The 56,561-nt window shown below is 60.9% G+C and carries 52 protein-coding genes and 1 other annotated feature (1 of these 53 running past the window's edge); of the genes, 28 read left to right on the top strand and 24 right to left on the bottom strand.

Annotated elements, in window-relative coordinates; genetic code table 11:
- Together H7C19_RS12885 and H7C19_RS12880 are read left to right on the top strand one after the other, a co-directional pair.
- On the top strand, positions 1-422 hold the 3' portion of the coding sequence (locus tag H7C19_RS12885) for a histidine kinase (protein WP_185143060.1). The gene continues 262 nt to the left of window position 1, outside the view; the window shows 422 of its 684 coding nt (coding positions 263-684); its start codon lies off the left edge, out of view; its stop codon occupies positions 420-422.
- Positions 423-573: 151 nt separating this feature from the next.
- Positions 574-1,707 carry an acyltransferase family protein gene (locus tag H7C19_RS12880; RefSeq protein WP_185143059.1) on the top strand — a complete coding sequence of 378 codons (1,134 nt, stop codon included), beginning with the start codon at positions 574-576 and terminating at the stop codon, positions 1,705-1,707.
- A 24-nt stretch (positions 1,708-1,731) separates the two neighbouring features.
- Here H7C19_RS12880 and H7C19_RS12875 read toward each other — a convergent pair whose 3' ends face one another.
- The gene (locus H7C19_RS12875) at positions 1,732-2,184 is read right to left on the bottom strand and encodes an Lrp/AsnC family transcriptional regulator (protein WP_185143058.1); all 453 of its coding nucleotides are present in this window, start codon (positions 2,182-2,184) and stop codon (positions 1,732-1,734) included.
- Positions 2,185-2,343: 159 nt separating this feature from the next.
- On the opposite strand from H7C19_RS12875, the gene H7C19_RS12870 reads away from it, so the two are divergent.
- Positions 2,344-2,994, top strand: a complete 651-nt coding sequence (locus H7C19_RS12870) for an SDR family NAD(P)-dependent oxidoreductase (protein WP_185143057.1) — start codon at positions 2,344-2,346, stop codon at positions 2,992-2,994.
- Positions 2,995-3,085: 91 nt separating this feature from the next.
- On the opposite strand, the gene H7C19_RS12865 is transcribed toward H7C19_RS12870, so the two are convergent.
- From H7C19_RS12865 to H7C19_RS12830, 8 genes are all read right to left on the bottom strand, one after another.
- Positions 3,086-4,783 (bottom strand): S41 family peptidase, encoded by a 1,698-nt coding sequence (locus tag H7C19_RS12865; protein ID WP_185143056.1) that lies wholly within the window; start codon positions 4,781-4,783, stop codon positions 3,086-3,088.
- A gap of 79 nt (positions 4,784-4,862) precedes the next feature.
- Positions 4,863-6,251, bottom strand: a complete 1,389-nt coding sequence (locus H7C19_RS12860) for a sensor histidine kinase (protein WP_185143055.1) — start codon at positions 6,249-6,251, stop codon at positions 4,863-4,865.
- Positions 6,248-6,928, bottom strand: coding sequence for a response regulator transcription factor (locus tag H7C19_RS12855; protein ID WP_185143054.1), 681 nt, complete (start codon positions 6,926-6,928; stop codon positions 6,248-6,250). Before H7C19_RS12855 ends, H7C19_RS12860 begins: the two co-directional genes overlap by 4 nt.
- Before the next feature lie 226 nt (positions 6,929-7,154).
- Positions 7,155-7,940, bottom strand: coding sequence for a DeoR/GlpR family DNA-binding transcription regulator (locus tag H7C19_RS12850; protein ID WP_185143053.1), 786 nt, complete (start codon positions 7,938-7,940; stop codon positions 7,155-7,157).
- Positions 7,941-8,233: 293 nt separating this feature from the next.
- Entirely contained in the window at positions 8,234-9,634 is a 1,401-nt protein-coding gene (locus H7C19_RS12845; protein ID WP_185143052.1) for an MFS transporter, read from the bottom strand.
- Between the two features lie 77 nt (positions 9,635-9,711).
- Positions 9,712-10,299, bottom strand: a complete 588-nt coding sequence (locus H7C19_RS12840) for a TetR/AcrR family transcriptional regulator (RefSeq protein ID WP_185143051.1) — start codon at positions 10,297-10,299, stop codon at positions 9,712-9,714.
- 267 nt (positions 10,300-10,566) lie between these two features.
- A complete protein-coding gene (locus tag H7C19_RS12835; RefSeq protein WP_185143071.1) occupies positions 10,567-11,157 on the bottom strand; it encodes a TetR/AcrR family transcriptional regulator in 591 nt (196 codons plus the stop codon).
- Between the two features lie 77 nt (positions 11,158-11,234).
- Positions 11,235-12,152, bottom strand: a complete 918-nt coding sequence (locus H7C19_RS12830) for an SDR family NAD(P)-dependent oxidoreductase (protein WP_185143050.1) — start codon at positions 12,150-12,152, stop codon at positions 11,235-11,237.
- Positions 12,153-12,479: 327 nt separating this feature from the next.
- Here H7C19_RS12830 and H7C19_RS12825 point away from each other — a divergent pair, with 327 nt between their 5' ends.
- Positions 12,480-12,908 carry a GNAT family N-acetyltransferase gene (locus H7C19_RS12825; RefSeq protein ID WP_185143049.1) on the top strand — a complete coding sequence of 143 codons (429 nt, stop codon included), beginning with the start codon at positions 12,480-12,482 and terminating at the stop codon, positions 12,906-12,908.
- A 133-nt stretch (positions 12,909-13,041) separates the two neighbouring features.
- Positions 13,042-13,671 carry a TVP38/TMEM64 family protein gene (locus tag H7C19_RS12820; RefSeq protein ID WP_185143048.1) on the top strand — a complete coding sequence of 210 codons (630 nt, stop codon included), beginning with the start codon at positions 13,042-13,044 and terminating at the stop codon, positions 13,669-13,671.
- Between the two features lie 12 nt (positions 13,672-13,683).
- Here H7C19_RS12820 and H7C19_RS12815 read toward each other — a convergent pair whose 3' ends face one another.
- Positions 13,684-15,156 carry an MFS transporter gene (locus H7C19_RS12815; protein WP_185143047.1) on the bottom strand — a complete coding sequence of 491 codons (1,473 nt, stop codon included), beginning with the start codon at positions 15,154-15,156 and terminating at the stop codon, positions 13,684-13,686.
- A gap of 99 nt (positions 15,157-15,255) precedes the next feature.
- On the opposite strand from H7C19_RS12815, the gene H7C19_RS12810 reads away from it, so the two are divergent.
- Positions 15,256-15,582 carry an ArsR/SmtB family transcription factor gene (locus H7C19_RS12810; RefSeq protein ID WP_185143046.1) on the top strand — a complete coding sequence of 109 codons (327 nt, stop codon included), beginning with the start codon at positions 15,256-15,258 and terminating at the stop codon, positions 15,580-15,582.
- 174 nt (positions 15,583-15,756) lie between these two features.
- On the opposite strand, the gene H7C19_RS12805 is transcribed toward H7C19_RS12810, so the two are convergent.
- The gene (locus H7C19_RS12805) at positions 15,757-15,933 is read right to left on the bottom strand and encodes a hypothetical protein (protein WP_185143045.1); all 177 of its coding nucleotides are present in this window, start codon (positions 15,931-15,933) and stop codon (positions 15,757-15,759) included.
- Between the two features lie 141 nt (positions 15,934-16,074).
- Between H7C19_RS12805 and H7C19_RS12800 the strand changes: the two genes are divergently transcribed.
- Together H7C19_RS12800 and H7C19_RS12795 are read left to right on the top strand one after the other, a co-directional pair.
- Positions 16,075-16,488 (top strand): DUF2203 domain-containing protein, encoded by a 414-nt coding sequence (locus H7C19_RS12800; RefSeq protein WP_185143044.1) that lies wholly within the window; start codon positions 16,075-16,077, stop codon positions 16,486-16,488.
- Between the two features lie 220 nt (positions 16,489-16,708).
- Positions 16,709-16,946: a binding site (T-box leader), on the top strand.
- Positions 16,947-16,991: 45 nt separating this feature from the next.
- Positions 16,992-18,173, top strand: a complete 1,182-nt coding sequence (locus H7C19_RS12795) for an aminotransferase class I/II-fold pyridoxal phosphate-dependent enzyme (RefSeq protein ID WP_185143043.1) — start codon at positions 16,992-16,994, stop codon at positions 18,171-18,173.
- Between the two features lie 223 nt (positions 18,174-18,396).
- Here the strand turns inward: H7C19_RS12795 and H7C19_RS12790 are convergent, their stop codons facing one another.
- The gene (locus H7C19_RS12790; protein ID WP_185143042.1) at positions 18,397-19,482 is read right to left on the bottom strand and encodes a ParB/RepB/Spo0J family partition protein; all 1,086 of its coding nucleotides are present in this window, start codon (positions 19,480-19,482) and stop codon (positions 18,397-18,399) included.
- 185 nt (positions 19,483-19,667) lie between these two features.
- Between H7C19_RS12790 and H7C19_RS12785 the strand changes: the two genes are divergently transcribed.
- From H7C19_RS12785 to H7C19_RS12765, 4 genes are all read left to right on the top strand, one after another.
- Positions 19,668-19,985 carry an ArsR/SmtB family transcription factor gene (locus H7C19_RS12785; RefSeq protein WP_185143041.1) on the top strand — a complete coding sequence of 106 codons (318 nt, stop codon included), beginning with the start codon at positions 19,668-19,670 and terminating at the stop codon, positions 19,983-19,985.
- A 652-nt stretch (positions 19,986-20,637) separates the two neighbouring features.
- Positions 20,638-21,762: an NADH:flavin oxidoreductase gene (locus tag H7C19_RS12780; RefSeq protein ID WP_246469473.1), complete on the top strand. Its 1,125-nt coding sequence runs from the start codon at positions 20,638-20,640 to the stop codon at positions 21,760-21,762.
- 235 nt (positions 21,763-21,997) lie between these two features.
- Positions 21,998-24,052: a PrsW family glutamic-type intramembrane protease gene (locus H7C19_RS12775; protein WP_246469472.1), complete on the top strand. Its 2,055-nt coding sequence runs from the start codon at positions 21,998-22,000 to the stop codon at positions 24,050-24,052.
- A gap of 22 nt (positions 24,053-24,074) precedes the next feature.
- The gene (locus tag H7C19_RS12765) at positions 24,075-24,398 is read left to right on the top strand and encodes a barstar family protein (protein ID WP_185143040.1); all 324 of its coding nucleotides are present in this window, start codon (positions 24,075-24,077) and stop codon (positions 24,396-24,398) included.
- Between the two features lie 78 nt (positions 24,399-24,476).
- On the opposite strand, the gene H7C19_RS12760 is transcribed toward H7C19_RS12765, so the two are convergent.
- Positions 24,477-25,292, bottom strand: coding sequence for a PPK2 family polyphosphate kinase (locus H7C19_RS12760; RefSeq protein WP_185143039.1), 816 nt, complete (start codon positions 25,290-25,292; stop codon positions 24,477-24,479).
- A gap of 143 nt (positions 25,293-25,435) precedes the next feature.
- On the opposite strand from H7C19_RS12760, the gene H7C19_RS12755 reads away from it, so the two are divergent.
- Positions 25,436-25,999 carry a 5' nucleotidase, NT5C type gene (locus H7C19_RS12755; protein WP_185143038.1) on the top strand — a complete coding sequence of 188 codons (564 nt, stop codon included), beginning with the start codon at positions 25,436-25,438 and terminating at the stop codon, positions 25,997-25,999.
- A 372-nt stretch (positions 26,000-26,371) separates the two neighbouring features.
- Here the strand turns inward: H7C19_RS12755 and H7C19_RS12750 are convergent, their stop codons facing one another.
- From H7C19_RS12750 to H7C19_RS12730, 5 genes are read right to left on the bottom strand one after another with little or no spacing between them, the layout of a single operon-like run.
- Positions 26,372-27,472 carry a GerAB/ArcD/ProY family transporter gene (locus H7C19_RS12750; protein WP_185143037.1) on the bottom strand — a complete coding sequence of 367 codons (1,101 nt, stop codon included), beginning with the start codon at positions 27,470-27,472 and terminating at the stop codon, positions 26,372-26,374.
- Positions 27,473-27,478: 6 nt separating this feature from the next.
- Positions 27,479-27,721 (bottom strand): hypothetical protein, encoded by a 243-nt coding sequence (locus tag H7C19_RS12745; RefSeq protein WP_185143036.1) that lies wholly within the window; start codon positions 27,719-27,721, stop codon positions 27,479-27,481.
- Complete coding sequence (locus H7C19_RS12740; protein WP_185143035.1) at positions 27,718-28,935, bottom strand: Ger(x)C family spore germination protein; 1,218 nt, start codon at positions 28,933-28,935, stop codon at positions 27,718-27,720. The genes H7C19_RS12745 and H7C19_RS12740 overlap by 4 nt, the downstream gene beginning before the upstream one ends.
- The gene (locus H7C19_RS12735; protein ID WP_185143034.1) at positions 28,932-30,020 is read right to left on the bottom strand and encodes a GerAB/ArcD/ProY family transporter; all 1,089 of its coding nucleotides are present in this window, start codon (positions 30,018-30,020) and stop codon (positions 28,932-28,934) included. Before H7C19_RS12735 ends, H7C19_RS12740 begins: the two co-directional genes overlap by 4 nt.
- Positions 30,017-31,522: a spore germination protein gene (locus tag H7C19_RS12730; RefSeq protein ID WP_185143033.1), complete on the bottom strand. Its 1,506-nt coding sequence runs from the start codon at positions 31,520-31,522 to the stop codon at positions 30,017-30,019. The genes H7C19_RS12735 and H7C19_RS12730 overlap by 4 nt, the downstream gene beginning before the upstream one ends.
- Before the next feature lie 819 nt (positions 31,523-32,341).
- Here H7C19_RS12730 and H7C19_RS12725 point away from each other — a divergent pair.
- The 7 genes from H7C19_RS12725 (at position 32,342) to H7C19_RS12695 (ending at position 40,208) form a co-directional block, all read left to right on the top strand.
- Complete coding sequence (locus H7C19_RS12725; RefSeq protein WP_185143032.1) at positions 32,342-34,144, top strand: sensor histidine kinase; 1,803 nt, start codon at positions 32,342-32,344, stop codon at positions 34,142-34,144.
- Positions 34,141-35,217 carry a response regulator transcription factor gene (locus tag H7C19_RS12720; RefSeq protein ID WP_185143031.1) on the top strand — a complete coding sequence of 359 codons (1,077 nt, stop codon included), beginning with the start codon at positions 34,141-34,143 and terminating at the stop codon, positions 35,215-35,217. The genes H7C19_RS12725 and H7C19_RS12720 overlap by 4 nt, the downstream gene beginning before the upstream one ends.
- 121 nt (positions 35,218-35,338) lie before the next feature.
- Entirely contained in the window at positions 35,339-36,682 is a 1,344-nt protein-coding gene (locus H7C19_RS12715; RefSeq protein WP_185143030.1) for an ABC transporter substrate-binding protein, read from the top strand.
- Between the two features lie 92 nt (positions 36,683-36,774).
- Entirely contained in the window at positions 36,775-37,659 is an 885-nt protein-coding gene (locus tag H7C19_RS12710; RefSeq protein WP_185143029.1) for a carbohydrate ABC transporter permease, read from the top strand.
- Positions 37,656-38,480 (top strand): carbohydrate ABC transporter permease, encoded by an 825-nt coding sequence (locus H7C19_RS12705; RefSeq protein ID WP_185143028.1) that lies wholly within the window; start codon positions 37,656-37,658, stop codon positions 38,478-38,480. Before H7C19_RS12710 ends, H7C19_RS12705 begins: the two co-directional genes overlap by 4 nt.
- A gap of 321 nt (positions 38,481-38,801) precedes the next feature.
- Positions 38,802-39,578, top strand: a complete 777-nt coding sequence (locus H7C19_RS12700; RefSeq protein ID WP_185143027.1) for a Cof-type HAD-IIB family hydrolase — start codon at positions 38,802-38,804, stop codon at positions 39,576-39,578.
- Between the two features lie 72 nt (positions 39,579-39,650).
- Positions 39,651-40,208, top strand: coding sequence for an NUDIX hydrolase (locus tag H7C19_RS12695; protein WP_185143026.1), 558 nt, complete (start codon positions 39,651-39,653; stop codon positions 40,206-40,208).
- Between the two features lie 348 nt (positions 40,209-40,556).
- Here H7C19_RS12695 and H7C19_RS12690 read toward each other — a convergent pair whose 3' ends face one another.
- Positions 40,557-42,089, bottom strand: a complete 1,533-nt coding sequence (locus tag H7C19_RS12690) for an MDR family MFS transporter (RefSeq protein WP_185143025.1) — start codon at positions 42,087-42,089, stop codon at positions 40,557-40,559.
- Positions 42,090-42,383: 294 nt separating this feature from the next.
- Between H7C19_RS12690 and H7C19_RS34750 the strand changes: the two genes are divergently transcribed.
- On the top strand, positions 42,384-42,824 hold the full coding sequence (locus H7C19_RS34750) for a spore germination protein (RefSeq protein WP_376775356.1): 441 nt from the start codon (positions 42,384-42,386) through the stop codon (positions 42,822-42,824).
- A 115-nt stretch (positions 42,825-42,939) separates the two neighbouring features.
- Here H7C19_RS34750 and H7C19_RS12680 read toward each other — a convergent pair whose 3' ends face one another.
- Positions 42,940-43,371, bottom strand: coding sequence for an MBOAT family O-acyltransferase (locus H7C19_RS12680; RefSeq protein WP_221469221.1), 432 nt, complete (start codon positions 43,369-43,371; stop codon positions 42,940-42,942).
- Positions 43,372-43,425: 54 nt separating this feature from the next.
- A complete protein-coding gene (locus tag H7C19_RS12675; RefSeq protein ID WP_185143022.1) occupies positions 43,426-43,917 on the bottom strand; it encodes a DUF4358 domain-containing protein in 492 nt (163 codons plus the stop codon).
- Positions 43,918-44,251: 334 nt separating this feature from the next.
- On the opposite strand from H7C19_RS12675, the gene H7C19_RS12670 reads away from it, so the two are divergent.
- The 3 genes from H7C19_RS12670 to H7C19_RS12660 all read left to right on the top strand — a co-directional run bounded on the left by H7C19_RS12670 (position 44,252) and on the right by H7C19_RS12660 (position 49,159).
- On the top strand, positions 44,252-45,463 hold the full coding sequence (locus H7C19_RS12670; RefSeq protein ID WP_313731601.1) for an MDR family MFS transporter: 1,212 nt from the start codon (positions 44,252-44,254) through the stop codon (positions 45,461-45,463).
- A gap of 12 nt (positions 45,464-45,475) precedes the next feature.
- On the top strand, positions 45,476-47,704 hold the full coding sequence (locus H7C19_RS12665) for an ATP-dependent helicase (RefSeq protein ID WP_185143020.1): 2,229 nt from the start codon (positions 45,476-45,478) through the stop codon (positions 47,702-47,704).
- A 174-nt stretch (positions 47,705-47,878) separates the two neighbouring features.
- Positions 47,879-49,159 carry an ArsB/NhaD family transporter gene (locus tag H7C19_RS12660; RefSeq protein ID WP_185143019.1) on the top strand — a complete coding sequence of 427 codons (1,281 nt, stop codon included), beginning with the start codon at positions 47,879-47,881 and terminating at the stop codon, positions 49,157-49,159.
- On the opposite strand, the gene H7C19_RS12655 is transcribed toward H7C19_RS12660, so the two are convergent.
- Positions 49,143-49,859 carry a hypothetical protein gene (locus tag H7C19_RS12655; protein ID WP_185143018.1) on the bottom strand — a complete coding sequence of 239 codons (717 nt, stop codon included), beginning with the start codon at positions 49,857-49,859 and terminating at the stop codon, positions 49,143-49,145. The genes H7C19_RS12660 and H7C19_RS12655 overlap by 17 nt on opposite strands.
- Before the next feature lie 82 nt (positions 49,860-49,941).
- On the opposite strand from H7C19_RS12655, the gene H7C19_RS12650 reads away from it, so the two are divergent.
- Positions 49,942-50,823 (top strand): ROK family protein, encoded by an 882-nt coding sequence (locus H7C19_RS12650; protein WP_185143017.1) that lies wholly within the window; start codon positions 49,942-49,944, stop codon positions 50,821-50,823.
- 6 nt (positions 50,824-50,829) lie between these two features.
- Positions 50,830-51,639, top strand: a complete 810-nt coding sequence (locus H7C19_RS12645; RefSeq protein WP_185143016.1) for a hypothetical protein — start codon at positions 50,830-50,832, stop codon at positions 51,637-51,639.
- A 50-nt stretch (positions 51,640-51,689) separates the two neighbouring features.
- Here H7C19_RS12645 and H7C19_RS12640 read toward each other — a convergent pair whose 3' ends face one another.
- Positions 51,690-53,252 carry an MFS transporter gene (locus H7C19_RS12640; protein ID WP_185143015.1) on the bottom strand — a complete coding sequence of 521 codons (1,563 nt, stop codon included), beginning with the start codon at positions 53,250-53,252 and terminating at the stop codon, positions 51,690-51,692.
- A 69-nt stretch (positions 53,253-53,321) separates the two neighbouring features.
- Positions 53,322-53,924 (bottom strand): TetR/AcrR family transcriptional regulator, encoded by a 603-nt coding sequence (locus tag H7C19_RS12635; RefSeq protein WP_221469220.1) that lies wholly within the window; start codon positions 53,922-53,924, stop codon positions 53,322-53,324.
- 172 nt (positions 53,925-54,096) lie between these two features.
- Here H7C19_RS12635 and H7C19_RS12630 point away from each other — a divergent pair, with 172 nt between their 5' ends.
- Together H7C19_RS12630 and H7C19_RS12625 are read left to right on the top strand one after the other, a co-directional pair.
- A complete protein-coding gene (locus H7C19_RS12630; protein WP_185143014.1) occupies positions 54,097-55,149 on the top strand; it encodes a YobA family protein in 1,053 nt (350 codons plus the stop codon).
- A 112-nt stretch (positions 55,150-55,261) separates the two neighbouring features.
- The gene (locus H7C19_RS12625) at positions 55,262-56,329 is read left to right on the top strand and encodes a lactonase family protein (protein ID WP_185143013.1); all 1,068 of its coding nucleotides are present in this window, start codon (positions 55,262-55,264) and stop codon (positions 56,327-56,329) included.
- Positions 56,330-56,561: the final 232 nt, after the last annotated feature.

The raw sequence follows: 56,561 nt of genomic DNA, 5'->3' as shown, positions 1-56,561 counted from the left end.
TGAACGTCGCGTGGGCGATCTGCCTTCCGCTCCTCCTCATCGCGCAGATCGTCCTCGAAAGTCGGATCTGCGGCCACGTCGAGCTGACGATGTATATCGTGAGCACGGCCTTCGTCGTCTTCGCCACCCTCATCGGATCGCTCATCCGCTACTATCGGACCTCTCGCATCCGAATCGCCAGTTTGTATGCCGAGCTTGAGCAATCCCACCGGCAGCTTCGCGCTTACGCCCAGAACGACAAGGAGATAGCCGTCAATCGCGAGCGGATCCGCATCGCCATAGAGATCCACGACACCGTCGGGCATGCGATGACGACGCTGCTCGTTCAACTGCAGGCGGTCCGCAAAGTACTGGAGTTCCGCGACCGTACGCAGATCGCCGTATTTGCCGTCCGACAGGGTATCGCCCGATTCGAACCGTGACTTTTGGATAGACGCAATGCCAAAAGGAAGAAAGCCGAGAACGGCCGTTCGCGGTTTTTTGGATGCGCGCTCTACCGTTTGGCAGATTCGCGATCGATCCGGGATTGTTATACTTAGATCAATTCAGATGCCCATACCGGGAGGGAACAAGGTGGAACAATCGCGTTTGCGGTACATCGATTCGCTGAGAGTCTTCTTGACGGCGCTCGTCATCTGGCATCATACGGCGATTACCTACGGGGCTTCAGGGTCGTGGTACTACATCGAATACACGAGCGATGAGCTTACCGCGACGACGGGGATACTGTCTTTGTTCACCGGCGTGAATCAGGCGTTCTTCATGGGTTTCTTCTTCCTGCTGTCGGGATACTTCATCCCGGCTTCCTATGACCGGAAAGGGGCGGCGCGTTTCCTGAAGGAGCGGTTCATCCGGCTGGGCATCCCCCTTCTTATCTATGTCTTCCTGATCGGACCTTCGTTGATATACGCGATTGCGCCGGCGGGCAAGGGGACGTATGGGGACTTTTATCGTGAGTACGTCTTGACGTTCCGGCTGGTGAATTGGGGTCCGCTGTGGTTCGTGGAGACGCTGCTCTATATGGCGATCGTGTATGTGATCGTCCGCGGCTTGATGCGACAGAGAAGACTGGCGATCGGCGCGGACCGTCCATCGGCGTTTCCCTCGCATACGGCCATCTTCCTGTCCGCGCTCCTCATCGGTGCCGCATCGTTCCTCATACGACTGATCATGCCGACCGGCGAGGAAGTGCTAGGTTTGCAGCTCGGGTACTTCTCCTCCTACGTCTTCCTATTTGTTGTCGGGATCGTCGCCTATCGTCGGGACTGGTTCACGCTCCTGTCGGCGGCAACCGCACGATTCTGGTTCAGGATCTCCCTCTGCGTCATTCCGTTTCTCCCGATTGCCGTGGTGTTGGGAGGCTTGCTGGGACCGGACGAAGCAAGCATCAACGGCGGATGGAGTTGGCTTGCGCTCTTCTATGCGTTCTGGGAACCGTTCGTCGCGCTAGGGATGATCATGTACCTGCTCGTACGGTTCCGGGGCCGATTCGATCGACAGAGCCCGTGGATGACGTGGCTGGCCAATCGCGCCTATGCCGTCTATATCATTCATCCGCCGATCGTGGTCGCGGTATGTTATACGCTGCGCGGGGGAACGCTCCCCGCCATGCTGAAGTTCCTTATCGCCGGCTTGCTGGCAACGGCGCTCTGCTTCGGTATCGCCGGCCTGCTGCGCAGGATTCCTTGGGCCGATCGGGTGTTGTAGGGGAGTCGCACATAGGTAGTGCGATTAATCATTATTCTTCGCCTCGGGCATCGCAGGCACGATGCCCTTGTATTCGACGGGGGAGGAGAGCGCGATGGAGGTCGCGAACTTCCCGTACCTCGCGAGCTCGTTCTCGAGGAGCTCCAGCGCGGGCAGCGAATCGGCGACGACTTTCAGCAGATGATTGTATTCTCCGCTGATCCGATGACACTCTACGATTTCTGGAGCGCTCTGGCAGAACGCATGGAAGCTCGAACAATCCGAGGCGCGGAACCAGATAAAGGCCAAGGCCGTCTTTCCGATCTTCTCGCGGGCGACCATGGCGCGATAGTCTTTAATGATCCCGCGCTCCTCTAGTCTCCGTACCCTCTCCGTCACGGCCGGTTGCGTCAATCCGACCGTCTTGCCTAGCTCCGTCATCGAGATTCTGGCGTTGTCCTGGAGGTATAGCAGGATCTGTCTATCCACTTGATCCATTCGGATGATCTCCTTATCATTTCAAGTTCATTCATCACATATAGTTTGAATACCTTAGTCATTAGTCGAATGTGCCTTGGTATTGGCATGTATTGCCCGAATGATATCAAATATAATAAGAGGTGTAAAGAAGCCGCCAAATAAGGGAGAGAAACCAAAGTGGACAAAAAGACCATCGTGATCGTCGGAGCGGGCGTCGGCGTAAGCTCAGGCGTGGCCCGCGTGTTCGGTCGGCGGGGATTCAGAGTCGTACTCGTCTCCAGGAGCGAGGAGGCATTGGCCGGACACGTCCGCAGTCTGGCGTCTCAGGACATCGAAGCCTACGGTCTAACCGCAGACGCTACGGATCCCCACTCCCTCCAAGCCGTATTCGAACGCATTCGATCCCAATACGGCGTGCCGGATACGCTCGTCTACAATGCGGCCGTGATTCGAGGAGGCACCGCCTCGACGCTGACGGAGAACCAGCTACTGGACGATTTGAAGGTGAACGTCGTCGGCGCATTAAGCAGCGCTCGGCAGGTCATCCCGGACTTCGTCGCGCGAGGCAGCGGCACGATTCTATTTACAGGCGGAGGGCTCGCGCATCATCCTTCGGCCGACTATGCGTCGCTCTCGATCGGTAAGGCCGCGATGCGCAGCCTGGTCTACACCCTGGGCGACGAACTGGCGCCGCAGGGAATCTATGTGGGCACGGTCACCATCGCGGGGAGCGTGAAGGAGGGCACCCACTTCGACCCGGATCGAATCGGTCAGGTGTACTGGGAGATGTACGAGAAACGCGAGGAGCGGGAATTCATTTATCAGTGATGCGATATCCAGTCTGCTAGAAAACCCTCAGCCAACCGCTGAGGGTTTTAGGGTCTGGAATACCAACCTTGTTCCTGTACCTGCGCTTCCACTACTTCATGCGCGCCAATGCGTCTATCGCATAGTTCAGTTCAACGTCTTGACCTTGAATATATTTTTCTTCAAAGTTTTGTTCGTTCAAAGGGATTCGGATATCGGGAATGCCTCCGCCTTGCCCCGTATCATCGCTGTCCCCTTGAATGACTTTGTCTTGATTCAGCGATCTGCCGTCCGGGAATTGAAGGAGGTAGCCCTCCGGCATCTCCACGCGTATCGGACCGGTCACGACGCCAAAGGAGCCATTCGTAGACGTGAATCCAACGATCTTGACATGAGGCATTCCCTTGAGCGCGATAGGCAAGCCTTCGCCGGAGCTTCCGGTTCGATGGTTGATTAATATCGCGACGTTCCCCGTATAACGGGGTTCGGCGGGTTTGATGATGCGGGTCTCCATGGCGTTGATCTCGAATCTCCGGGTGATGCGGCTATAATAGCTCACGTATTCATACAACCTCTTCTTGTCCACGAAGAAGCCGGCCATCGAAGCGACAAGATCGTCGTCGCCGCCCGGGTTATCCCTGACGTCTATGACGATACCTTTCACCTGCCGGTCGCGGAACAGGTTCAACGCTTCTTTTAACACCTTCTCCGGGTTGGAGATTGTCTTGCTAGGGAGGAAATATCTAATCTTCACATAGCCGTATCCGTTGCTCAGTACGGAGGCTTCGATGGGCGCATCCGTCTCGCTCCACTTGGCTCTCGTTCGCTTTAGTGTCTCGTAATGGTCGTCATACGCCTTTAAAGCGACGTTTTTCAGTTCATGGTCGTCTCTATTTCGATAAGCGATTCGAACTTCCTGTCCGATCGGAGCCCTCGCCATGAACCGTCCTTGGTTGAATAGCCGGTCGCCGTCCGTCGCCATCGGGCTTTCGCTCCATGAAGCGCGCGCATAGACATCCTTTGCGGGTTCGCCATTCCAACTGACGATCTCCGCGCCAAGCTTGATTCCGCTTCTCTCGGCGGGACTGTCCTTCAGAACCAAATCTACGAGCACTTTCCCGTCGTCCAACCGGATCGCGCTGATCCCCAAGCCGCCGCCCGCTTCATGCTTGAAGACGGTATTGCCGTCATATAGCCGTTCGTTCGCGATTTTGATATGTCCGTCCCGGAGCGAAAATAAATATTCCCTCAACGTTTTATAGTATAAATCTTTGTCCTTCGTTTGCTCCGCTTTTTCAAATATCGGCTCGTACTTGCGCTTTAGTCGATCCCAGTCCACCTTCTTCCAATCCCCGAACGGATACTCCTCGGATAGTCGCGCATTCAAATGGACGAAAGCCTGGGCGTAGCCCATATCGCCGAAATGACTGACCGGGTTGTACCGGGTCTCTCCCGCAACCATCAACGCGATTCCGAGGGGGATGACGCCGCACGCGCACAGGATGGCCCTTGCGATCTTAAACTTGCGCGTAGGGATGCGACGGGCGGGTCGGAATACGTTCTTCACCGTACAGAAGAATAAAATGGCCGTTAAGGCGTAGATCAACCACGCCAGAAGGGTCGTATCCCCGTTTAGCATACTTGCTATCGCGATCGCGACCCCGGCGCTTGGCAAGAAATCGAACCACCTATAACGCTTTTGAACGGGCACCGCCAGCCCTACGAGTACCGTGAGATTGAGGAGGATTAACCCCATTTCATAGACGGTTAACCACATCCAAGAACCGAATACATTCCCTGCCATGCTCATTTGTCATGTCCCCCAGTCCGTTATCCGCTTTCCTTGACAACGTATTGGAGAAATATGAACGGAGCGTGAACTGGAATGTCTATCCGGAACGCTGATCGGTCTTCCCGCGAATGGCGGGCGGACAGCCCGGGAGCTTCACGGTAACCGTCGTGCCTTGGCCGATCGCCCCGCTCGCTTCGATGCTTCCCTGATGGAGCGCAATGATTTTCTTGACGATGGCGAGGCCGAGACCGCTCCCGCTGCCGCTTCGCGACCGGTCCGTTTTGTAGAACCGCTCGAATATACGGTTTCGCTCTTCGGGCGAGATCCCGATTCCGGAATCGGCGATGGTGACGGCAAGCTCATTGCCGTTCGGCACGAGCGCGATTCGGATCTTGCCCCTGTCGGGCGTGAATTTGATGCTGTTGCCCAGCAGATTGATCCACACTTGATTGAGCTGGTCCGGGTCGGCCGTTATTTTCGCGGCAGCGGGGAGCTTCAGATCGATACGGATGTTTTTGGAGGACCAGAGGGGCTCGGAGGAGACGACAACTTGTCTGATCTGCTCGTCGAGGTTGAAGGTAGCGGCTTGGAAAGGATGGTGATCCGATTCGAGGGAGACGAGCTTAAGCAAGTTTTCGCTAAGTCGGGACAACCGCTCGCTCTCGGCCAGGATAATATCCAGATAGCGTCCCCGATGGTCTTCGGTTACCAGGCGGTCGAACTTCAACGCCTTCGCGAAACCGGTTATGGACGTAAGCGGCGACTGGATCTCGTGCGATACGTTGGATACAAAGTCTTGCCGCATCGTCTCCAATTGTCGGAGCTCGCGCGCCGTCTCGTTAAAGCTATGGGCAAGCATTCCTAACTCGTCTTTCCGTTTCGTCTTTAATTCCACTTCGAAATGGCCCTGCGCGAGCTGTTTGGTCGCTCTCGTCAGCGCTTTGATGGGGCGTACCAAATAGCCGGCCGCAACGAGGATGCACAAGCTTCCAATCGCCAAGACGAGGAGCAGAATCGTCACGATCAGGCGGATGATGGTCGCTTCGTTTTTGGACGAGGACACGATGAACAGCGAATAGGGCTTCCCCTCGAAGGAAAACGGCAGACCGACGAATAACGTATGATCGACCTTTTGCTTGGACCGATAAATCTCGCCGTCCCGGACTTGTCGGATGGATTCCGGCGCGATCGCGACGGCAGCATCGGGTTTTGACCAGCCATACGATTTCATTTCGCCTGCATCGGTAAAGAGTTGAATCGGATAGGAGGTTAACCCCGCGATGCGGTTCATGAACGCATCCAAATCGCGAGGCTTCGTCTGCGCGTAGAGTCCGATGATATGATCGCCCGCCGCGATCATGTCTTTCTGCCCCAATGCGTTAAGCTTATTCTCGAAGACGGCCAGTCCGATCCCAAAAGCCGCGATCAATCCGATGATAATCGAAGCTAGGAAAGTGAGCACGACGCGGACATATAGCGTTTTCATTCCGCGTTTACCACAAGCCGGTATCCGAGACTGCGGGCCGTCTCGATGCGGAAGTGCCGCGCCTCGCCGGCAAACCGTTCTCGCAGCCTTTTGATATGAACGTCCACCGTCCGATCATCGCCTTCATAATCCATCCCCCAAATTTGCACGATCAGCGCTTCCCGGGTGAAGATCTGCCCCGGATGGCTGGCGAGCTTGAACAGCAGCTCGAATTCCTTCAGCGGAAGGGTCAGCTCCTCATCGCCTCGGATGACTTTGTAATTGCGACGGTTCAGTACGATCCCGCCCAACCGAATCATCTGGGAAGCGGCGATTCGGTAACGCTTCAGCAGCGCTTTGACTCTCATCACCAGCTCGACAGGATCGAACGGCTTAGTCACGTAGTCGTCCGTTCCTAACCGAAAGCCCTTCACCTTATGCTCCGATTCGCCTTTAGCCGTTACCATCAGGAGGGGGATGTCGGGATTCCGGTCCCGAATCTCCATGCACAGATCCCAACCGTCCATCAGCGGCATCATAATATCGAGGATGACCAGATCGACGACCGAACCTTCCATGATGGAGAGCGCTTCGGCACCGTTCGCCGCCTCCGCCGTATCGAACCCTTCATTCCGTAGAAATAAGCGCATCAACTCGCGAATGTGCGCTTCATCATCCGCGATTAGGATTTTGGTCATCGCAGCGAGGCTCTCCTTTCCATTCCCTTCGACACAGACAAGTATGGCAATCTAGCCGCCTCAAGTCTAGAAATAATTAAGCCATCCCTATTGACCTTTTCATACGGATTAAGGAGGTGTTGGTCGCCCTCATGTCCGAAAATGCCGACAAGATAAAAGAGCCGTTAGGTCGCCCTAACGGCTCTTGCGCTATACCCGGGAAAATCCGCAATCTGCGGCAGGGCCATCAAGGCGCCGCCATCCAGACGACGCCGCGCTCTTCGAGCGTCTCTTCCCAGCCTTTGGGGATCTCCACGTCGCTGATGACGATATCGATATCGCGCCAGTCGGCGGTCCGATAGAGCTGGGTCAATCCGATCTTGGTGCGGTCCGTCAAGACAATCGTCTGCTTGGCGTTCTCGATGACGCGATTGACGAGCTGTCCGCGCTCCGCGTCGAAGGACGTGATGCCTTTGCCCAGCACGATCCCGTCGATCGAGACGAACGCCTTGTCCGCATGGAACAAGCCCGCCATCTTCTCCGCGATCGAGCCGGTGACCCGGGAGTGGGTCGTATTCACCTTGCCCCCGATGAGATAGATCTCCCCCGAGAACAGCTCCTTGTTCTTGTACTCCATCAACAGATGCAGCGCCGGGATGGAGATGGTGAGCACCGTCAGATGTTTCTTGTTCATCAGGTACTGGATCATCGGCAGCGGCGTCGTCCCGTCGTCGAGGAAGATCACGTCGTTGTCCTCCACGAGCGTGGCCGCCAGCTTGCCGATGCGCTGCTTCTCTGCGGCATACAGCACTTCCCGCTTGAGGTAGGAGGGCTCCTCGTTGCTCGGATTGATCTTGATGGCGCCCCCGTACACGCGCTTCAGCCGGTTCTCCGCTTCGAGCTCCTCCAGATAGCGGCGGATCGTCTCGGATGAGACGTTCAGCTTCTGGACCAAGTCGAAGGTCTTGACCTGCCCCTCCAAATTCAATAGATCCAGGATGACTCCTTTGCGTTCCTCTCCCATCAGTGACAACGCAGACGTCCCCTTCCGATCGTAACGATGTTAGCTCCCATTATAACGGTCGGGCAGCGAATTTGCCATTCCCTTCCCAGCTTGCGTCTCGGGCTAAAGAGGGGTGGTTTACTTCACTTCGGCGGTTCGGCGGGAGTTAAGCGGAATGTGAGGAAGATTTTACTTCACTTGGGCGCCACTGCTGAGGCAGAAAAGGAAGCGATCAGCCCATGCCAAGACGCCTCCTTCCCTGAAGGGAGGAGACGTCTTTGTCTAGGACGGGTTATGACTGAGCAGGCTCTCGCCGGACGGCTTTAAGCCATATTCAACTCGTGCTTGGATGCTTCGATACGCCGGCGTCTGCCGAACGCGTAATAATAGACGGCGAGGCTGACGACTTGCATGACGGCCAGCACCAGCCAGATATTGCTGAAGATCATGCCCTTGGCGTGACCGAAGAGCGGATTCCAGGACAGGTGCGCCGCTCCGCTGCGGTCTGCCATCTTGCCGTAGATCCCGATCGCGATCCCTTGCGAGATGAAGTTGACCATCGCCAGCATCCCCATGCCGACGCCGGTCTGTTCCTGGGGCAAGACGCGGGAGATCGCGTTGGACAGGGCGATGACGAGGAAAGATTGGCCGACAGTGCCGAGAATCAGGATGCCGGCGATGAACGGCGCGGCGCTCGCGGCGAAGGTCGAGAGCAGGGCGTGGCAAGCGAACGCCAGCCCCGTCGCGATATACCACAGGTACGCGTTGCCCTTCAGATCCGCCAGCCTGCCGCCCTTGCGTCCCCAGACGGCGGAAGCGACCGCGGCAGGTACCAGCGTAAAGCCGATCCACACCGAGGGCAGCGCCTGAACCTTGGAGAGCAGCAGGGGACTGAGCACGTTCAGCGAGCAGCCGATGCCGTTGATCAGGAAGGCGACCGTGAGGCCGAGGACGTACTTCCGGTTGCGGAACAGCGTAGGCTCGATGAACGGCTCTCGTGCGGTACGGACGCGGGCGATGAACAGCGTCAGCGCGGCCGCGCCGCCTAGCGCGAATGTCCAACCGTTCGTGACGCTCAGCAGCAGCAGAGCCACGGTGACGGCCAGCAGCATTCCGCCGCCCCAATCGAACTTGCCTGCTTCCCGCAGCTGTTCATCCGCTAGATGCTTGCGGTACATCGGCAGCGCGATCAGGATGAGGAGGGGGACGGCGAACAGCCAGCGCCAATGAAGGAAGCTGACGATCAACGCGGAGATCACCGGTCCGAGCGCGCTCCCCAGCGCGAGCCCGACGGCCGTGAGCCCGAGCGCCGACCCTCTGCGTTCCGGCGCGAAGTACCGGATCGGGATCAGCATGGCGACGGCGGGGATGACGGCCGCTCCCGCCGACTGCAGACACCGGCCGATGAGCGCCAAGGCGAAGGTGTGGGAAGCCAATCCGATCAGGGAACCGGCGCCGAACAGCAGCAGTCCGAACGTCACCAGCGTCTTGAGCGGGTAACGGTCCGCCAGCTTGCCGTAGGTGACGGCGCCGATCGCATAGATCAGGATGTAGGCGGAGGATAGCCAACTGACTTGGGCGAGGGTCAGCCCGAAGTCCTCGCTGATCTGTGGCAGCGCGATGTTGAACATGATTCCGCTCATCATGGAGATCGTGAGGGTGAGCATGAGGATGCGCATCAGCCGGTTTCCCGCCTCCGCCGGCTTTGTCGTTTGGACGTTCATGGCAGATTCCTTCTTTCTTTTACGTATTCGAGGCGATACGTCTGTCAGTACTTACTGACATATGGGGCGTAAAAAAACTAGGGGGTTAAGGCCCTAGCGAATATCCTCACGCTCTCTTGCATGAAGGGCTCGAGCTTAATGTGCGGATAATTCTTGCCCGCGTCCAGATCGTTGATGAACGCCCCGAAGTGCGCCATCATGAACGCAAAGGCCTGCATCTCCGGATTCGTCCGAATCATCTTGCCTTGCTCGCCCATCGCGATGAAGTAATTCGTCAAAATCTCCAGCAGCTGCAGCGGATGCTGCTGCGTCCGTTCCTTGAAGCCGGGCAATTGGACTTCGTCCTTGAGGCTGATCTGGATCATCTTCCGATTGCGGTTCATGATCTCGTGGTACGTCCTGCAGACGGTGAGCAGGTCTGTCTCCAGGTCCCACACCAGCTTCTCCTTGAAAAGCTTCTTCATCTCTTCGGCATAGTGATAACGGTCGAAGGCGGCTTCGAGGAGCTTCTGCTTGGTGCCGAAGTGGCGGAACAGCGTCTTCTCGCTTAAGCCCGCGGCCGTGGCGATCTCCTGCGTGGTTACGCCGTTGTACCCTCTCTCCGAGATCAGGTTGATCGCGGCCAGCAGCAGCCGGTCGCTGCTCCCGAGATTGCTGTTGTCCATCTGCGCCCTCCTCTCTCGAACGTTCTGACTGTCAGTACTTACTGACATCATCATAATCGGCTTCCATCCGTCTGTCAAGGGAGAAATGCCGATCTCGATCGACAGGAGACTCTGGGCTGTCCCGCCTGCGAGGCGACTGCGATCTCGCTGGATGGCAAAAAAGCCGCGAAGACGCGATAAAAGCGGATCTGTCCGGACGGCGCTTGGCCGCGTATGCTGCGGAAAGCGGATCTATCCGGACGGCGCACGGTAGAGGCGGGCGGGGCTTTAATTCTGCAGAATCTTCATCAGCCGGTCGATCTCTTGGAGCCAATAGCCCTCGGGAGCGTTCGCATCCTGCAGCATAAGGCCGGTAATAACGGAGAGGTAGAGGAGCAGCAGCCGCTCGGGATCGCCTTCGCAGAACTCCCCGGCCTGCTGTCCTTGAACGAGGATCGGGGCCAACCGGTTCAACGTCTCTTGGGCGGAGTAGCGTTCGATCAGCTGCTTGACTCTCTCCGGCGCTTCCTCCGATTTCTGGGCTTGCTGGAGCAGGAGGAAATACCGCTTGTGGCTCGCATCCAGCATGTTCGCGGTGAACGCCCGAATGCGATCGGTCGGGGTGCCGGGCAGATCCGGCAGTCGGTCGATGGCCGCCTGCGCGGCTTCCAACGCTTCCTCCACGAGCAGCGTAAAGATCTCTTCCTTGGATTTGAAGTAGCGGTAGGAGAGGCCTTGGCTGATGCCGGCTTCGGCGGCGATCATGCTCATCTTCGTACCGGAGAGGCCTTGCTCGGCGAACACGCGAAGGGCCGCCCTCTTGATCTGTTCCTTGCGCGCATCTAGAGACGGATCGGCTATCGGTTCCTGGGATGACATCAAGTCTATTCACGCTCCTGTAGGGTTATCATGGGACTCCTATTGGGAAGTCGTCAGGCAATCGAAGGAGGCCGGCGTCACCGCGCGAAGGAGCGGGTCTGCAGCTCGCTGACCTCCCACAATCGCTTGGCAGCTTCCGCGTCGCGGGCGGATGCGGCCGGCAAGGCCTCTTCCAAGTCGGCGTAGTAACCGCCGCTGCGGCCGCTCACCGCATCCGAGTCCGCCAGCCAGACGAGCGTCTCGGCGCCTTTCTCGGGGGTGCGGGAGAACAGGCGCATGACGGCCATCGTCATCCGGGCCAACCAGCCGTTGTCCTGATTGAAGTTCGTGGACACCAGGCCGGGATCGAAGCTGTACGCCGAGACGCCGGTCCCCTCCAGCCGCTTCGCCAGCTCGGCGGTGAATAGGATATTGGCGAGTTTGGTCTCGCCGTACCGGAAGTTCGCGCCGCCTAGCAGCGATTGGGGGAAACTATAGAGACGCTTCGCCGTCAGGTCGTCGAAACGAATCCCCTTCTTCGCCATCTTGTGGCCGTGCGAAGCGGTCGTGATCACGCGGGCGCTGACGCTCTCCTTCAGCCGGTCCAGCAGCAGCTTCGTGAGCAGGAAGGGGCCGAGGTGGTTAACCGCCCAAGTCATCTCCTGGCCGTCGTCCGTCAGCTTCCGCGTCACGAACATGGCGCCGGCGTTGTTGACTAACACGTCGATGCGAGGCCATCTGCCCAAGATGTCTTCCGCCGCCCGCCGGATGGACGACTGGGAGGCCATGTCGGCCAGGAAGACGTCTACCGTGACGTCCCGTCCTTCCGCCGCTTCCCGGATCCGCGCGACCGCCTCCTCCGCCTTGGCGGGATTGCGCGCGACGATTCCGAGGATCGCGCCCCGCGCGGCGAGCGCTTTGGCCGCAGCCAGCCCGATGCCGCTGGTCGCTCCGGTTATCATGACATACTTGCCGCGCACCGTCCACTTCGCTTCCGTTTCCATTCGCTCCGTCATCTTGAATTCCTCCTTATGATAAGTGAATGAACCATTCATTCACTTTGATCATAAACGGATGGCCATGAACTGTCAATGGGCGTTTTCGCGATAGGGGCAAAAGATTCGTAAAGGGAACGGTGCAGAACCGCCAATAGGGGGACGGCGACGGACTCGCTGCGGAAATGGAACAACGCCGGTACAGGACTCTCGGCCGCGGATCAAGAATATGTCCAGGAGCAGGGAAGCAGCCATCGCGTTCGCGCTCCAGGCGCGGAAGGGTGCGCAGCCCCAAAACGCCCCGCTCGCCGAGGGGGCGTGCGCCAATTCCAATCGGGAGGGATATCTATGAAGATCGCGCAGGCCGAGACGGCGGATGCGGAGGCCGCGTGCCGCCTGGACGCGCAGGTCATCGGGAACGATAGCCGAAGCCTCTATCTGCGCCAAGCGATCGCGCAGCGGGCGTGCGTCGTCGCCCGCATGCAGGATCGGCTGGCCGGTTTTGCGGTGTGGGACCGGACGTTCTTCGGCCATAGCTTCATCCAACTCGTCATCGTGGACCCCGTCTATCGCAGACAGGGCGTGGCGACGGGATTGATCCGCGAGATTATGGGACGGGTGCAGGCGGACAAACTGTTCACCTCGACGAACGAATCGAATGCGGCGATGCGGAACGTATGCGAGTCGCTGGGCTTCGTTCGAAGCGGTATCATCGAGAATCTGGACGAAGGCGATCCGGAGTGGATCTATTTTAGGCCGGCCGCCGGCCGGACTTAAGGCCGCGGGCTGCGATCGCCCGGGGCCTGCTGCGCCGCGGCGGTTGCGATCGGCGACGGGATGCGCTATTCTGAAATCCAAAAGACGCATACCCGAATCTCGATCCCAATGTACCCCGAGTGGAGCGCTAGCCATGTCATCCTTCGTTGATTCGTTGTCTTCCTTGACCGAAGACGACTTGAAGCTGTTTCTGGACCGGTTCCGGTCTCTCGGGCCGCTGCCCGGCATCCTCTTGACCTTCCTCAAGTCGTTCGTGCCTCCGTTGCCGACGGTCGTCATCGTAGGCGTGAACGCGGCGGTGTACGGCTTGTGGCTTGGATTCCTCTATTCGTGGTTGGGCATGATCGCGGGCTGTCTGACGACGTTCCTGATCATCCGGCGGATCGGCAGGCACCCGTACGCGGAGCGCTGGGCGGCCAAGCCGCGCGTGCAGCGGAGCATGGTATGGATCCGTCGCAACGCGTTCAGCTATGTGTTCCTGCTCAGCCTGTTTCCCGTAGGACCGTTCGTCGTTATCAACATCGCAGCCGCGCTCGCGCGAATGCCCTTAAGATCGTTCCTGATCGCCATCCTGTTCGGCAAGGCGGTCATGGTGCTGTCGGTGTCGTTCATCGGCTACGACCTGGGCAGGTTTATCCGCCAGCCGGCGGAACTGCTGTACGTGCTGCTCTTCGTGGCGGTCTCCTACGTCATCAGCAAGAAGCTGGAGGCGAAGTTCACGCGGCCGCCGGAGGCGGAGGAACCGACCGAGAAGTCGGTGTAGACGCCCGGATATTTAACCGATCTCAGCCTCGCCCTGAATGGCGCCAGCCGCCGCAGGGGCGGGGCTTTGTCGTCCGCGGGGCAGCGCGAAGGCGACGAGGAGGCCGAGCGCGATTCCCGCCGCGGCGAGATAGACGGCCGTACGCTCGCCCGAGGAGATCGCGCGGAGGAGCATGGCGCCGGTCTGCGTATGGACGCCGGCGTTGGCGACGGCGATCAAGAGCGCGAGACCGATCGCGTTCCCGATGTTGAGCGTCGTCGACGCCATGCCGGAGGCGATGCCTTGCTCCTCCTCGGAGATGCCGGTCGAAGCCGCGATCCACATCCCGGTCCAGACGATGCCCTGCCCGATGCCGGAGAGGACGAGACCCGGCACGATCGCCAGATAGCTGCCGCCGGCATAGATGCCGAGCGGAATCAAGGCCGTGCCGACGATGCCGATGCCGTGACCGATCAGCAAGCTGCTGCGCGTCGCGAGCCGCGTCGACAGGCGCTCGCCGAGCTGCGTGCCGGCCGCGATGGCGAGCGAGGGGACGAGGAAAGCGAGCCCGGTCTGCAGGGCGGAGAAGCCGTGCACGCGCTGGAAGAAGACGGTTAGGAAATAGGGGAGCGCGCCAAACGTGCCCATGAAGATAAACGTAATCGACATCCCGGCGACGAGACTGCGATTGCGGAACAGCCGCATCGGCATGAGCGGATCGGCGCTCCGCAGCTCGATCCGGACGAACAGTCCGAGGAAGACGACGGCCAGGATGGCGCTGACGAGGATGCTCGTCGATCCCCAGCCGTTCTCGGGGCCTTGCACGAGGACGTAGACCAGCAGGGTCGCGCCGGCGGTGACAGTTAATGCGCCGGGCAGATCGAAGCTGCGCCGGGAAGTTCGGGGCTGATCCCGCGGAATGAAGAACAGGGCGGCGATGGCGATGATGCCGGCCAGCGGCACGTTGACGTAGAATACGGCCTCCCAGCCGAACGCCTGCGTGAGCAAGCCGCCGAGCAGCGCGCCGAGGGTCAATCCGCTGGCGCCGGCGCCTCCCCAGACCGCGAGGGCGCGGTTGCGCCGCGGTCCCTCCTCGAACAGCCGGTTAAGCAGCGACAGCGTCGCCGGGAACAACAGGGCGCCGCCGATGCCTTGAATGGCGCGCGCGACGATGATGGCCGCCGTACTCCAGGCGAGTCCGCCCAGCAAGGAAGCGACCGCGTAGAGGGTGAGGGCGAAGACGAACATTCGACGCTGGCCCGCCAGATCGGCTGCGCGTCCGCCGAGAAGCATGAAGCCGCCGCAGAAGATGGTGTAGGCGCTGACCACCCACTGCAGGGATTGTTCGGTGAAGCCTAATCCGCGGCCGATCTCCGGAAGGGCGACGAACACGATGTTGATGTCGAGCGCATAGATGAGCTGCGCGAACGCGAGCAGGGCCAGACTTAGACCTAAGAATCGGCGCTTGCTGCCGGCTGCATTCAGCGCGGGGGATGGCATGGACATGGTACCGTTCACCTCATGTTTCAAATTATTTTGAAATGATGAGGCTGATTATATTTCAATTTATTTTGAAATGTCAAGCGCGCGTGGTATAATGGGGACATGAGACAAAACGATGAACGCGCATTCGCCCAAGCGGCCAAAGTGCTAAGCGATCCCATCCGGCTGCAAATCTTGTCGCTGCTCAAGGAAGGACGGATGGAGGAAGACCTCGCTCCCGTCTGTTCGGTCATGCCCGGCGCCGTCTGTCCGGAAGATCTGAGGCAGCGGCTGGAAGACATCTCTTCGTCCAAGCTGTCCTATCACCTGAAGGAGTTGAAGGAACAGGGATTCATTCAGGAATGCAGAGAGGGCAAGCGGATCTACTACAACCTGCTGCCGGAACGCTTCGAGCGGTTCGTGCAGGCTTTGCGCGATTATTACCGGTGACGGGGACGTCCGATGCCTCGACCTGCCCCTGAACAGACGAAGCCCGGTCCGCGTGGGACCGGGCTGATCGTCGTCGCCGCAGCGGGCTGTGCGCTCGCTCCGCCGTGCTGATTCGATGAGGCGAGATTCGGGTTCGTCCTCTGTAGAGGGGACGAATCCGCAAGGACTGCGGCCTTATTGCTCGCGCTCGGACGCTTGGTTCGAGGACGCGTTCTCCTCGAAGACCTCTGCCGCTTCCTCCGCGGAGAACTCCGTATCGTCTTCGCCCGGGGCGGGGATTTGGTTCAATTTGGTCGATTGAACCTCCGATTTGGACGCCTGGTCGCGGTTGTGGTTTTGTTCGTGGGCCATGTGGACACCTCCTTTTTTCCAATTTCCAACAAATTATAGTTTCCCGTTGCGCTTGCTTTTTATGCAGCGCGGCGGCCTGCGGGCAGGAATGGCAATCGGAGAGGGGATCGATTACACTTTGGGGAAAGGAGTGGATGCGTCATGACGACCCGAATCTTTACGCCTGGCGAAGCGGATGCGATGCTGCCGGAATTGAACGAGGATCTGAACCGGCTGCAGACGTTGATGAGACAGTTCGAGGAACGCTGTCGGGACCTGCAGTCGCGGAAGGCCGCCTATGCGCCTCCTGCAGGACAGTCGGCCGGAGGCGATGATCCGTTCTTCGTGGAGGAGGGCCAACTCGACTTCATGCGCGTCGAAGCGGATCTCCTGATCGCGAACTTCGCGCGCAAGGGCGTGCTGCTTAAGATGATCGAGCCCGGCCTGATCGACTTCCCTGCGATCGTGGACGGGCAGGACGCGCTGATCTGCTGGAGGCAAGGGGAGACCCGCGTGACCCATTACCACGGTTGGCACGACGGCTATCAGAACCGCAAGCCGCTGCCGGAGGCGTAGCCGGGGCAGACCGTCTGCTTGAAGGGGAGGCGGTACCGGCGGTTGCCGGATGCGCATCCTCAGGCGCTGTTTGCCGGAACGGCAAGACCGCCCCCCCGGCGCCCGCCTTCGCCGGCCGCGGTCGAACCGGCCCGACGGGAAGCGGGTGCGGTGGCGGGAGAATTTCGTATTGCCACCCTCGGCGATATGGCTTATAATTACCGGTAACTTCATAACGGTAGAAGATTCGATGAAGAGAAAGAGTAAGTTATCCGACTGATCCGCAGAGAGTTGGGGCAGGTGCGAACCAACGTTCAGGCGATAACCGAACGCCATCTCCGAGAAGCAGGCTGAAGCCGAGTAGGTGCTGCCGCATGTCCAGCGTTAACGGGACCGCGTATTGATGGATACGTTGTAGAGTGCCGCTTCGTTGGGAAGCGGAACTAGGGTGGTAACACGGGTGCAGACTCGTCCCTTTTGGGACGGGTTTTTTTTGTTTTTATCGACCAAGGGAGGGTTCACGCATGACGTATTCAACGGATTCAGGAATAGGCAGCCTGCTGTCGCCGCTCGTACGCGATATGCCGCCTTCGGGCATTCGCAAGTTCTTCGATTACGCGGCGGGACGCAAGGACGTGATCTCGCTGGGCGTCGGAGAGCCGGACTTCGTCACGCCCAAGCCGGTGCGGGATGCATGCATTCGCGCGCTGGAGAAAGGCAGGACCTCCTACACGCCGAACGCCGGGCTGCCGGAACTGCGCGAGGCCATCGCCGGCTATCTGTCGGCGCGCTTCGAGGTCGACTATGATCCCGCGGACGAAGTGTTGGTGACCGTCGGCAGCAGCGAAGCGATCGACCTGGCGCTGCGGGCCCTGATCACCGATGGAGACGAGATCCTCATCCCCGTCCCCTGCTACATCTCCTATTCGCCGATCGCCTATCTGGGCGGGGGCAAAGCCGTCCAGATCGCCACTCGCGCCGAGAACCAGTTCAAGCTGACGGCCGAAGCGCTGACCGCGAAGCTGACGCCCCGATCCAAAGTGCTCGTGCTTTGCTACCCGAACAATCCGACGGGGGGCGTCATGACGTACGAGGATTGGCTCCCGATCGCCAGAATCGCCGAGGAGCGGAATCTGGTCGTGATCGCCGACGAGATCTACGCAGAGCTCACATACGGCGGCAGCCATACGAGCTTCGCTTCCCTGCCGGGGATGAAGGATCGGACGCTGCTCGTGAACGGCTTCTCCAAGGCGTTCGCCATGACCGGCTGGCGCGTAGGCTATGCTTGCGGACCGCGTGAACTGCTCTCGGCCATGCTGAAGATTCACCAGTACACGGTGATGTGCGCGCCGATCCTCGGCCAGATCGCGGCACTCGAGTCGCTGCAGATCGGCATGGAAGAGATGGGCTTCATGGTCGAATCGTACGACGGACGACGGCGGTCCTTCGTGAAGGGACTGAGGGAGATCGGCCTGCCGTGCCACGAGCCGCTGGGATCGTTCTACGCGTTCCCCTCCATCGCCCATACCGGGCTGAGCTCGGAGCGGTTCGCGCAGCGGCTGCTGGAGGAGGCCGGCGTCGTCACGGTGCCCGGCCACGTCTTCGGCGACGGCGGGGAAGGCTTCATCCGCTGCGCCTACGCCAGCTCGCAGGCGCAGCTGGACGAAGCGCTGGAGCGGATGCGCGCGTTCCTGCGCCGGCTGTGAAGACGCCAAGAGCCGTAATGGACGGCGGCGTCCATTACGGCTCAGCGGCTTCAAACGATACTTCGCGATGCGGGTCGGCTGACGCAAGATCGGGTCGACGGATCTAACGATACTCTCCGATACGTGCCGAGGGCGGCGTCAGCGCCTAGCTGATTCGTGGTCTTCGGCGTCCGGCCGATCCGCTCCGCTCCGCGATACCCGAGCCGCATACGCGCGCTGCAAGCTACACGGTCAGCGACTTCGCGCGGTCGCGGACCGTCTTCCACTCCGCGAGATGACGCTCGAGATTCGCGATGAGGGCGTCGACGCCGTTCAAGAACGGATCGGCTTCGCCGGCCGGGAAGCGCGCGAGCGACTGCAGGTCCTCGACCGGCAGCGAGCTCTGCGCCGGGAGCGCGGCCAGCAGGCGCTGCAGCTTGTCCTGAATCGCCAAGCCGGCAGGCGCAACGGCGTCGGAAGCGGGGGCGGCGCCTTGTGCTCCGGCAGCGAACGGAACGGCGGATTGCGCCTCGCCGTCTGCCGCTGCCGCCGTCGTAGATTCCGGCTCCGCCCCCTTGGTCTTCTTGGCCGGCTTCGGCTCGGAGGCCTTCGCCCGCTCGGCCTTCGTCAGCTCGTAAGAGGACCAGGTCTCGATCAGCGAGGGGCCGGTCTTGTACAGCAGCTTGGACTTGATCCCGTCCGAGATGTCCTTGTCCTTGAACAGGCGCGCGATCTTCTTCACGTCGCTCACGGGCATCTCGTCCCGCGCCATGATGAGCGCGAGCGGATCGCGGTACTCCATCGGCAAGTCCTTGAGCGGCAGGAGCTGGTCTTCCGTGAGCAGATCCTTGCGGATCTCGGTGCCGCCGACGATCAGCTTTTTGACGGCCGGGCCGAACTTCAGCAGCTCGCACTTGTTCTTGATGTAGGATTCGGGCTTGCCCAGCTTGCCGGACAGATACTTGACCGAGCTGTTGAACTTGGACTCGTGCAGCAGCTTGTGGAACGCCTCCGCTTCCTCGATCGGAGAGAAGCCTTGGCGGGTCAGGTTCTCCGCGATCTGCTCCAGGTAGATCTCCAGCTCGTCCGTCACGTCGGAGACGATGCAGGGGATGGTGGGGCGGCCGAGCGTCTTGCAGGCTTTGTAGCGCCGATTGCCGTATATGATCTTATAGCGCCCGTCGCCGGTGTTCCTTACCTTAATGGGGGACAGCAGGCCAAGCTCCTCGATGCTGTTCATGAGCTCCTGCAGCGCTTCTTCATCGAATTGATAGCGAGGCTGGTCGGTATCTTCGTCGATCAGACTTGTCCGGATTTCTACTATGTCCATCTGCGATTCTCCTATCACTCCATCAAGACGACGGGTATTGGCGAACTGTGGGAACATTTGTATGATGATATTTGTATTATATATCACGGTCCGATGCGTGGGAATCATAGCTTAGCTTTGTTATAATTGGAGCATGACGGGAGACGCCCTCCCTAATTCCCAAGAGAAAGCGATGTCGGACGACTATGGATACCGAGAGCTGCCTCCAGATCATCAAGGCGTTGTCGAACGAGACCCGCCTCCATATCATGCGCTGGCTTCAGACGCCGGATGAACATTTCGGTCCCCAGAACCTGCCCGCGAACGGGGAGTTCGACGGCGGGGTCTGCGTGGGCGCGATTCAAGAGCGATCCGGCTTGACCCAATCGGTCATCTCCGGTTATTTGGCCACGATGCAGAAGGCAGGGCTCCTGGAATCGCGGAGATACGGCCAGTGGACGTATTACCGGCGCAACGCGGAGACGATCGACCAATTCCTGGCCCAGTTGAGAATAGAGCTCTAGCCATTCAGAGCTGCGTAAGGCTTCGCCCTTCCTGGAGGAGGCGAAGCCTTTTTCTGTCATACAGGATGTATAAGTTTCACGCCTATCCACTTCTGTAAGACCACCGATAAAAACGTGTTACCCTCTTCCGAGAAGACGGCAAAGCCGGTTTACTTGTGGGGGCGGCTTCACATTTGCCGTTCAAGATAGGGGTAAACTTATCCTTCTCGACAAACGTCGGGAAAGCAACAACTTGCAAAAGTACAATTTTTTTTGCCCATTTTGGCGTTAGGAAGGAATTAACTTGTAAACGTACAACTTATTTGGGCCAAAATCACCGAACAAGCGAAAAGGGGCCGAATAAGTGGTACTTTTGCAATTTATTCTTGTTTGGAGGACGTTAGTGGCGAAAAAAGTGGTACATTTACAACTTCTTCAGTCTGTTGGCTGCTGCCGGCCGTTTTTTTTGATCATGCGCACCTAGATGTATCAAAAAGTATAAGTTTCACGCTGCTGTGCTGATCCGTCTCCGATAATAACGTGTTACCCTCTTCGAGAAGACGGCAAAGCCGTTTTGACTAGTTTCCCGAGTTTTCTGCTTGCAATTGAACGAATTTATCTATATATTCATAATTATAGATATACAAATCCAATTGCCCGTGGAGGGATGTCCATGTCTTCCGATCAAACGCAAATGACCCGTTCCGTTCAACCGCTGTTCAAACCGTTCGCGAACGATAAATGGTCCTTGGCCAATCGCATCGTCATGGCGCCGATGACCCGCGGCTTCTCGCCGGGGGGCGTGCCGGGACCGGATGTCGCCGCCTATTACCGCCGTCGCGCCGAGAACGGCGTCGGTCTGATCGTCACCGAGGGGACGGTCATCAACCATCCGGCGGCCGCCGCCGACCGCAATGTGCCGCACTTCTACGGAGAGGCGGCGCTCGAAGGCTGGGCGAACGTCGTGAAGGAGGTTCATGCGGCAGGGGGCAAGATTATTCCGCAGATCTGGCATGTCGGAACGGCACGCCAGCGCGAGACCTTCCCCGATTCGGACGCCGCGCCGATCGGACCGTCCGGGATCGCCGCGCCTGACCGGCAGGTGTCCGAGCCGCTGACCGAAGCCGAGGTCGTCGATCTGGTCGGAGCGTACGCGGATGCCGCGGCCGCGGCCAAGCGCATCGGCTTCGACGGCGTCGAAATCCATGGCGCGCACGGCTACCTGATCGACCAGTTCTTCTGGGACGTCACGAACAAGCGCGAAGACCGCTACGGCGGGGATCTCGTCCAGCGCACCCGGTTCGCGGTCGAGGTCATCGAAGCGGTCCGCAAGGCCGTCGGCCCCGACTTCCCGATCGTCTTCCGCTTCTCGCAGTGGAAGCCGACCGATTATACGGCGAAGCTGGCGAAGACGCCGGAGGAACTCGAACGGTTCCTCGCGCCGCTCGCGGCCGCGGGCGTAGACATCTTCCACTGCTCGACCCGCCGGTTCTGGGAGCCGGAGTTCGAAGGCTCGGAGCTGAACCTCGCCGGCTGGACCAAGCGGCTGACGGGCAAGCCGACGATCACCGTCGGCTCGGTCGGACTGGACAACGAATTCACGAACGTATTCGCGGGCCAAGGCGCGGGAACCGACAACATCAACGGCTTGATCGACCGCCTCGAACGCGAGGAATTCGATCTGGTCGCGGTCGGCCGCGCGCTGCTGAACGATCCGGCTTGGGCGGCGAAGGTCCTCGAAGGCCGTCTCGGCGAGCTCGAGCCGTTCTCGCCGCAAGCGCTGCGCAGCCTGTCTTAAGCCGGGGGAGCGGCGCGAGAGACTCCGATCGCTTCCCGATCGTTTCCGCTGCATCTCCATACGCGTAACTCGTATCCGTTCCAAGCGAACGGAAAGTCCCGAAGCGTCCCACGACGCTTCGGGACTTTTTGCGTGTCAGGGCCTAGCCGCATCTCCATAATTAGGTCTCGCTAGGGGGTTGGCGCTGTGTTACTTTGGGGGTACTTCATTCGGTAGAAGGGAAAAGGAGGGAGCAATGACAAATCGCATATGGCGGATCCGTACGGGAATCCGGGACGCGGCCGAGGCCGCCTATCGCGCTTGCGCGGCATGGATCGGAAAATATCCGGCCTTGCAATGGCTGTACGCGGTCTTCGCCTGGATCGCGTTCGCCTTCCTCGTCTGGGGGCTGATCCGGTACGAGGATTCCCGCACGATGCTGGTTCAGTACTTGTGGTCGTTCTATGTCATGCTGCAATTCTGGTTCCTATGCCGAAGCAAGACGCTGCCCTGGAGGCAAGTCTCCTTCGTGGCGCTGTCCGGCGCGCTGCTCGTCGTGCCGTTCACCGCGCTCACGCTGAACGCGATCCACGCGCTGGCGGGCGGCGACACGCGGGACACTTGGTCCATCGCCGTCGTGACGCCGATCGTCGAAGAGGCGTGGAAGCTGCTGCCGCTCGGCCTGTTCCTCTTGTTCTCCCGGCGGGCGTCGGCGCTCAGCCTGAGCGATTACGCGATCATTGGAGCGGCTTCGGGCGTCGGGTTTCAACTGATGGAGGAGCTGACGCGCCGTTGGCTGAATTCCGGCATCCTGGGGAGAAAGTTCGGATACAGCTACACGATGCTCGGCGGAGAGACGATCCATTGGGACTTCTTCTCGCTGTTCCCCGGCCGGTTCGAACCGAGCTTGTTCCCGACGGTCATGAGCGTGAGCCATCCCGTGCACACGGCGCTCATCGCGCTGGGCTGCGGGATGGCCTGGCGGCTGCGGAAGCGCACGGCCAATTGGGCTTTCGCCTTCCCCGCGATCCTGCTGTTCTGGTCGATCCTCGATCATGCCGCGTACAACGGTCAGAACGATCTGCCCCATTGGGTGATGCGGCTCAATGAATGGACCGGGAGCGGATACGCGACGCGAGGGTTCTTCCTCTACTTGCTCGCCGCGGCGTTGATCTGGGATTACGTCTCCTTGAACCGGGTGCGAGGTCATCTGCCGGTCTATCGTTACGAGCCGCTGCTGAATCCCTTCTCGGAGCTGGCGGGCATGACAGCCGCTCTGGTCGGCCGCGGCCGAAGCTTCGCGCATGTCCTGCGATTCTATAGGGAGCGCAGGGAGCTCGGCTTCGCGCTGCGCTACGGAAATGCGGAAGCAGCCGGCCGCGTCGGCGCCCTTCAGGCGAGTCTGGACAGCCGATTGGCGAGGCTGGCGGCGGGGGCCGTCGTCTTCCTGCTGCTAGCCGGCGCCGGGGCGGGAATTGCGATCTATGCCGGTCAAGCCGATCATGTCCCCGGGGACGGCGCGTGCTTCGCCTGCATGTTCGATTCGCTGCAGAATTGGTGGGATCGCCTCAGCGGATACGAGCAGGGGGCCATCGTACTGGGCGCGCTTGCCCTCGCGATGCTGTTCGTCGGCTTCTGGCCGGCGCTCGGCTTCGCGATGACGGTGGCGGGCACGGCCGGCAGCGGCCGCGAGATCGCGGGCTACATCCGCGATCCGCGGAAGCTGCTCACGCCGGAGAATGCGGCCGCGGTCGCGGTCGGCATCGTCTTGAACCGGATTCCGTTCGGCAGAGGGCTGCAGTGGCTTGCGAAGCGCGGGCGCAAACGCTTCGGAGGCGCCATCGACAAACTGGGGGCGAAGGTGCGACAATGGGGGGAGCGGTGGTCGCCGAAGCCGCCCGCGAAGCCTCCCGGACGCGGCCCGGACAACGTCGCCAGCCACGCCAAGTACAAGGAGCTGCTCCAAGTCACGGAGGCGGCGAATCCGCTCGTCGACAGCTTGCGTCAGACGGGGCGCCTGCCCGCCCACTTCGTAGACAAGACCACGGCGGCGCAGCACGGATACAAACCGGGCAAGGCGTTGAACAACTATGTGCCGGGCGGGCAGATCGGCGGCGATATTTTCCACAATACGACCAAGGTGCTGCCCGACTCTCCGGGTCGGATCTGGCACGAAGCGGACGTCGGGCTTAAGAACACGATGTCCCGGGCGAAGCAGCCGGGCACCCGGCTGCTCTACTCGAACGACGGCTTGATGTACGTCACCTCGGACCACTACAAGACGGTGAACTTCATCGGCCGGTACAAATAAGCGGAAGAAGGGGATTGCGGACATGGCGGCCTATGAGGACGAAGAGGAAGAAGGGCAGGAACGTCTGCCTAGCGTGACGCTCAGCGTAGGAGGAATTCGATCGGCCGACGAGCTGCATGCGCTGCTGAAGCGGGAACTAGACTTCCCCGACTACTACGGCATGAATTGGGACGCGTTCTGGGACGCGATCACGGGACTGGTGGAGCTGCCGGAGGAGCTGGTGCTGGAGGGTTGGAGCCGCCTAAGCCAGGCGCTGCCGAACGACGCGAAGCTGCTGCGGGAGCTGCTGGAGCGTCGGAATGCGGAATTCCCGGCGTGGAAGTGCGAGATTCGCTACCTCGATTAAACGAACGCCTATCGCAGAGAAGCCTGCGCATCCTCATGGACGCGCAGGCTCCTTTGTTATTTCGCGACGACCGCGTCCTCATTGGAGATCGGCTTCGTCGATCGGACCCAAGCTCGCGAGGTCCACCTCCGGGAAGCTAAGCTCCATCCGGTCGAAGACGGAGACCAGAATGCGCAGCACGAGATAGTCGCGGAACCAGCGGCGATTCGCCGGGACGACATACCACGGATTCCGCTTCGTGCCGGTCGCCCGGAACGCGTCCTCATAGGCCGCCGCATAGGCGTCCCAGTGCTTCCGCTCCGCGAGGTCGCTCGGGTCGAACTTCCAGCGCTTCTCCGGATTCTCGAGCCGCTGCCGGATTTTCTTCAGTTGAAAGTCCTTGGAGATGTGCAGGAAGATCTTCACGAGGACGACGCCGCTGTCCGCAAGCAGCTTCTCGAAGTTCTGAATGTGCTTGAGTCGCGAGGTGGCTTCCTTCTTGTCGATCGTCCCGTGGACGCGGGTGATCAGCACGTCCTCGTAGTAGGACCGGTTGAAGGCGGCGATATACCCTTTGGCCGGGGTGAGCTTGTGCGTGCGCCAGAGGAAGTCGTGGGCGGACTCCTCCGTCGTCGGCTGCTTGAAGCTCTCCGCCCGGAAGCCCTGCGGGTTCAGGCCGGAGAGGACCTTGTTGATGACGCCGTCCTTGCCGCTGCAGTCCATCCCTTGGAACAGGATCAGCACGCCGCGGGATTTCCCCGCGAACAGCTTCTCCTGCGCCTCCTGCAGCCGTTCCTTCAGTTCGGCGATCTCCGCGGCTACTTCTTCCTTGCTCTGGAAGGGCGCGGTGTCGTTCGGATCGATGTCTTGCAGCGAGATGGCGCTCTTGGTGTCCAAGCGATAACGGTTCAGCATAGGGCTCCCTCCCGAAATATGGGCTCTAATAACGTATTACCTTGGTTCGGCGGTCGGCAATGAGCAGTCGAACGGTTGTGCCTTTTGAAGATCGTTCTGGTAAGATGAGTGTAACATACCCGTCAGCGGATAAGGAGAACGCGATGAAGTTCGGATTTGACATCGACGATACGTTAATTAACTTGCGCGAGCACGCTTTTCATCTCTATGGCCGGAAGCTGGGACGCGAAGTCGCGATCGAACGCTTCCGCGAATGCGCGACCATCTCGGTCCACGAACTGTTCGGCTTGTCGGCCGAGGAGGGGCGGCGGATGTGGCAGGAGCTGCAGGGCGAGATCTACTATACCGCCTGTCCGCCGTTTCCGGATGCCGTCGAAGTGCTGCATGAGCTCGTAAGGCGGGGCCACGAGGTGTACTACATCACCGCGCGGACGCCGGAGCACTGCGAGCGGACTCGGGCCTGGCTGATCGCGGCGGGCTTCCCGGTCGCGGAGGGACGCTTCTACTGCGGCATGGGCGACACGGAGAAGATTCACGTCATCCGCGAGCTGGGGCTGGATTATTACTTCGACGACAAGCCGGCCGTGCTGAACACGTTGGGGGATCTGGATCTGCAAGTGTACGCGAAGGATAACGGGTACAACAGGCATCTGGACATTCCGCGCATCGGTTCATGGCGCGAATTGTTAGACTTGTTAAAGGAATAGGCGGCGTCCGTACGGGCGGCGGTTGGAACGGAGACGGGCAAGCCCTCGCCGCGGCAAAGCGGGCTTGTCCGTTTTCATAGAGAGCGGCAGGAAGGCGGACCGGGGCGCCCTCGAAGCGGGAGATAACCGCATCTTCGGGTTAACGGACGAGGATTGGCGCCGCTCAGGCGGGAGATAACCGCAAATTCAGGTTAACGGACGAGGATTGGCGCCGCTCAGGCGAGAGATAACCGCAAATTCGGGTTAACGGACGAGGATTGGCGCCGCTCAGGTGAGAGATAACCGCATCTTCGGGTTATCGGACGAGGATTGGCGCCGCTTCTCCCGTCTCTCCCCGGTGTCGACCGAACGACAAGATGCCTTCCGGCTCGATCAGCCGGAAGGCATCTTTTTGGCGCGGCGGCCGCGCCATTTGGCGATCCCCCACAAGACGAGCGGCATGCCGAACATATGGAACGGCAGAATGAACGGCATGGCGATCTTCTGCGGAAATAGAATGGAGCTGTCCAAGAAATTTCGGGGTAGCAGCGCCAGAACGAGGCAGACGGGCGCGATGAGCTTGATCATCCTGCGCCAGTCGGCGACGCCGACCCACTGGGCGGCGCCGTACGTCGTGACGAAGAAATAGAGGGAGACTTTGACGAATACGCCGGTAATCCAGATCGCGACGACGAACGCGTCCAGATTCTGCACGAAGTCGAAGTAGGAGACGTAGCGTACCAAGTTAAAGTAGGAGTACGTCTCGCTCGCGCTGGCGTTCGCCCCCCGGACCGCGATAATGGTGAACGTCGTTGCGGAGGTCAGCAGGGAAGCGACGGCGACGCCTAACAAAGCAGGGCGGAAGCCGCTCTTCGGGCGGGCGACGAAGGCGAACAGCATCACGAGCATCACGCAGTCCCCGAGGAACGTCGCGGGGGGGAGCGCCCCCTTCAAGACCGTCATCCAGCCGGAATCCAGATAGACGGGCGCGATATTCTCGATGCGGGCTTCCCTCGCGACGAGCAGCACCGGAATGGCGACGCCCAGCAGGATGAACGGCCCCATCAGCTCGCTGCATCGGGCGATCGTCTCCAGCCCGGCGCCGGTGACATAGACCGCGACCAGCAGCATGCCCGCGATCGGGACCAGAATCGGCGTCTCGGGCAGAATCGTACTCATGATGAGATCGGCATACTGCCGCAGAATAATCGAGAGAACGGAGATCCAGAACGCCAGATAGAGGAAAACGACGGCGTTGCCAAGCCACTTCCCGAGCAGGGTTCTCGTATATTCGACGAACGTCCGGTGGGGATGCATCAGGCTGACGCGCGAGCTGACCGCGGCGATGAAGACGCCGATCAGGCCGGCCGCCAGCGTCGAGATCCAGGCATCCTGCCGGGCGACCATAATGGCGGGATTGATCGTGAGCAGGATGGTCATGCCCACTTGCATCGTCGAGATCAACCAGAACAGCTGGGTGCCGCTGATCCGCATCTCATGTCAGCCTCCTTCATCCAACAGCGCGTGGCCCAACGGCCCGAAGACGATCTTCACCAGCTGCGTCGGACCCGGCAGATGCGGGATCCAGAGGAGCAGGATCGCCAGGACCCATACGGCGCCGATCAGAGAGAGATAGGCGATCCTCTCTTTCCGCGGGGCGTGCTTCCTCAGCTTGAGCCAATGGATGACCGTGACGATCGCGCAGACGGACAGCAGGCATGGAATAGCCTCCGCGGCCGTCATTTGGCGTATTCCTTGTCCGGCACGGTCGATCGAATACTCGCCAGGCCGGGCCGCAGCATCTTGGCGTTCGGGTGCAGGCGCACCTCGACGTTCGGGAAGCGTTCATCCCAGCGGCTTTTCTCTTTTTTCCAGGCGACAGGATAGGCGCGGTGAAATTCGCCGGCAAAGTCGAAGATGTCGACCTTCATCCCTTCCTGCACCGCAACCAGCGCTTGCCGGATCTGGGACTTCATTTCCTCGTTCATCTCCGCTTCCACTTGCTTCATGGCTTGAAGATTCGAGGTGAGGTTGAGCCGCGTCGTATTCTGCAGCGCGTCGTTCTCGGTACGGATATACACGTCCATCCGCCAAGTATCCCCTTCGATACGGGGGATCAAGCGCGTGCTGCTCTTGAGCAGCTTCAAGGAGACCGAGCTGCCGGGTCCGACGGGGTGCACGGTCACGATGCCGCGCTTGATCTCGTTCCTCAGCCACAGCACGCCTCTCGCGGCATTGCTGTCGGTCCCGCCGATCATGCGGTCATCCTTGAAGACGGCCAGGCCGTCGATAAAGCTGAGCGCCTGATCCATCTGCTTGAATGTCGGAGCGGGCACGATGGTGAGCATCGGCAGGACGGCCGAATGGGCATCGTCCGTGAGCATGGCCGCCAGCTCCGCCAACGTAACGGAGAGAGCGAGTTTGCTCTTGGACATCTCCCGCAGCACCTCGGCCGTATCCCGTTCGAGGATGGAGTGCAGCTGGAGCACATCTTGGGCCTTCCCCTTGCTGACGTAGACGAAGGCTCGTTCACGCGGCTGCGGGGCCCGCAGCAGGTAGTCGATATGATCCCGGATGCCGCTCTTGGCCGCGGCTTCGCCGAAGACGATGACCTCCGCATGTCCCCAGAACAGCGCCCTGGACAGCTCGCCCTGCAGATGGGAAAACGCATCCGCGATGTTTTCCCCGACGGCCGTGCGCGTGAAGGTATTGTTGTTGCCGGTGCTGCCGTTTTTCTGGCTCATCGGCTCGGCGCCTCCTCCGCCCCCGGAGGCGCGGGGAATGAAGATTTGGACCGTCAGCTCCAGGCGGCCCGCCTCGTCCCGGTCGATCGCGGCGCCGGTGATCAGCGCCAGGTCGTTCACTTCGGTCCGGTCCCAGCATCCGGTCAGTCCCAGGGACCCCATGCACCACAGTGCCGCGAGCGCCAGCGGGTATCGCCATCCGGCCCGGTTCATGTCGCGCGCCCCCCTTTGATGGCCGCCAGCCCGAGCAGACACGCGGGGAGGACGACCTGCATAGTCAGCGCGAAGAAAGGCAATTCCGTCCCCAATATCTCCTTCAAGGCTTGGTAATTCGGCGCGGCCCAAATGCTGAACAGGATGGCGAGGAACCCGAGCGGGACGATCAAGGGACGATAGTCGGGCAATCCCAGCCATTGCGCCGTGCCGAGCGCGGCGGCGTAGTACACGACGACGACTTTGATGAACATGCCGATCAGCCATGCGGCCATGAGCAGGGACTCGATATGCTCCAGGAAATCGGCGAGCGCGACGTATCTCACCGCATTCAGGAACGGGTAACTGAACTCCTTGCTGAGCGGTCCGAACAGCAGCAGGATGGAGAGGTTAATGGCCAGCAGGGTGATCAAGACGGCCGCGACGCTGATATAGCCCCACTTGAGCCCCTTGTTAGGTTGGGAGAGGTAAGGGAGCATGAAGGAGACCATGATGAATTGGGAGAACCAGGACATGGGGACGATCGAGCCGAGCAAAGGAGGCAGAGGCCCGTTCTCCAGGATCGGCAGCATATGCTTCAGATGCATGTCCGGCAGCATGATGACGAGCATGCCGAAGATGACGAACGTGGCCCCCGGAATCAGAATTTGCGCGGCGCGCCCCAGCACTTCGAGCCCTTCGCGAACCGCGTAGGCGCACACGGCAACCAGGCAGAGGATCACCCAGATCATCGGCGTCTTCACCAGGAACGTCCCCACGATGAACTCCCCGTATTCGCGCAGGATAATCCCCATCGTATACAGGAACGAGATCAGGTAGACGACCGCGGCGGCCTTCCCCAGATAGGCGCCGAGGATGGATCGGCAATATTCGATGAGCGTCTCCTTCGGGAACCTGCGGTGCAGCCGACAGGAGAGATAGACCGTCAGGAACCCGACGACCGACGACAGCGCGGGCGTGATCCACATATCGGTTCCGGCCTTCTCCATCGTGATCGCGGGGACGCTGAGCGCCGCGGTGGACAGAATGGTCGGGTGCATGAGCAGCGCCATTTGCAGCGCGGAGATTTTGCCTTTTTCGATCATGAGGGATCATTTCCTTTGGGTGGCTTCGGCCGCTGTCCGGGTGGTTGACGGTATGGCTCGGACCTCCCCGTCAAACGAGGCCTCGTCCGCATCGCCCAGACCGGCGCGCGGATCAGCACGTCCTTCATTTCCCTGCCTTTCATCGGCGCGAGGGGTTGGAGGTAGGGAACGCCCAACGACCGCAAGGAGCATAGATGGATCACGATGGCGATCACCCCCAGCATCAGCCCGAGCAAGCCGAACATGCCCGCGAGGAACATGATCGGGAACCGGAGCATCCGCAGGGCGATCCCCGTGGAATATTGCGGAATCATGAACGAGGCGATTCCGGTGATCGCTACGACCATGACCATCGGGGCCGATACGAGACCCGCCGACGTTGCCGCTTGGCCGATGACGAGCGCGCCTACGATACTGACGGCGGCGCCGACCTGCTTGGGCAGCCGGACGCCCGCTTCCCGCAGCGCTTCGAACGAGACCTCCATGAGGAGCGCTTCGACCAGCGCGGGGAACGGGATGTCCTCCCTGGACTTGGCGATGCTGAGCAGCAGCGAGGTCGGCACCATCTCGTGATGGAACGTCAGGATCGCCACATAGAGCGAGGGCAGCACGAGCGTGATGAGAAAAAACGTATAACGAAGCCATCGGATCAGCGTCCCGATCATAAACCGCTGATAGTAGTCTTCCGGCGACTGGAGCATGGAGAACAGCGTCGAAGGCGCGATTAGCGTAAAAGGCGTGCCGTCGACCAGGATCGCGACGCGGCCTTCCAGCAGCGAGGCGCTGACGACGTCCGGCCGTTCCGTCACCTGGATCTGCGGAAACGGGGAGAGCGGATTGTCCTCGATCAACCCCTCGATATACCCGCTCTCAAGGATGCCGTCGATATCGATCCGCGAGATGCGCTCCCGCACTTCGCGGATGAGCGACTCCGCCGCCAGACCTTCGACGTAGACCAGCAGCACTTTCGTTCGCGTAAGCTTGCCTACCTCGAAGGGGACGATTTTCATAGCGGGACTCTTGATCTTCCGGCGAAGCATGGACGTATTGACGTTGAGCGTCTCCGTGAAGCCTTCGCGGGGACCCCGGACGATCGATTCGGCGGCGGGCTCTTCGACGCTCCGCTTCTCCCACTTCGCCAGGCCCAGCGCGAATCCGCGCGGAGCGCCGTCGACGAAGAGCAGCACGCTGCCCCCCGAGAGCCGGGAGACGCCTTCGTCGATGGTCGCGATCGGACCCGCATCGGCGACCGAGAGGATTGACGGCAATCCGCCTGCATCGTCCGCCGCATCCGCTGCGCCCTCTCGCATCAGCGGCGCAAGTACGTGCTGGTCCAGCTGATCGATATTCACCATGCCGTCGATGTAGGCGACGAATGCTTTCTTCTTCCCCATGTTGAACTCGCGATAGTAGACATCCGCGCAATTCTCGTACAGGCCTTGAAGCGCGCGCAGATTCGCTTCGAGCGACGGGGAGACGAGATCGGATGAATCCTTGGACATGAGGCGGCTCCTTGGATGTGATATGATTTTTCTGTCCAATTTTGTCGTTCCTTAAACGCCATGGGCGCATCGATGGCGTAGCGGCGCGTCTCTAGCACCCTCGCGAAACCGAGTATTTTTAAAGTCGCGAACAGAGCATAATGAATTTTAAGCGCTCTCTTGTTTGGTACGATACGTCCATGAAGGTTAACGCCTATACGAGAGGGGGCGCTACGTTTGATACACGACAAAGCCATGCTGGCGATTTATACGTATATGGACTCGCTGGAGGGAGATCGAGCGGCTGAGACGCGCGGTGATGTAGGAGATGGCGGGCAGCGCCCTGAAGCGGATTCGGCCGTTGCCTATTCCGCCCTCTTTCACACATTTCCCCCGCCGACCGCCAATGTAGGTAATTTATTTACTCTCTTTCGCTCATTTCCCCCGCCGACCGCCAATGTAGGTAATTTATTTACTCTCTTTCGCGCATTTCCCCCGCCAACCGCCAATGTAGGTAATTTATTTACTCTCTTTCGCGCATTTCCCCCGCCGATCGCCAATGTAGGAAGTGTAACGGCGCGTGGAGGCGCGGTGAGCGTAGTCTGCATACGCACATTTGCCGGAGCAGCGTCGAGTCGCGCTCCCACCGCCTGCGTCACCGGCGTAATGCGCCGCGCCCTTCATCGCCGCACCTTCATAGCATTCGTCAGAAAGGCAGCCCCGGAGGACTGCCTAGTCTTCCGATACCCTTCTTCCAATATGAAAGCGTTGACAACGCGAGCGCCTTCGCGCCAAACTAGGAGGGAGATTCCCACTCTACCCGGAAACGGAGGCCTACCTATGGCGCTGAACGCGTTGAAGCGAATCTGCCGCAGGCTTCTTCAGCCCTTCCAGAAAAGCCTCCGATACAAGCTCATGCTGTTGATGGTCGTCATCGCGGTACTGCCGCTCTCGATGGTTACGCTGTTCGCCACCCGGACGACCAAGCACTCGCTCAGCGAGGAAGTGGTGCGGTCCAACGAGTCCCGGATGGAATGGTCGGCCCGATACTTCGACGAGAAGTTCGAGCAGCTCCAAGCGGTGACGTACTCACTGCTGCTCGACAAGAACCTGTTCCCCAACGTGAACGGGAGCGTGAACGACGAAGTCAGCAGCCCGCAAGAACTCGATGCCTACACGACGGCGAGGCTATGGTCCCTCTACAATGCGAACAACAAAAATATCGCTCAGATCTCGCTCTATCTCAAGTCCAAGCAGCGCGTGTACACCGCGGACAAAGACGCCAGCCGCACGACGGACAATCTCCTCACGCACGCCGCGGATTGGAACGCGATCTCGCGGAAGCGCGAGAGCGTCGACAAGCTGACGAGCAACCGGCCGGGCACGTTCACCATCGTCCGCAGCATGAACCGGTTCGAGAACCGGGAAGTGCTGGGAGGCGTGACGATCGACGTGCGATGGAGCATGATGCGCAGCGTGATGGACATGGTCCATTCGGAGCCGAACAGCCAGGTCCTCATCTTGGATTCGCAAGGCAACGAGATGTACAACCCCTATGGGCAGAAGTTCACGGTCGACCCCGAGATCGTGCGGAACGCCATCGCCCATCCGACGATGCCCGGCAACCTGGAGTTGAAGAAGGGGTTCTTGTTCTACCAGCCGACCCTGTCCGGCCGGCTCTGGATCGTGAAGTTCATCCCGATCGAGTACGTCACCCAAGGCGCCTCGTCCACGATGAACTTCAGCTTGGTGACGGCCTTGATCTTCATCATCCTGGCGATCGTCATCTCGATCGTGACCGCCTACTTCACGACGAAGCCGATCATCCGGCTCACGAAGTCGATGAAGGCGCTCGAGATCCAGAACTTCGACGTCGGCCTGCAGCGCATTCGCACCGACGAGATCGGCACGCTGGAGCGAAGGTTCAACTCCATGCTGGCGCGGATCCGGGAGCTGATCCAGACCGAGTACAAGGCGAAGATCGAGAAGCGGACGGCCCAAGTCAAGGCGATGCAGGCGCAAGTCAACCCGCACTTCCTGCACAACGCGCTGCAATCCATCGGGGGGATCGCCCTGTCCCGGAACGTCCCCGAGATCTACGAGCACGTGCGCGCGATTAGCGACCTGTTCCGGTACGCCATCCGCATGCAGGCGGACCTGGTTACCGTCGCGGACGAGATGGAGCACGTCCGGAACTACCTGCAGATCCAGAAGCTCCGGTTCCAGCAGATGATCGAGGTGCATCTGGACGTGGATGAGGATTGCCTCCACTGCGCGATTCCGAAGTTCTCCCTGCAGCCGATCGTCGAGAACTGCTTCATCCACGGGCTCGAAGGCAAGATGGAGACCTGGTCGATCGTCATCCGCGCGGAGAAGGTGCTGGACGAAGTGGAGATCACCATCGCCGACAACGGCGTCGGCATCGCCGGCGACCGGCTGGAGCGCATCCGCAAGCAGCTCGGCCTCGCGGTCGAGATGAGAAGCGAGGGGGACAGCATGGGGATGGGGAACGTCAACGCCCGCCTCAAGCTGATGTTCGGCGAATCGTACGGTCTGTACGTCGACAGCGCGGAGGGCACGGGCACGACCGTCAAGCTTCTCATCCCGGCGGAAGGGATGCCAAGTGAGGAGGAATCGGCATGAAGGCCGTGATCATCGACGACGAATTCTGGACCCGGGACAGCATCCGGCGTCTGGGGGATTGGGCGCGCTTCGGCATCGACCGCGTCGAAGAAGCCGAAGAAGGGCTGAGCGGGCTGCGGATCATCGAGGAGATTCGCCCGGAGATCGTCATCACCGATATGAAGATGCGGGGCATGGACGGCGTCGAGCTGCTGCGCAGACTCGCGGAGGATTACCCGTTCATCCGCAAGATCGTCATCAGCGGGTTCGACGACTTCGCCTACACGAAGCAGGCGATCCTGTCCAGGGTAGACGAGTATATCCTGAAGCCGATCCATCCGGACGAATTGAACCGGGCGCTGGAGAAAACGGTGCGCGAGCTCGGGATCGCACGCGGCCTTCATGCCGCGCAGCCGCTCTCCAAGGAGATCCTAGAGGAGGTGACGGCGTGCAAGGCGGAGCTGTCCCGGCATTTCCAAGAGCTGCAGATCGAGGAGGTCGAGGCTCGGTTCGGCGCGCTCGCGCAGGTTCTGGCATCGCGGGAGCCGCACGAGCCGGGGCTGAGCCACTCCCTGTACAAGCAATTCATGACCCTGCTGGGCGAGCAGGCGTCGAAGGCCGGCATCGAGCTGTCTCCCGTCATCCGGGGGCAGGCCGAGTCGTTCTTCGTCACGGACCGGACGCCGGACGCGGAATGGATCGGCGCCCTGTCGGCCGCCTACGCAGCCGTCATGGCGGATCTGATCCAGCAGCGGAAGAACAAGAACCGGCTCTCGATCGGAGACATCCGCGACTATATCGACCGCGCGTTCGCAGAGCCGATCACGCTCGAATCGATCGCGGCCCGCTTCTTCGTCAGCAAGGAGCATCTCTCCCGCACGTTCAAGCAGGAGACGGGCTCGACGGTGATGGATTACATCATCGCGAGACGGATGGCCAAGGCGAAGGAGCTGCTGACGCAAGGGGCGGCGTCCATCAAGAGCGCGGCGGAGGCGGTCGGATACGCGGACCCGACTTACTTTCACCGGATATTTAAGAAGGTCATGGGCATGACGCCCGCGCAGGCGCGCTGCCATGGACCGGAAGAAGATTAAGCGCCGGGCGTCATATCAATATCGTCCATAACAAACCGCAAATGACGTCCAATGCGCAGAAAGCGCTTCCCCCTTATACTCATCTCGTAAGCGTTATCATTATATAGGGAGGTCCTTTCGAATGAAGAAAGCGCTACTCGCCATGACCGCTATCCTGGCGCTGGGAACGACCGCCGCATGCGGCGGCTCCAAAGACAACGGCAATGCCGCGCCGAGCGCCAGCTCCAGCGCCAGCGATACGCCCAGCAGCAGCCCGTCCGCGTCTCCGGAAGCATCGAAGGCGGCGCCGACGAAGGTCGAGCTGAAGATTTTCTTGGGCGGCCTGGACCGGTTCCGCGAGCAATTCGACGGCTACTTCGAGAAATTCGCGGAGAAAGAGAAGCAAGAGAAAAACATCACGGTTACGTTCAACTCCGAATACCCGGGCTCCGATAACGCACCGCAGATTCTGAAGACGCGTCTCGCGACCGGCGACGTGCCGGACATCTTCAGCGTCCACGCCGTTAACGAGATTCCGTCCTACTACAAAGCCGGCTATCTGGCGGACCTGAGCGACCAGCCGTTGGCGGGCAAGCTGCTCGACGGGATCAAGCCGATCGTCTCGGCGGACGGCAAAGTCGTAGCCGTGCCGATGGAGAGCTTGGCCTGGGGCTACCTGTACAACAAGACCATCTTCAAGGAGCAGGGCTTGACGCCGCCGTCGACGCTGTCCGAGATGAAGACCGTCGTGCAGAAGCTGAAGGACGCCAAGATCACGCCGTTCGAGCTGAGCTACAAGGAAAGCTGGATCCCGCAGCTGTTCCTCCCGCTGACCGTAGGCGGTCTGGTGAACTCCACCCATCCGGACTTCCTCGACAAGATGAACAAGGGCGAAGGCAGCTTCGCGGAAATTCAAGAGATGTTCGATATCATCGATCTCGTCAACGCCAACGGCACGAACCGCGCCTTCGAGAAGAGCAACGACGACGGCTCCGCCGACTTCGCGAGCGGCAAGGCCGCGATGTGGATCCAAGGGCCCTGGAATGCCGACGCGATCCTGAAGGTGAACGACAAGTTCGAGCTGGGCGTCGCCCCGCTGCCGATCAGCGACGATGCGAAGTCGACGTTGATCAATACGTCCGTATCGACTTCGCTCGCGACTTCGCCGGACAGCAAGAACAAGGAAGTGGCGCTCGACCTCCTGAACTTCATTCTGGACGATCAAGCTTCGAACGACCTGTACCAGAGTCTGAAGTTCAACCCGGTCTCCAAGAACCACACCTTCAAGCCTTATTCGTGGGTAGAGGACGCTTCGGCCTACGTGAACAAAGGCGAGTCCTATCAAGATCCGACGATCCCGCAAGCCGTCAAGGACGAATCCGGCAAAGCGCTCCAATCCTACTTCGACAAGAAGATGTCCAAGGAAGAGGTCATCAAGGACTTGGATAAGACCTGGAAAGACGCGAACGCCAACGCCAGCAAGTAATATCGGACTACTGACTCGCGTCGCGCCCTGTCCCGTTGTCGCCCGCCGATAACACGGGCAGGGCGCGCCTTTCCGAAGGAGTGTGGATACTCATGACCAGACGATCGGCCCGAGCCGCGTTCTCGCTGCTGCTCTTCGTTCTGCCCGCCTTTATTCTCTATCTGATCTTCCTCGTCATCCCGATGTTTCAAGGCTCCTACTACAGCTTCACCAACTGGGACGGCCTGAACAAGACTTACGGCTTCGTCGGCTTCAGCAACTTCGCCGAAGCGTTCCGCGAGGACAGCCACTTCCGATCCGCGATTCTGTTCACCGCCAAGTACGTGATCTGCGCCGTCGTCCTGCAGAACGCGGTCGCGCTCCTGCTCGCCATGCTTATCGAATCCCGCCGGAGAGCCAAGGGTCTCTTCCGCACGATCTTCTTCATGCCGAACATGCTGAGCGTCATCATCAGCACGTTCATGTGGGTATTCGTTTTTTCCAAGGTCATCCCGGCCTTGTCGGAGTACAGCGCTTTGAAGTTCCTGGATGTGTCCTGGCTCGGCAATCCGACCGTCTCGTTCTGGACGATCATGATCGTCTCCGTCTGGGGCGGCGTAGGCACGCTTATGCTGATCTACATGTCCGCGATCCAAGGCATTCCCCAGCATCTGAAGGAAGCGGCGATCATCGACGGCGCCCAGCCGTACCACATGCTTCGGTACATCACGCTGCCGCTCATCGCCCATGCGCTCACGATCTGCATCTTCCTCACCCTGAACAGCTCGTTCAAGGTCTATGACCTCGTCTACGCGTTGACCGGGGGCGGACCGGGACGGGGCACGCAGGTTATCACGATGAACATCTTGGAGGAGGCCTACCAAGGCAACTACCGCTACGGGTATGCGAGCGCGAAGGCCATCATCCTCTTCCTGATCATATTCGTCATCACCATGATCCAGGTGACGGTCATGAAGAAACGCGAGGTGGAAGCATGACGAGACGCATCTATACGGGATTGGCATGGCTTTTCCTCTTGCTCTTGGCCGTCTACTTCCTGTTCCCGATCTACATGGCCATCGTCAATTCGTTCAAGACGCAGAGCGAGCTGTACAAGTCGGTGCTGAGCTGGCCCAAGTCGCTGAGCTTCGACAACTATACGCAGGCGTTCAAAAAAGCGAACATGATGCGGAGCGGCCTGAATACGATCATCGTCACGGCGACGGGCATCTTCGGCATCGTCCTGTGCAGCTCCCTGGCCGGATACAAGCTGTCGCGCACGAGAGGCAAGCTCAGCAACGTCCTCTTCATGCTGTTCGTCGCTTCGATGCTCATCCCGTTCCAGACGATCATGGTCACGCTGACCAAGATGGCCAAGGATCTGGGCCTGCAGGGCTCGCCCTTCGGACTTGGCGTCGTCTGCGCCGGGCTCGGGGTCAACATGGCGATCTTCCTCTATCACGGCTTCGTCAAAGGCATACCGAGAGAGCTCGACGAGTCCGCGCATATGGACGGCTGCGGCGAGTGGCGGGCGTTCTTCAAGATCATCTTCCCGCTGCTGCTGCCGATCACCTTCACCATCGTCGTCCTGAACATGCTGTGGCTGTGGAACGACTTCCTGCTGCCGGTGCTGCTGCTGAACGACTTCCGCGATTACACGCTCGTCTTGACGATCAACATGTTCTTCGGCAAGTACAGCCGGGAGTGGTCGCTGATTCTCGCTTCCCTGATTCTGTCCTCCATCCCGATCGTCGTCATCTTCTCGATCTTCCAGCGTTGGATCATCCAGGGGATCACGGATGGCGCGGTGAAGGGGTAAGCCGAGGGAGGCGCTGGCGCGAACCGCGGCGCTCTCCCATTCGCGGCAAGCAAACGAAGATCGGCCCGCCGTCCCGTCGAGGGACGGCGGGCTTTTGTTGCGGGAACCGGCGCGGCAAGCCTCCTTTTTCCATCATTCAGAATGGATGAGTTTTCACGCCTATTCATCGCTGAATGATCTCCGATAAAAACGTATCGCCCTCTTTGGACGGCGGCGAAGCCGTTTTTACTTGGACGCCCAGCAATTCGGTATTTACTCCCCCGGCGAATTGTACGATGATAGGAACATTAGCTTCGCAATAGAGAGATAGGAGTGGATAGGGTGGCATACAAGATCGTATTCTTCGACATCGACGGGACGCTGCTGGACGAGGAGAAGCAGGTGCCCCAGGACGCGGCCGAGGCGATTCGGGCGCTGAAGGCGAACGGGATCGAACCGGTCATCGCGACAGGACGGGCGCCGTACTTCTTCAAGCCGCTGGCGGAGCAGCTCGGCATCGACTCCTTCGTCAGCTTGAACGGCGCTTATGTGGTGTACAAAGGCAAGGAGGTGCATCAGCGGCATATCCCGATGACGGATCTGGAGCAATTGGTGCGGCTCGCCGAAGGCCGCGGGCATGCGCTGGTCTTCCAAGGCAAGGAATCGTTCCACACCAATCAGGCGGAGCACGCCGCCGTCTTCGCTTCCGTCAATAGCTTGAAGGTCGACCAGCCGGGCTACAATCCGGATTTCTGGCGGTCGGAAGGGATCTATCAAGTGTTCCTGCATTGCGAGCGGCACGAGGAACAGGGCTATATCGAGACGCTGCCCGATCTAAGGTTCATACGCTGGCACGCGAACGCGATGGACGTGCTGCCGCGCACGGGCTCCAAGGCCGAGGGCATTCAGGCGCTGCTGGACGCGCTCCGACTGACGCCGGCGGACGCGGTCGCCTTCGGGGACGGGCTGAACGACAAGGAGATGCTGAAGCTGGTCGGACTTGGCATCGCGATGGGCAATTCGAATGAAGAGCTGCTGCCTTTCGCGGATTACGTGACTTCGAACGTGGACGAAGGCGGCGTGCGCAACGGACTCGTATACGCGGGCTGCATCGCCTAGCGTTCGCGCGCCGCGACCGTTGTCATTTGCATTTAGAGGAAGACGGGGCTTAGGCCGAGAGGAGAGATCGGGATGGAAGTTCAATTTTGCTCGGCCTGCGGCCAACCGATGGAGACGCGGGAGGTCGACGGTACGCCGAGAAGAGCATGTACGGCTTGCAGCTTCGTGCATTGGGGGAACTACAGCATCGGCGTAGGCGCGCTGGTCGAGCGGGACGGCAAGCTGCTGCTCGTCCGCAGGGCGCAGGAGCCCGGCCGGGGATACTGGACCAATCCCGGCGGGTACGCCGAGCAGCTGGAGCAGCTCCATGACACGGTGCAGCGGGAAGTGCTCGAGGAGACCGGCATCGAGGCCGTCGTTACCGGCGTCGCCGCGCTCCGCGACCAGCCGCGGCAGATTCACAATCTCTACGTCGCGTTCTCCATGGCCTATCTCGGCGGCGAGCCGACGCCGGATGACGTCGAAGTGGATGCGGCCGGCTTCTTCAGCTTGGCGGAGATGGAGACGATGAACGTCGCCCCCTTCACCCGCTGGCTCGTGGACGTCGCGTTAAACGGCCGTTCGGAGGGATTGAAGCGGGACGACCAGCCGGTCGTTCCGCTGGACGGCTACGGCCTGTTCCGGATCTGACGGACGGGCGAAGCGCCTGTCTGGCGGCCCGAACCAAGCAGCAACCCGAGATAGTCGGGTTACACGCATCCGCATCGCCGATTGGCGGGCAGCAACCCGAGATAGTCGGGTTACGCGCATCCGCATCGCCGATTGGCGGGCTGTAACCCGAAATAGTCGGGTTACGCGCGTCTATATTGCCGATTGGCGGGCTGCAACCCGAGATAGTCGGGTTACACGCATCTGCATCGCCGATTGGCGGGCTGCAACCAGAGATAGTCGGGTTACACGCATCCGCGGCGTCATGAACAGGCGCGAACGACAAAGAACCGTCAGTGGCTAATCCCTGACGGTTCTTTGTCGTTTCATTTAATGCGAGGCTGCGTAAGCGTCCGATTCGGCCTTCGGGTCGAACTTCTCCTTGCTCATCATCACCCCCGCGACGAGCGCGAGGACGGCGGGGATCAGTCCCCATGCGAACGTAAGCACGATCGAGGAAGAGAGGCCTTCCGTGATCTTGCCGAGCACCTGCGCCGGCAGCTGCGTGCGGCTCGTCGGATCCATGAGCGCATGCGGGTCGCTGAGGTTCAAGCCTTGCGGCAGCCCGGACGCGTCGCCCCCTCCGAAGGACTCGGTCAGCTTGCGCGTCAGCGCGTGGCTCTGGATGATGCCGAACAAGGTGATGCCGAGCGTCATGCCGAGCGAGCGGAGGAAGTTCAGCGTCGCGCTCGCCGCTCCGCGCTGGTTCATCGGCAGCGCATGGATCGCCGCATTGCTCAGCACCGAGAACGAGGCGCCGATGCCAAGGCCGACGAGGACCATATACACGGTGACGAGCCAGCGCGGAGAGTCGGCCGACAGGGTGGTCAGCAAAGCGATGCCCGCGACCAGAATGACCAGCGTCGGGATCATGATCGCGCGGTAGGACATCTTGCCGAGCAGCGTGCCGCCGGCGGTAGCCGTCACGACGGTGCCCAGCATCATCGGCAGCAGCACCATGCCGGAGTTCGTGGCCGTGCCGCCCAGCACTCCTTGCATAAAGATCGGAATGAACATCGAAGCGGTGATGAAGGCCGCGCCGCTGAGCAGCGCAAGCGCATTGCTGGTGGCATAGAGGCGGCTGCGGAACATGCGGAAGGAGATGATCGGCTCCTCGGCCTTCCGCTCGGCGACGATGAACAGCGCGGCGAATACGACGAATCCGGCGAACAGGCCGAGGATCTCGGCGGAATCCCACGCGTAGGTCTTGCCTCCAAACTCCAAGGCGAAGATGAGGCAGACGATCGCGCCGACCAGCGTGATGGCGCCGCCCCAGTCGATCCGCTGCTTCGCATGGTTCTTCGACTCTTTGTAGAAGACCGCTATCATCACCAGCGCGATAAGTCCGAGCGGCAGATTGATGTAGAAGATCCATTGCCAGTGGAGATGGTCGGTGATGAAGGCGCCGAGCAGCGGGCCGAAGATGCTGGAGAGTCCGAATACGGCGCCGAACAGTCCGCCCAGCTTGCCGCGTTCCTCCGGTTTGACGGTGTCGAACATAATCGTGAACGTGATCGGCACCATGGCGCCCGCGCCGATGCCCTGAATGGCCCGGAAGAGACTGAGTTCGACGATGGAGGTCGCCATGCCGCACAGCACGGAGCCGAGCATGAAGACGATGATCCCGAACACGAAGAACCGCTTGCGGCCGTACATGTCGGACAGTTTGCCGAAGATCGGCATCCCGGCCATCTCGGCGACCATATAGGCGGAGGTGACCCAAGCGAACTTATCCAGCCCGCCCAGATCTCCGATAATGGTGCCCATGGCGGTCGCCATGATCGAATTGTCCATCGAGGCCATCAGAATGGCGAGCAGCAAGCCCGCGATGACGACTCCCGTCTTGCTCGTTGATTGAACCATGGTTTGCTTCATCCTTTTCGTTTTTTTAAGGGGACGGCGCGTTTCGTGCTTTGCTTTCTCATCCACGACTTCATTATAGGGGGGCGCAACTGACAACTGTGTGTCAGGATTCGAAATGCGATTCTAGGTCGTCGAAGCCGCTGCTCGGCATGTCGTCTTCCGGATCCCGTCTACGCGCCGCCCGCCGCCCGGGATGTTGCCGCTGCACGTCCGATGTCGGTTAAAACCGCGCAGGTTAGGAGAAAATGGATTGGACATCATGGAAAGATACTCCACGATTGGGAGCCGTACCTGATGCCCTTATTCAGACGACATTCCTCGAAGCAGAAGATCCATTCGGTCAAGGCGCCCGTTCCGTTCATGGAGGAGCACAAAGATACCAAGATCAGCGGGATCGGGACGAACCTCTCGCTGATCCGGTATCGGCTGCAGTCTCCGGAGCTGCGCATCGGACGGATGGAGATCGGGCACAAGACCCGTTCGAAGGTCGCCATCTGTTATATGCAGGGACTGACCAACCCAGAATTGATCGACGAGGTCAACAAGCGGCTGTCCGAGAACGACGTCGACGCGATCCTGGATTCGGGCTACTTGGATCAGTATATCGAAGACAATCAGATGTCGCCTTTTCCGCAGGTGCAGTACACGGAGCGGCCGGACAAAGTCGTGGCCAACCTGCTGGAAGGCCGCCGGCATGAAAGCCAATTGAGCGAACGGCCTTCGGCAAAGCGTTAGAAGCTAAAGGGAGATTGGGCGTGTTCGGCAGCGGATACAGCAACACCTTCATCGCGTTCTCGATCCCGATCTGGCTGTTGACCGGACTCTTCCTCATCCGCATGGAGTATACGTCCTAACGGTCGCAGCGGATGAAGAAGGAAGCCGGCGTAAGCCGGGGAGCCGGTCGGTTCAACATCGCGGTCGGCATCGTCATCTGGGGATGGCAGTGGGCGACGTAGACGTCGATGATATAAGACATCGATAGGAACCTGTAGAATGAGATGCCGATCGGCAGCGGCAGATCCGTCAGCGGCAGATGCGCGCCGAACAAGTCGTTGATGTTGCCGATGAGGAAGTCCACGTATTTGAAGTAAGACAGCAGGCTCAGGTTCGCGACGACGGACTGACCCGGTCTGTCCAACCATAAGCCGAAGGTGTGGTCCGTCGCCGTGGAGAGCAGCATGATGGCGATATAGACCGGTTCGCCCCAGGCGTAGAAGAAGAGGCTGGCGACGAACAAGACGAGATTCTTCGCCCGCCGGGACGAACCGAAGTACGTCAGCAAGACGGCGGGCAGGAACAGGAACAGAAAAAGCAGACTGCTAAAATACCATCGGGCTTACTTAGCGACGAAGAAGGAGTCGTATGCCTTCAAGAGTGCGTCCGGGTTCTCCGAGATCAAGAACAGGACGTAGTTGTCCTTGGTCACGAGCTTGTAGTTCTTGGCATTCTCGTATTGGTCCCGGTGATACGTCTCGAATTGCTTCTGCACGTCCGACGCGCGCTGCTTGACCGCCGCTTCGACGGTCGGGACGTTCGCGGCGTCCTTCACCTTCAGGATCGCGATCTCGTTCGTCTTGACGTTCATGAGCGGCGTGCGGATCGCGTAGTCTTCGAGCAAGGCCGGGTCCAGATGGTACATCTTTTTCACCATGTCGCCTTCCAGATCCACGAGCTTCGGCTGCTCGACCTGCTTCGCCATCTCGTCTGCCATCTGCTTGGCGGTCAGCTTCGGCGCGGCCGCCGAATGCGAGGCGCCGGAGCCGCCGCAGGCGCTCAGCGCCAGACTCAGCAGCAGGAAGGCCAACAGGACGGCGCAACTTTTTTTCATATTGAACGATTCCCCTCGTTGTTTGTCTTATTTGTAGTCAGAAACGGAGCGGGCGCCCGGAATGTTGCACCTCCGGCGGGTAGCAATAACAGGAACGCCGCCCAGGAAAGCGGCGCAAGAGGAAGTCTTAGACTCCCGGTACCGGCGGCCGGCGGCGCGCTGTACGCGTTCTATGCCGGGAAAGATCGCGTAGGTTAGGGAACAAAGTACAAACATTTTATCTTTTTTTTATTGGTCCTAACCGGTAACGATCTATTATGATAGACGGTAGTCGCATGGCGACAATCCCAGACAGCAAAGCCAGGTGTCCGCAATGAATCGGATTCAGTTATTTTTGCGTTCTTATCATCCTATCGTCCTGTCGCTGCTCGTCGGCCAGATGATCTCCCGGATCGCCACCTCGATGAGCATGCCGTTCCTGGCCCTCTATCTCGCGAAGCATACCGACATGAGCGCGGCCATGATCGGCATCGTCGCCGGCGCCGGCGCGCTGGCCGGCACGTTCGGGGGCTTCATCGGCGGCGCGCTGTCGGACCGCTACAGCCGCAGGATCATCATGTTCATCTCGCTGTTCGCCTGGAGCGCCGTGTTCGTCGGCTTCGCCCTCACGACGCAGCCGGCGCTGCTCCTGCTGCTCAGCCTCTTGAACGGTTTGTGCCGCTCCTGGTTCGAGCCGGTCGCGCAGGTGCTCATGGCCGATCTGACCGAACCCGAGCGGCGGTTCAAGGTGTTCTCGATGCGCTATCTCATGGGCAATGTCGGCTTCTCGATCGGTCCGCTCATCGGAGTGTGGCTCGGCGTCGGCAGCGGCGCGTTCCCTTTCCTCCTCACGGGGTTCATCTATCTGCTCTACGGCATCGTCCTGTACTTCATGATGAACGCTTTCGGCATCAAGGACTTTGAAGGAGCGAAGAAGGAGAAGATCACGATCGGCTCGGCTTGGCACGTCGTCCGCAGCGACCGGGTGCTGCAGCTGTACATCGCGGGCGCGATCGTCGTCGGGATCGGCTACAGCCAGGAGGCGGTCACGCTCTCCCAGCATCTGCAGGCGAACTTCGCCCAGGGCGTGCAGATCTTCGGCTGGCTGATGACCGTCAACGCGCTCACCGTCATCCTGTTCCAGCTCCCGCTCTCCAAGCTGTCGGAGAAGCGCCGGCCGATCGTCTCGATCTACGCGGGCAACGTGCTGTTCGCTCTCGGCTTGATCGGCTTCGGACTGTCGCCGACGGTCCCGATGCTCTTCGTCTCCATGATCGTCTTCACGATCGGCGAGATCTTGAATTATCCGGCCGGCAATCTGCTGCTGGACAGGCTGGCCCCGGAGAGTCTGCGCGGCGCGTACTTCGGCGCGCAGACGTTCGGCAACCTGGGACAGTTCATGGGGCCGCTCCTCGGCGGCTGGCTCCTCGACCGGACGACCGGCGGGATTACGTTCACCGTCGTAGCGGCGATTCTGCTCTGTTCTTCCATTTTTTACTGGTCGGGTGACCGAAGATTTGCCGTCCGCGGACGCGATCAGGCGTTCTCCAGGGCGCCTGCGCCGTGATATAATCGACGGATGAACGCGATAGAGAGATTCTGGTTACGCAAGCAGCAGGAAGTCGGCGTGTCGCTCAATGAAGTACAGAAGCAGGCGGTCCTTTGCACCGAAGGGCCGCTCTTGCTGCTCGCATCGCCGGGGTCGGGCAAGACGACGACCCTGATGATGCGTATCGGTTATCTGATCGAGGAGCTGGGCGCGCTGCCGTCCAGGATCAAGGCGGTCACCTTCAGCCGCGCCTCCGCCCAAGACATGAAGGAGCGCTTCGCGCGGCTGTTCCCGGCGCAGGCGGGCGCGCGCGTAGGCTTCTCCACCATACATAGCTTCGCTTTCGAAGTGGTTCGGGAGCATTACCGCCGGACGGGAACGGCCTACCGGCTGATCGAAGGGGACGTCGCGCAGGAAGAAGACGAGGAGGAGCAAGGACAAACGAGGGAAGGCGGAACTCCGAATCCCGACGTGCCGGTGCTGCACAAGAAGTTCATCTTGCGGCATCTGTACCGGACGCTGATGGGAGACCCGATCACGGAAGACCAGATGGAGGCGCTGCTCACCTATATCAGCTACGTGAAGAACAAGATGATTCCGCCGTCCGGATGGGCGGAGGTGAAGTGCGACGTGCGCGACGCGGACCGAATCCTGCAGGCCTACGAGCGGTTCAAGCGGTCCGGCACGGACCAGCTGCTCGTCGACTTCGACGATATGCTCACGATCTGCAACGACGCGCTCGGCGCGGAGCCGGAGCTGCTGCGCAGGTATCAGCGCAGGTACGACTACGTGCTGGCGGACGAGAGCCAGGACACGTCGCTCGTTCAATTCGCCATCCTGGAGAAGCTGGTCCGGTCGCACGGCAACCTGTGCGTCGTCGCGGACGACGACCAGAGCATCTACAGCTGGCGGGGCGCGGAGCCGCAATATCTGCTCGACTTCAAGCGGACGTATCCCGGGGCGGACGTCCTCCTCATGGAGCAGAACTATCGCTCGACCCGCGAGATCGTGGACGCGGCGAACCGGTTCATCAAGCGGAACAAGCACCGCTATCCGAAGGAGATGCGGACGGACAATCCCGGAGGCGAGGCGATCGAGAAGCGCTGCCTGGCCGACTTCAAGGAGCAGGCCAAGCATCTGGCCAGACGGGTCGCCGCATTGCCCGATCCGAGCGAGGCGGCCATCCTGTACCGCAATCACGCGTCCTCCATCGTCATCCTGAACGAATTCGACCGGGCCGGCATCCCGTTCTATATGAAGGACGGGGATCACCGCTTCTTCGCCCACTGGGTCGTGGAAGACGTCTTGAACTTCATGCGGATGGCCTATACCGACAAGCGTCCCGACCTGCTGGAGCGCATCCATGCGAAGCTGAACGGCTATATCACCAAGGATCAGATGGCCGCGCTGCGGCGGATCGACAATCAAGCTTCGGTGTTCGACAATCTGCTCGCGCACGTGCCGCTGCGCGAGTATCAGGTGAAGCTGATTCGGGAGACCAAAGAGACGTTCGGGCGCATGAAGGCGCTGCCGCCGCGCCAGGCGATCCGGACCATCCGCTGGCAGCTAGGCTACGAGCGGGCGCTCGAGAAGCTGTGCGAGCGGTTCGGCTTCCGGCTCGAGACGCTCGTCGGCATCCTGAACACGCTCGAGGATATCGCCGATTCGCTCGAGACGATGGCCGATTTCGCGAGCCGGCTCAAATATCTCGAAGAGATCATGAAGGCGTCCCGCTATCGCAGCAAGCGCGAGGGGGCCGTTACGTTCTCCACGTTCCACAGCGCCAAGGGCCTCGAGTTCGATCATGTCTATATGATCGACTTGATCGAAGGGGTGATCCCCTCGCAGGAGGATATCAAGAAGTACGAGAAGGACGAGCCGGCCGACATGGAGGAGGCGGTGCGCCTCTTCTACGTCGGGATGACGCGGGCGAGACGCCGCCTGGAGCTGCTCGCGTACAAGCGGAAGGACGGCGCGATCGTGCAGGAATCGCGATTCATGACGGCGGTGCGGAGCATGGACCCGGCGACGGACGGACGACCGCTGACGAAGCGGGGTGCGGCTGCGCCTTCCCGCCCGAAGGCAACGCCGCAGCTCGCGGAGTCGATCCGCGAGGGCAGCTTCGTGAAGCATCGCGCTTTTGGGGAAGGCGAGGTTCTGGAAGTCGACGAGGAGCGGATCCGCATCCGGTTCGCGTCGGGGGAGAAGCGGCTCTCCGCGCAGGCCTGCGCGGAGATGGGGCTGCTCGAGCCGGTGTGACCGATTTTTCTTTACTTCGAAGGAGCGTTCCGGTACAATTTATAGAGATCGATCTACAAATGAATAAACGATGCTTTATTGGAGGAGCCTGTCACAGACAGGCTCCTCTTTGCCTTTTTTAGGCATGGAAGAGCCTCCGGACGCGGAGGCTTATTTTATTTTTGGGAGGTTTTTATGGAACAGCAAGCGATTCTGGCCATTGCGATTTTCCTCATCATCTACGCGCTCATTATCTCGGAGAAGATTCACCGCACGATCGTCGCCATGATCGGCGGGGTGCTGATGGTCGCCCTGGGCATCGTCGGACAGGAGACGGCCGTCCATCATATCGACTTCAATACGCTCGGCCTGCTCATCGGCATGATGATCATCGTCAATATTACCGCGGAGACGGGACTGTTCCGCTATATGGCCATCTGGGCGGCCAAAAAAGCGAAAGGCAATCCGGTCGCGATCCTGCTGGCGCTCTGCGTCATCACCGCGATCGGGTCGGCGTTCCTCGACAACGTGACGACGATTCTGCTCATGGTGCCCGTCACGTTCAGCATCACCCGGCAGCTTCGGGTCAATCCGGTGCCGTATCTCATCGCGCAGATCATCTCGTCGAACGTCGGCGGCACGGCGACCTTGATCGGGGACCCGCCGAACATCATGATCGGCAGCGCGGTCCCGGAATTGACCTTCATGGCGTTTATCGGCAATCTGGCGCCGATCGCCGGCATCATCATGCTCGTCTATCTGCCGTTGTTCGCCTTCCTCTTCCGCAAGCAGATTCGAACGACGCCGGAGCTGACGCGCGGGATCATGGAGATCGACGAGCGGCAGCTCATCACGAACCGCAAGCTGCTGATCAAGAGCTTGTTCGTCCTGGGGCTGACGATCCTCGGATTTTTCCTGCACCAGGCGCTGCACCTGGAGTCGGCTACGGTCGCGCTGGCCGGCGCGTTCCTGCTGCTCCTCTTGACCGGTGAGCATGCGATGGAGCAGGCGCTCACGAAGGTCGAATGGACGACGATCTTCTTCTTCGTCGGTCTATTCGTTCTCGTCTCGGGACTCATCGAGACGGGCGTCATCGCCGAGCTTGCCGCAAAAGCCATCGAATGGACGGGCGGCGACGCGATTGCGACCTCGATGCTGATCCTCTGGCTCAGCGCCATCGCGTCCGCGTTCCTGGACAACATCCCGTTCGTGGCGACGATGATTCCGATGATTCAGGAGATGGGCAACATGGGCGTCGGCAATCTGGAGCCGCTCTGGTGGAGCCTCGCGCTCGGCGCTTGCCTGGGCGGCAACGGCTCGCTCATCGGCGCCAGCGCGAACTTGATCGCGGCGGGGCTGTCCGCCAAGGAAGGCTATCCGATCCGCTTCGTGCACTTCCTGAAGCTCGGATTCCCGCTCATGCTGCTGTCCATCATCCTCGCGAGCGGCTATATCTATCTCAGGTATCTGATGTAGACGGCACCGTACGGATCGCCCGGCCGGTAACGGCGTGGACGAGGATATGTCCTTCCGGCCCCCCGTCCGGGCGTTCGCCGTAAGGCACGGCGTAGACGAGCGGGGTCCCCGGTCGATCGGGCAGATAGTAGAGCTTCGGCTCGCCGACGTCCGCCCGGTCCGCCCCGACCGAGGCGGCCGCTTGCTTCGCGGCTTGGGTCGCGTCGATCGCCGGATGCTGCGGACGGTAGAGCAGCTTTTTTTCCAGACCGGGGTGGATGACGCCTTCCGCGCGCCGAAGGACGCCGGTGGGCCCGATCTCGAGGAGTACGCTGTCCCCCCATACCGGCGTGCGGTACACCAGCCGCTCCAGCCGGATGCGGGAGATGCCCTCGTCCATTCGGAACCCGGTCACGACGAGATCTTGGCGCGGACTGCGAATGCCGTAGAGCCGTTTGGTCCGTTCGAAGTAGGCGTACGCGATCCAAGCGGGCGAATGGTCGGACGGGCCGGACAGTTCCCCGGCGACCAGCGCGGGCGTGCCGGTATCCGCGTTCCAGCGCATCTCCACCGGAGCGCCGCTCATCCGCTCCAGGCGCTTGAGCGCCGATCGGGCTTCCTGGGTGACCGGTTCGGCGGCGGCCGAGGCGGCCGGCGACTGCAAGAGCACGGCGAAGGCGACGAGCAAGCCGACGACGGGCGGGTAGACGAACTTTCTCATGATCAGTACCTCCTTCGGCATTCGAAATCTGCCGAGATATCGATTACAATAAAGTATCGCCATCATAGGAGGAGTAATAACCATGCGTATCGGCGCGATTGAAGCCGGCGGCACGAAGTTCGTGTGCGGCATCGGGAATGAACAAGGCACTATCGAAGATCGGGTCAGCTTCCCGACGGAACAACCGGAGAAGACGCTGGCTCAAGTCATCGCTTATTTCCAAGACAAACAAGTCGAAGCGATCGGCATCGGCTCGTTCGGTCCGATCAATATCGATCCGGCTAGCCCGGAATACGGGCACGTGACGACGACGCCGAAGCCGGGCTGGTCGAACTACCCGTTCCTCGGCAAGATGAAGGAAGCGTTCGACGTCCCCTTCGGCTGGGATACGGACGTGAACGCGGCCGCGCTCGGCGAAGCGACTTGGGGCGCGGCCAAGGGGCTGGACAGCTGCGTATACTACACGATCGGCACCGGCGTCGGCGTCGGCGTGTATGCGGAAGGCAAGCTGGTGCACGGTCTCGTGCATCCGGAAGGCGGCCATATTCTGACGCGGCGCCATCCGGACGATACGTACGAAGGCTTCTGCCCGTACCACGGGGACTGCCTCGAGGGCATCGCTGCCGGTCCCGCGATCGAGCGGAGATGGAAGGTCAAGGGCAGCGAGCTGCCTGCGGACCATCCGGCATGGGCGATGGAAGCTTTCTACATCGGACAAGCGGTCGCGGGCGCGATCCTCATGCTCTCGCCGAAGCGCGTCATCCTCGGCGGCGGCGTCATGCATCAGATGCAGCTGTTCCCGCTCGTGCGCGCGGAGGTGCAGAACAACCTGCGCGGCTACGTGAGCGCGTCCGCGGTATTGGCCGACATCGACACGTACATCGTGCCGCCGGGTCTCGGCGACAATGCCGGCTTGTCCGGGTCGCTGGCGCTCGGTCTGAACGCGCTTCAGGGACGGGGCTAAACGGGCATGATCCCGATGGCATGGCGCGGCCGCGCGCTCGGGATAGCCGTCGCCGTCGGCTTCCTCCTGCTCATGAGCGGGCTCTACTTCCTGTCGACCCGGCCCGGCGGGATGAAGCACATGGAGCGCATGAAGCTGTTGAACGAGCCGCGGGAGTACGCGTATTCAACGGCAACGGCGAGCAACGGGATGGAGCTGCACGTGCTGCAGACCGATCCCGCCAACGTGACGTTGTCGGCCGTGCGGAACAACCTGACGCTCGCTCCGTTCTACGGCATCAACGGCGGCTTCTTCTTCGAGAACGATCTGCTGAGCATGGCGATCGTGAACGGGCTGCCCGTCGCGGGCGCGGCCGGCACCTACGGAGCGGGCGGAGAGAACGTGAAGTACGCGCGGGGAACGCTCGTCTGGGACGGCGCGGCGGACGCGCTTAGCGTCCAGGTGGTGAAGCGGCCGGAGGAGCTGCAGGTGACGGATCGCGCGAGCTATTGGGCGCAGGGCGGCATCAGCATGAGCCTCGGCCGGGATGATGCCTGGGTCGTGCAGACGCAGCTGGAGAACGCCCCCTTCGCCGAAGACGACCGACTGCGGTCCGCCGCCGTTTATGACGATGACGGCCGCCTATACCTCGTCGTCAGCCGGACCCGGGGGACGCTCACCGCCTTCCGGGAGGCGATCCGCGAGACCGTCGGCCAGGGCAAACTGAAGGACGGCGTCTTCCTCGACGGAGACGGCTCCTCCCAGCTTCGCAGCCGGGAGATGAGCCTGTCAGGAGACAACCGTCCGGTCATACAGATGATGAGCTTGATTCATTGAAGCGGATGCGCCAGTCAAGAGTACTGGCCGGTCCGGACCATCGATGCAGCTCAGGCGCGGGACTTCACGGTCTCGGTTACCGCCTGGGCTCTTTGCCGTCTGCCGAATGCGGCGTAGACGATCGCTAGGGTGATCAGCGTGATGATCGCTAGGAACAGGTAGATGTTGCTGAAGAGCGCCGCTTCTCCGGACTTCGCGATCGGGTTAAGCGGAGCGCCCGCGCCCGTATGGTCGACGATCTTGCTCACGATCGCGCCTGTCACCGCGCCGGACATGAAGTTCGACAGCGTGACGACGCCCATGCCGACGCCGGTCTGTTCGCGGGGGAGCGTCGAGGCGATCAGCTTCGTCATCGAAGCCTGGAAGAAGGAGACGCCGACGTTGCCGAAGATCAGGCAGAGCGCGATGATCCATACGGCGTGCCCGCTGAACGTGGAGAGCGCGAGCTGGCCGATGGCCAAGAGGCAGAGCGCACTCACGATCAGGAGCACGCTTCCCTTGCTGTCGGCGAGCTTGCCGCCGTACCGGCCGAGGATGGCGGCGCCCATCGCCGCGGGGAACATGATCAAGCCGATGTCGGCCGTGCTCGCATGGTTCAAGTGACTGAGCATGGTCGGCGTGAGGAAGGTGACGGCGAAGGCGGCGCCGAACGTGAGGAAGCCGCTGGCGAGCCCGGCGCGGAAGCCCCCGCTACGGAAGACGGCAGGTTGAACGAACGGGTGCGCCGCCATACGGATACGTACAATGAACAGGGCCAACAGCACCAGGCCCGTCAGCAGCAGCCAGCCGTTCCAGCGCGTGATGCCCAGCATCGCCGTCGCCATCGCCCCGGCGAGCAGCGCGGCCCCGACGAAGTCGAAGCGGCCGGGTCGGACGTCCTCCGCGGGCAGCCATCTGCGCAGGAAAGGCAGCGTGGCGAGCGTGCCGACGGAGATGAGGAACAGATAGCGCCAGTCGAGCCAGTCCGAGACGAATCCGCCGACGATCGGTCCGACGCCCGACGCGAAGGCGATCGCCGAAGCGATGACGCCGAGCACCCGGCCTCGCCGTTCCGGCGCGTACAGCCGGATCGGGATAATCATGACCAGCGCCGGGATGGAGGAAGCGCCCGCGGATTGGACGAAGCGCGCGGCCAGCATCATCGGGTAGTTCTGCGAGGCGAAGCCGAGGATCGAACCGGCGGCGAACAGCAGCAGGCCGACGGTCAGCAGCTTGCGCAGCGGGTACATGTCGGCGAGCTTGCCGTACGTGAGCGAACCGATGGCATAGATGATCGAATAACCCGTCACGACCCATCCGGCTTCGGAGGGGATCAGATCGAACGCCCGCGAGATATCCGGGAGCGCGATGTTGAACATCGTGACGTTCATGACGGAAAAGAGCAGGATGAAGCAGAGGAGCCGGACGAGCTTGTCGGCGGAGCCGGTATCGGCTGCGGGTGAGCCGGGAGCGGCTCCGTTAGCGGGTGCGTCGGAGGCGGTATTTTTTGCGGCCCCGCCTGGAACGCTTCCGCTTGAGGCCCCGCCTGGAACGCTTCCGCTCGCGGATGCGCCGGAGGCATCTCCGTTGGATGCTTCCCCTGATGCGTCTTTGGATGGCCGGTCTTGGTTCATGCGGATGACCTTCTTTCTGCGGAATGTGAGTATTAGTTAGCGCTCACTAACATTCAAGGTTCAAAAAAACTAGGGCATGAGCGCCCTAGTGAACATCCGAACGCTGCTCTCGACGAAGTCGTCGATGGAAATGTCAGCGATCCCGGAGCTGCCCGGCTGGGTGTTCAGGAAGGCGCCGTGCTGCATCCAGAGGAAGGCGGCCGCATGCGTCAGGGGATCCGCGGGGATGATCTTGCCCTCCGCCCGCATCCGTTCGAGATACTGCGTCAGCATCTCCTGCAGCGCCTGGGGATGCTTGTGGGCTCGGGTGGCGAATCCGGGAATCTGCTTGCCTTCCTTCATGATGATATTCAGGATCTTCCGGTTCCGGTGCATGATCTGATGATAGGTGGTAGCCACGTAGTGCAGATCCGCGTACAGATCGCCGACCAGCTTCTCCGCGAAAATCTTCCTCATCTCGCCGGCGTAGTGGAAGCGGTCGAGCGCTTCCTCCAGGAGGCTCTGCTTGCTGCCGAATTGGCGGAACAGCGTCATCTCGCTGACGCCGGCGGCGGCGGCGATCTCCTTGGTCGAGGTGCCCTTGTAGCCCTGTTCCGCGATCAGGTCGACGGCCGCGTACAGCAGGCGGTCCTTGGTACTGCGTTTGTCGATAGGTGGTTCGTTCGTCTCCAAGGATAACCCGCCTTTCCGGTAAAATGTTAGTGAACGCTAACTAACTATGGTGCTCCCATATTATGACGCATCGCGCGCATTGTCAATCCCTTTTGCGCCGGGTCTGCAACCATTCCCGTCCCGGGTCCGTCTGAGAGGAAAAGGGAATGGATGCCAGAAGGAGCGATGGAAGATGGGGTATCGGGCGAATGGAGGCTGGACGCCAAGCCGGGCTTGGACAGTACTGACGCTGGCTTCGGCGTTGGTCCTGGCGGCAGTGCTGCCAGGCTGCGGCGCGCGGCCGGAAGCGGTCGCGCGCGTCTCCCCCGAAGCGTCCGGCGACGTGCGGAGCGCCGAGGACGACGAAGGGACGGGCTTCCGCGGCTTCGTCGTCAGACGGGAAGGCGGCCGGATCTTGGTCGTCTCTTCGGAAGTCAAGGACTTCGGCGCGCAGGGCGGGAAGGATGAGTTCAATGATGCGATCTGGTTCTCCGGCGCCCCGTCCGACGCCGAAGTCGGACGCCGGGTGAAGGTGTGGACGAATGCGATCGACCAGTCGTATCCGGGGCAAGCTCGAGCGGAGCGGGTCGAGGTCGAAGACGACGTTCGGCCGGACGGCGCGAGCCGGTCCGAGGCCGAAGCGGTGCGCGCGGCGCTCGCGTCGCCCGCGGCCGTCCGATATTCGCCGCTGGCTGCGGTGGTCCAGTCGGCCGTATACGATGCCGCCTCGGCCGCATGGACGATCGCGATCGCGGGAGGCGGTGGAGAGGGCAAGACGAAGCTTCGCGTCGACGACCGGACGGGGCGGGTGACAGAGCCGGCTGCGGCTGACGCCCCTGCCGGTTCCGCAGCGGAGATGTACGCGCTCGCCTTCGACGCCTACCTGTCGGCGTCGGGCGAGGGGATGGGGGACGGCATCTGCTATATCGCGGTCGATTGGGGGAAGATGACGTTGGGCGCCGAGGATCGGGAAGCCGCATTGGCCGGTCTCGGCGCCCGGCGAGGCGTGAAGACGGTCGCTTCGACGTTGGACCAGCTGAAGGAGACCGGCAAAACCGACGAATACGGCGGGCTGCCGGACGGAGTGCTGCTGCGAGTAGACGAAACGAATCTCGGGGCGGACGAGGCCGTCCTGACCGGCTCGGTCTACCGGTCGCCCAAGGGCGGCGCGGGGATTCGCGCCGCGCTCGCGCGGGAGGACGGCGGGTGGCGCGTGAAGGAAGCGCAGATGACGTGGATCAACTGAGGCGAGGCGCGTCCGTCGGCCTGCCGTTCCGGGCCGGCCGGCTCGGCGGGCGGAGTTGACTCTTCCCCGCCCGCCAAGTATTCTAGCAGAAAAGCTACATAGGAGGACGAGCATGCCGCAGGAATCCCGCCCTTATCAATTGTTCGTAGGTTCGTACAGCGCCGCCGCGGAGGAAGGCCTCCGTATTCTCGCATTTGATCCTGAGCATGGGAAATTGCAGCATTTGCAGGGGCTGTCCGGCATCGACAGTCCGTCCTTTCTCGCCTTCGACGCGCAGCGCAGCCGTCTCTACGCCGTTAGCGAGACCGGCGACGGAAACGTACAAGGGGGCGCCGTCGTGGCCGTCCGCGTAGATCCCGCAAGCGGGCAGCTGACGGAGATCAACCGCCAGCCGACCTATGGCGATCATCCCTGCCATCTGGCGATCGACCCGTCGGGCGAGTGGCTCCTGCTGGTCAACTATACGGGCGGTTCGATCGCCGTCTACCCCATCGACGGGGACGGCGCGCTCGGTCCCGTCTCGCAGAAGCTCGCGCATGCGGGCAGCAGCGTGAATGCCGAACGCCAGGAAGGTCCGCATCCGCATGCGATCTATGCGGTGCCCGGCACGGATTGCTATCTCGTCAACGATCTGGGGACGGATACCGTGTACGCCTACCGGCTGGACCGGCAGCAGGGCGCGCTCCTGCCGCACAGGGAGACCAAGGTCGAGCCCGGCGTCGGCCCGCGCCACCTCGCGATCCATCCGACGCGGCCGATCGTCTACGTCATCGAAGAGCTGACGAGCGCGATCGCGGTATTCGCCTTCGACGCGTCCGAAGGCAGCTTGACGCATCTGCAGACGGTCTCTACGCTGCCGGATTCGTTCGCCGGCGAGAGCACCTGCGCCGAAGTGGCGGTTTCGCGGGACGGGAAGTACGTTTACGGCTCCAACCGCGGACACGATAGCATCGCTTCGTTCCGCGTCGGCGCGGACGGGCTGCTGGAGCCGATCGGCCATACGCCGTCCGGCGGCAAGACGCCGCGGAACTTCCTGCCGCTCCCGGACGGCAAGTGGCTCCTCGCGGCGAACCAAGATTCCGACTGGGTCGCGGTGCTCTCCATCGATGCGGACGGCTATCCGACGCCGACGGACGAGGGCTATGCGATGCGCAAGCCGGTCTGCATCCGGCTTCGCTGAGGCGGTACAGCTAGCAGCACGAACAGGGGACTGTCCAAAAGGCCGATTCGGGCCGGAGGGACAGTCCCCTGGTGCATTTACGAGGCAAGCAGAGCCCGATGAGACGTGCTTCGCACATCCCTTTGCGAGTCTTCGGCGAAGCGGCGAATGTGCGTATGTAAACTACTTACATGGGCGGTCGGCGAGCGGAAGCGGCGAATGTGCGTATGTAAACTACCTACATGGGCGGTCG

Origin of the sequence: Cohnella nanjingensis (genome assembly GCF_014212125.1) — a bacterium.
GTDB classification, from domain to species: domain Bacteria; phylum Bacillota; class Bacilli; order Paenibacillales; family Paenibacillaceae; genus Cohnella; species Cohnella nanjingensis.
This window is presented reverse-complemented; position numbering and strand designations above follow the sequence as displayed.

Excerpts from the sequence above, each read along its gene's own strand:
- H7C19_RS12875 (WP_185143058.1), bottom strand. The coding sequence starts at position 2,184 with ATGGATCAAGTGGATAGACAGATCCTGCTATACCTCCAGGACAACGCC.
- H7C19_RS12865 (WP_185143056.1), bottom strand. The coding sequence starts at position 4,783 with ATGAGCATGGCAGGGAATGTATTCGGTTCTTGGATGTGGTTAACCGTC.
- H7C19_RS12860 (WP_185143055.1), bottom strand. The coding sequence starts at position 6,251 with ATGAAAACGCTATATGTCCGCGTCGTGCTCACTTTCCTAGCTTCGATT.
- H7C19_RS12855 (WP_185143054.1), bottom strand. The coding sequence starts at position 6,928 with ATGACCAAAATCCTAATCGCGGATGATGAAGCGCACATTCGCGAGTTG.
- H7C19_RS12845 (WP_185143052.1), bottom strand. The coding sequence starts at position 9,634 with ATGAACGTCCAAACGACAAAGCCGGCGGAGGCGGGAAACCGGCTGATG.
- H7C19_RS12840 (WP_185143051.1), bottom strand. The coding sequence starts at position 10,299 with ATGGACAACAGCAATCTCGGGAGCAGCGACCGGCTGCTGCTGGCCGCG.
- H7C19_RS12835 (WP_185143071.1), bottom strand. The coding sequence starts at position 11,157 with ATGTCATCCCAGGAACCGATAGCCGATCCGTCTCTAGATGCGCGCAAG.
- H7C19_RS12830 (WP_185143050.1), bottom strand. The coding sequence starts at position 12,152 with ATGACGGAGCGAATGGAAACGGAAGCGAAGTGGACGGTGCGCGGCAAG.
- H7C19_RS12825 (WP_185143049.1), top strand. The coding sequence starts at position 12,480 with ATGAAGATCGCGCAGGCCGAGACGGCGGATGCGGAGGCCGCGTGCCGC.
- H7C19_RS12820 (WP_185143048.1), top strand. The coding sequence starts at position 13,042 with ATGTCATCCTTCGTTGATTCGTTGTCTTCCTTGACCGAAGACGACTTG.
- H7C19_RS12815 (WP_185143047.1), bottom strand. The coding sequence starts at position 15,156 with ATGTCCATGCCATCCCCCGCGCTGAATGCAGCCGGCAGCAAGCGCCGA.
- H7C19_RS12810 (WP_185143046.1), top strand. The coding sequence starts at position 15,256 with ATGAGACAAAACGATGAACGCGCATTCGCCCAAGCGGCCAAAGTGCTA.
- H7C19_RS12805 (WP_185143045.1), bottom strand. The coding sequence starts at position 15,933 with ATGGCCCACGAACAAAACCACAACCGCGACCAGGCGTCCAAATCGGAG.
- H7C19_RS12800 (WP_185143044.1), top strand. The coding sequence starts at position 16,075 with ATGACGACCCGAATCTTTACGCCTGGCGAAGCGGATGCGATGCTGCCG.
- H7C19_RS12795 (WP_185143043.1), top strand. The coding sequence starts at position 16,992 with ATGACGTATTCAACGGATTCAGGAATAGGCAGCCTGCTGTCGCCGCTC.
- H7C19_RS12790 (WP_185143042.1), bottom strand. The coding sequence starts at position 19,482 with ATGGACATAGTAGAAATCCGGACAAGTCTGATCGACGAAGATACCGAC.
- H7C19_RS12785 (WP_185143041.1), top strand. The coding sequence starts at position 19,668 with ATGGATACCGAGAGCTGCCTCCAGATCATCAAGGCGTTGTCGAACGAG.
- H7C19_RS12780 (WP_246469473.1), top strand. The coding sequence starts at position 20,638 with ATGTCTTCCGATCAAACGCAAATGACCCGTTCCGTTCAACCGCTGTTC.
- H7C19_RS12775 (WP_246469472.1), top strand. The coding sequence starts at position 21,998 with ATGACAAATCGCATATGGCGGATCCGTACGGGAATCCGGGACGCGGCC.
- H7C19_RS12765 (WP_185143040.1), top strand. The coding sequence starts at position 24,075 with ATGGCGGCCTATGAGGACGAAGAGGAAGAAGGGCAGGAACGTCTGCCT.
- H7C19_RS12760 (WP_185143039.1), bottom strand. The coding sequence starts at position 25,292 with ATGCTGAACCGTTATCGCTTGGACACCAAGAGCGCCATCTCGCTGCAA.
- H7C19_RS12755 (WP_185143038.1), top strand. The coding sequence starts at position 25,436 with ATGAAGTTCGGATTTGACATCGACGATACGTTAATTAACTTGCGCGAG.
- H7C19_RS12750 (WP_185143037.1), bottom strand. The coding sequence starts at position 27,472 with ATGCGGATCAGCGGCACCCAGCTGTTCTGGTTGATCTCGACGATGCAA.
- H7C19_RS12745 (WP_185143036.1), bottom strand. The coding sequence starts at position 27,721 with ATGACGGCCGCGGAGGCTATTCCATGCCTGCTGTCCGTCTGCGCGATC.
- H7C19_RS12740 (WP_185143035.1), bottom strand. The coding sequence starts at position 28,935 with ATGAACCGGGCCGGATGGCGATACCCGCTGGCGCTCGCGGCACTGTGG.
- H7C19_RS12735 (WP_185143034.1), bottom strand. The coding sequence starts at position 30,020 with ATGATCGAAAAAGGCAAAATCTCCGCGCTGCAAATGGCGCTGCTCATG.
- H7C19_RS12730 (WP_185143033.1), bottom strand. The coding sequence starts at position 31,522 with ATGTCCAAGGATTCATCCGATCTCGTCTCCCCGTCGCTCGAAGCGAAT.
- H7C19_RS12725 (WP_185143032.1), top strand. The coding sequence starts at position 32,342 with ATGGCGCTGAACGCGTTGAAGCGAATCTGCCGCAGGCTTCTTCAGCCC.
- H7C19_RS12720 (WP_185143031.1), top strand. The coding sequence starts at position 34,141 with ATGAAGGCCGTGATCATCGACGACGAATTCTGGACCCGGGACAGCATC.
- H7C19_RS12715 (WP_185143030.1), top strand. The coding sequence starts at position 35,339 with ATGAAGAAAGCGCTACTCGCCATGACCGCTATCCTGGCGCTGGGAACG.
- H7C19_RS12710 (WP_185143029.1), top strand. The coding sequence starts at position 36,775 with ATGACCAGACGATCGGCCCGAGCCGCGTTCTCGCTGCTGCTCTTCGTT.
- H7C19_RS12705 (WP_185143028.1), top strand. The coding sequence starts at position 37,656 with ATGACGAGACGCATCTATACGGGATTGGCATGGCTTTTCCTCTTGCTC.
- H7C19_RS12695 (WP_185143026.1), top strand. The coding sequence starts at position 39,651 with ATGGAAGTTCAATTTTGCTCGGCCTGCGGCCAACCGATGGAGACGCGG.
- H7C19_RS12690 (WP_185143025.1), bottom strand. The coding sequence starts at position 42,089 with ATGGTTCAATCAACGAGCAAGACGGGAGTCGTCATCGCGGGCTTGCTG.
- H7C19_RS34750 (WP_376775356.1), top strand. The coding sequence starts at position 42,384 with ATGCCCTTATTCAGACGACATTCCTCGAAGCAGAAGATCCATTCGGTC.
- H7C19_RS12675 (WP_185143022.1), bottom strand. The coding sequence starts at position 43,917 with ATGAAAAAAAGTTGCGCCGTCCTGTTGGCCTTCCTGCTGCTGAGTCTG.
- H7C19_RS12665 (WP_185143020.1), top strand. The coding sequence starts at position 45,476 with ATGAACGCGATAGAGAGATTCTGGTTACGCAAGCAGCAGGAAGTCGGC.
- H7C19_RS12660 (WP_185143019.1), top strand. The coding sequence starts at position 47,879 with ATGGAACAGCAAGCGATTCTGGCCATTGCGATTTTCCTCATCATCTAC.
- H7C19_RS12655 (WP_185143018.1), bottom strand. The coding sequence starts at position 49,859 with ATGAGAAAGTTCGTCTACCCGCCCGTCGTCGGCTTGCTCGTCGCCTTC.
- H7C19_RS12650 (WP_185143017.1), top strand. The coding sequence starts at position 49,942 with ATGCGTATCGGCGCGATTGAAGCCGGCGGCACGAAGTTCGTGTGCGGC.
- H7C19_RS12645 (WP_185143016.1), top strand. The coding sequence starts at position 50,830 with ATGATCCCGATGGCATGGCGCGGCCGCGCGCTCGGGATAGCCGTCGCC.
- H7C19_RS12640 (WP_185143015.1), bottom strand. The coding sequence starts at position 53,252 with ATGAACCAAGACCGGCCATCCAAAGACGCATCAGGGGAAGCATCCAAC.
- H7C19_RS12630 (WP_185143014.1), top strand. The coding sequence starts at position 54,097 with ATGGGGTATCGGGCGAATGGAGGCTGGACGCCAAGCCGGGCTTGGACA.
- H7C19_RS12625 (WP_185143013.1), top strand. The coding sequence starts at position 55,262 with ATGCCGCAGGAATCCCGCCCTTATCAATTGTTCGTAGGTTCGTACAGC.